The sequence below is a fragment of the Streptomyces sp. ISL-94 genome (genome assembly GCF_018614075.1).
Taxonomy (GTDB): Bacteria; Actinomycetota; Actinomycetes; order Streptomycetales; family Streptomycetaceae; genus Streptomyces.
Map to the genome: position 1 here is coordinate 1 of NZ_JAGGOZ010000080.1, position 55883 is coordinate 55883.

Annotated in this window: 53 protein-coding genes, 7 tRNA genes and 1 pseudogene (1 of these 61 running past the window's edge); 44 read left to right on the forward strand and 17 right to left on the reverse strand. The window is 72.4% G+C overall.

All coding sequences use genetic code 11. The annotated features are described in order from the left end of the window. The first annotated feature begins 164 nt into the window (after positions 1 to 164). Positions 165 to 692, forward strand: a complete 528-nt coding sequence (locus J7E94_RS23880) for a sigma-70 family RNA polymerase sigma factor (protein ID WP_215018751.1) — start codon at positions 165 to 167, stop codon at positions 690 to 692. A 37-nt stretch (positions 693 to 729) separates the two neighbouring features. Beyond that, positions 730 to 1236 (forward strand): GNAT family N-acetyltransferase, encoded by a 507-nt coding sequence (locus tag J7E94_RS23885; RefSeq protein WP_215018753.1) that lies wholly within the window; start codon positions 730 to 732, stop codon positions 1234 to 1236. Positions 1237 to 1253: 17 nt separating this feature from the next. Here J7E94_RS23885 and J7E94_RS23890 read toward each other — a convergent pair whose 3' ends face one another. Both J7E94_RS23890 and J7E94_RS23895 read right to left on the reverse strand, forming a co-directional pair. Next, positions 1254 to 1670: a hypothetical protein gene (locus J7E94_RS23890; RefSeq protein ID WP_215018755.1), complete on the reverse strand. Its 417-nt coding sequence runs from the start codon at positions 1668 to 1670 to the stop codon at positions 1254 to 1256. Further along, entirely contained in the window at positions 1663 to 2031 is a 369-nt protein-coding gene (locus J7E94_RS23895) for a hypothetical protein (protein ID WP_215018757.1), read from the reverse strand. The genes J7E94_RS23890 and J7E94_RS23895 overlap by 8 nt, the downstream gene beginning before the upstream one ends. Positions 2032 to 2101: 70 nt before the next feature. Here J7E94_RS23895 and J7E94_RS23900 point away from each other — a divergent pair. The 9 genes and pseudogenes from J7E94_RS23900 to J7E94_RS23940 all read left to right on the forward strand — a co-directional run. After that, positions 2102 to 2448: pseudogene (locus J7E94_RS23900) on the forward strand (HAD family hydrolase); the annotation flags it as partial. Positions 2449 to 2840: 392 nt separating this feature from the next. Further along, positions 2841 to 3923, forward strand: coding sequence for a methionine ABC transporter ATP-binding protein (locus J7E94_RS23905; RefSeq protein ID WP_215018759.1), 1083 nt, complete (start codon positions 2841 to 2843; stop codon positions 3921 to 3923). After that, a complete protein-coding gene (locus J7E94_RS23910) occupies positions 3920 to 4588 on the forward strand; it encodes a methionine ABC transporter permease (RefSeq protein WP_215018761.1) in 669 nt (222 codons plus the stop codon). Before J7E94_RS23905 ends, J7E94_RS23910 begins: the two co-directional genes overlap by 4 nt. A gap of 87 nt (positions 4589 to 4675) precedes the next feature. Next, positions 4676 to 5539: a MetQ/NlpA family ABC transporter substrate-binding protein gene (locus J7E94_RS23915; RefSeq protein WP_215018763.1), complete on the forward strand. Its 864-nt coding sequence runs from the start codon at positions 4676 to 4678 to the stop codon at positions 5537 to 5539. A 191-nt stretch (positions 5540 to 5730) separates the two neighbouring features. After that, entirely contained in the window at positions 5731 to 6411 is a 681-nt protein-coding gene (locus tag J7E94_RS23920) for a GNAT family N-acetyltransferase (RefSeq protein WP_215018765.1), read from the forward strand. 79 nt (positions 6412 to 6490) lie between these two features. Further along, positions 6491 to 7702, forward strand: a complete 1212-nt coding sequence (cbiE, locus tag J7E94_RS23925; RefSeq protein ID WP_215018767.1) for a precorrin-6y C5,15-methyltransferase (decarboxylating) subunit CbiE — start codon at positions 6491 to 6493, stop codon at positions 7700 to 7702. A 275-nt stretch (positions 7703 to 7977) separates the two neighbouring features. Next, on the forward strand, positions 7978 to 11097 hold the full coding sequence (cobT, locus tag J7E94_RS23930; RefSeq protein WP_215018776.1) for a nicotinate-nucleotide--dimethylbenzimidazole phosphoribosyltransferase: 3120 nt from the start codon (positions 7978 to 7980) through the stop codon (positions 11095 to 11097). A gap of 645 nt (positions 11098 to 11742) precedes the next feature. Next, positions 11743 to 12954 (forward strand): uroporphyrinogen-III C-methyltransferase, encoded by a 1212-nt coding sequence (gene cobA, locus J7E94_RS23935; protein WP_215018778.1) that lies wholly within the window; start codon positions 11743 to 11745, stop codon positions 12952 to 12954. A 58-nt stretch (positions 12955 to 13012) separates the two neighbouring features. Beyond that, entirely contained in the window at positions 13013 to 13831 is an 819-nt protein-coding gene (locus J7E94_RS23940; protein ID WP_215018780.1) for an RNA methyltransferase, read from the forward strand. Positions 13832 to 13834: 3 nt separating this feature from the next. Here J7E94_RS23940 and J7E94_RS23945 read toward each other — a convergent pair whose 3' ends face one another. Next, the gene (locus J7E94_RS23945; RefSeq protein ID WP_215018782.1) at positions 13835 to 15022 is read right to left on the reverse strand and encodes a serine/threonine-protein kinase; all 1188 of its coding nucleotides are present in this window, start codon (positions 15020 to 15022) and stop codon (positions 13835 to 13837) included. A gap of 551 nt (positions 15023 to 15573) precedes the next feature. Here J7E94_RS23945 and J7E94_RS23950 point away from each other — a divergent pair. The 3 genes from J7E94_RS23950 (at position 15574) to J7E94_RS23960 (ending at position 17382) form a co-directional block, all read left to right on the forward strand. Further along, a complete protein-coding gene (locus tag J7E94_RS23950; RefSeq protein WP_215018783.1) occupies positions 15574 to 15759 on the forward strand; it encodes a hypothetical protein in 186 nt (61 codons plus the stop codon). A gap of 226 nt (positions 15760 to 15985) precedes the next feature. Continuing rightward, positions 15986 to 17020 carry a phosphotransferase gene (locus J7E94_RS23955; protein ID WP_215018786.1) on the forward strand — a complete coding sequence of 345 codons (1035 nt, stop codon included), beginning with the start codon at positions 15986 to 15988 and terminating at the stop codon, positions 17018 to 17020. 62 nt (positions 17021 to 17082) lie between these two features. Further along, entirely contained in the window at positions 17083 to 17382 is a 300-nt protein-coding gene (locus J7E94_RS23960; RefSeq protein ID WP_215018788.1) for a zf-TFIIB domain-containing protein, read from the forward strand. A 59-nt stretch (positions 17383 to 17441) separates the two neighbouring features. Here J7E94_RS23960 and J7E94_RS23965 read toward each other — a convergent pair. From J7E94_RS23965 to J7E94_RS23985, 5 genes are all read right to left on the reverse strand, one after another. Next, a tRNA-Val gene (locus J7E94_RS23965) sits at positions 17442 to 17513 on the reverse strand. A gap of 50 nt (positions 17514 to 17563) precedes the next feature. Next, a tRNA-Val gene (locus J7E94_RS23970) sits at positions 17564 to 17635 on the reverse strand. Positions 17636 to 17654: 19 nt separating this feature from the next. Further along, a tRNA-Val gene (locus J7E94_RS23975) sits at positions 17655 to 17726 on the reverse strand. A 1-nt stretch (position 17727) separates the two neighbouring features. Further along, positions 17728 to 17801, reverse strand: a tRNA-Cys gene (locus tag J7E94_RS23980). A 41-nt stretch (positions 17802 to 17842) separates the two neighbouring features. Then, positions 17843 to 17915: transfer RNA gene (locus tag J7E94_RS23985), tRNA-Gly, on the reverse strand. 180 nt (positions 17916 to 18095) lie between these two features. On the opposite strand from J7E94_RS23985, the gene J7E94_RS23990 reads away from it, so the two are divergent. Genes J7E94_RS23990 through J7E94_RS24000 form a run of 3 tightly spaced genes read left to right on the forward strand, consistent with a single transcriptional unit; the run spans position 18096 to position 20888 of the window. Then, a complete protein-coding gene (locus J7E94_RS23990; protein ID WP_215018790.1) occupies positions 18096 to 19184 on the forward strand; it encodes a chorismate-binding protein in 1089 nt (362 codons plus the stop codon). Continuing rightward, complete coding sequence (locus J7E94_RS23995) at positions 19181 to 20002, forward strand: aminotransferase class IV (protein ID WP_215018792.1); 822 nt, start codon at positions 19181 to 19183, stop codon at positions 20000 to 20002. The genes J7E94_RS23990 and J7E94_RS23995 overlap by 4 nt, the downstream gene beginning before the upstream one ends. A 43-nt stretch (positions 20003 to 20045) precedes the next feature. Continuing rightward, complete coding sequence (locus J7E94_RS24000; RefSeq protein WP_215018795.1) at positions 20046 to 20888, forward strand: GNAT family N-acetyltransferase; 843 nt, start codon at positions 20046 to 20048, stop codon at positions 20886 to 20888. On the opposite strand, the gene J7E94_RS24005 is transcribed toward J7E94_RS24000, so the two are convergent. Continuing rightward, entirely contained in the window at positions 20885 to 21379 is a 495-nt protein-coding gene (locus tag J7E94_RS24005) for a DsbA family protein (RefSeq protein WP_215018797.1), read from the reverse strand. The genes J7E94_RS24000 and J7E94_RS24005 overlap by 4 nt on opposite strands. Before the next feature lie 170 nt (positions 21380 to 21549). Between J7E94_RS24005 and J7E94_RS24010 the strand changes: the two genes are divergently transcribed. Beyond that, positions 21550 to 21990 (forward strand): hypothetical protein, encoded by a 441-nt coding sequence (locus tag J7E94_RS24010; RefSeq protein ID WP_215018799.1) that lies wholly within the window; start codon positions 21550 to 21552, stop codon positions 21988 to 21990. A 108-nt stretch (positions 21991 to 22098) separates the two neighbouring features. Next, a complete protein-coding gene (locus J7E94_RS24015; protein WP_251057163.1) occupies positions 22099 to 22326 on the forward strand; it encodes a hypothetical protein in 228 nt (75 codons plus the stop codon). Here J7E94_RS24015 and J7E94_RS24020 read toward each other — a convergent pair. Further along, the gene (locus J7E94_RS24020; RefSeq protein ID WP_215018802.1) at positions 22267 to 22869 is read right to left on the reverse strand and encodes a CGNR zinc finger domain-containing protein; all 603 of its coding nucleotides are present in this window, start codon (positions 22867 to 22869) and stop codon (positions 22267 to 22269) included. The genes J7E94_RS24015 and J7E94_RS24020 overlap by 60 nt on opposite strands. Positions 22870 to 23082: 213 nt before the next feature. Next, on the reverse strand, positions 23083 to 23496 hold the full coding sequence (locus J7E94_RS24025) for an SsgA family sporulation/cell division regulator (RefSeq protein ID WP_030011909.1): 414 nt from the start codon (positions 23494 to 23496) through the stop codon (positions 23083 to 23085). Between the two features lie 177 nt (positions 23497 to 23673). On the opposite strand from J7E94_RS24025, the gene J7E94_RS24030 reads away from it, so the two are divergent. Together J7E94_RS24030 and J7E94_RS24035 are read left to right on the forward strand one after the other, a co-directional pair. Next, complete coding sequence (locus tag J7E94_RS24030; RefSeq protein ID WP_215018804.1) at positions 23674 to 24120, forward strand: TIGR02611 family protein; 447 nt, start codon at positions 23674 to 23676, stop codon at positions 24118 to 24120. Between the two features lie 46 nt (positions 24121 to 24166). Next, a tRNA-Val gene (locus J7E94_RS24035) sits at positions 24167 to 24238 on the forward strand. Positions 24239 to 24313: 75 nt separating this feature from the next. Here the strand turns inward: J7E94_RS24035 and J7E94_RS24040 are convergent. Continuing rightward, positions 24314 to 26641, reverse strand: coding sequence for an SCO7613 C-terminal domain-containing membrane protein (locus J7E94_RS24040; protein ID WP_215018806.1), 2328 nt, complete (start codon positions 26639 to 26641; stop codon positions 24314 to 24316). Between the two features lie 123 nt (positions 26642 to 26764). Here J7E94_RS24040 and J7E94_RS24045 point away from each other — a divergent pair, with 123 nt between their 5' ends. Beyond that, positions 26765 to 27280, forward strand: a complete 516-nt coding sequence (locus J7E94_RS24045) for an SRPBCC family protein (protein ID WP_215018808.1) — start codon at positions 26765 to 26767, stop codon at positions 27278 to 27280. 38 nt (positions 27281 to 27318) lie between these two features. Beyond that, positions 27319 to 27390, forward strand: a tRNA-Val gene (locus J7E94_RS24050). Positions 27391 to 27467: 77 nt separating this feature from the next. Here J7E94_RS24050 and J7E94_RS24055 read toward each other — a convergent pair. After that, positions 27468 to 28193: a 3'-5' exonuclease gene (locus J7E94_RS24055; protein WP_215018811.1), complete on the reverse strand. Its 726-nt coding sequence runs from the start codon at positions 28191 to 28193 to the stop codon at positions 27468 to 27470. 221 nt (positions 28194 to 28414) lie between these two features. Here J7E94_RS24055 and J7E94_RS24060 point away from each other — a divergent pair, with 221 nt between their 5' ends. Both J7E94_RS24060 and J7E94_RS24065 read left to right on the forward strand, forming a co-directional pair. Further along, positions 28415 to 28993: a DUF4365 domain-containing protein gene (locus tag J7E94_RS24060; protein WP_215018813.1), complete on the forward strand. Its 579-nt coding sequence runs from the start codon at positions 28415 to 28417 to the stop codon at positions 28991 to 28993. Then, a complete protein-coding gene (locus J7E94_RS24065; protein WP_251057129.1) occupies positions 28993 to 30198 on the forward strand; it encodes a hypothetical protein in 1206 nt (401 codons plus the stop codon). The genes J7E94_RS24060 and J7E94_RS24065 overlap by 1 nt, the downstream gene beginning before the upstream one ends. 321 nt (positions 30199 to 30519) lie before the next feature. Here the strand turns inward: J7E94_RS24065 and J7E94_RS24070 are convergent, their stop codons facing one another. Then, positions 30520 to 30999 (reverse strand): GNAT family N-acetyltransferase, encoded by a 480-nt coding sequence (locus tag J7E94_RS24070; protein WP_215018815.1) that lies wholly within the window; start codon positions 30997 to 30999, stop codon positions 30520 to 30522. A 601-nt stretch (positions 31000 to 31600) separates the two neighbouring features. Here J7E94_RS24070 and thrS point away from each other — a divergent pair. Continuing rightward, positions 31601 to 33577, forward strand: a complete 1977-nt coding sequence (gene thrS / locus J7E94_RS24075; protein ID WP_215018817.1) for a threonine--tRNA ligase — start codon at positions 31601 to 31603, stop codon at positions 33575 to 33577. Between the two features lie 81 nt (positions 33578 to 33658). Continuing rightward, positions 33659 to 34219, forward strand: coding sequence for an HIT domain-containing protein (locus J7E94_RS24080; RefSeq protein WP_215018818.1), 561 nt, complete (start codon positions 33659 to 33661; stop codon positions 34217 to 34219). Positions 34220 to 34275: 56 nt separating this feature from the next. Here the strand turns inward: J7E94_RS24080 and J7E94_RS24085 are convergent, their stop codons facing one another. From J7E94_RS24085 to J7E94_RS24095, 3 genes are all read right to left on the reverse strand, one after another. Further along, a complete protein-coding gene (locus J7E94_RS24085) occupies positions 34276 to 34677 on the reverse strand; it encodes a DUF1992 domain-containing protein (RefSeq protein WP_215018820.1) in 402 nt (133 codons plus the stop codon). 31 nt (positions 34678 to 34708) lie between these two features. Further along, a complete protein-coding gene (locus J7E94_RS24090; RefSeq protein WP_215018822.1) occupies positions 34709 to 36376 on the reverse strand; it encodes a hypothetical protein in 1668 nt (555 codons plus the stop codon). Positions 36377 to 36514: 138 nt separating this feature from the next. After that, positions 36515 to 38722 carry an elongation factor G-like protein EF-G2 gene (locus tag J7E94_RS24095; protein WP_215018824.1) on the reverse strand — a complete coding sequence of 736 codons (2208 nt, stop codon included), beginning with the start codon at positions 38720 to 38722 and terminating at the stop codon, positions 36515 to 36517. Positions 38723 to 38972: 250 nt separating this feature from the next. Here J7E94_RS24095 and pgsA point away from each other — a divergent pair, with 250 nt between their 5' ends. From pgsA to J7E94_RS24180, 17 genes are all read left to right on the forward strand, one after another. Continuing rightward, a complete protein-coding gene (gene pgsA, locus J7E94_RS24100; protein ID WP_215018826.1) occupies positions 38973 to 39638 on the forward strand; it encodes a phosphatidylinositol phosphate synthase in 666 nt (221 codons plus the stop codon). Beyond that, positions 39638 to 40567: a phosphatidylinositol mannoside acyltransferase gene (locus tag J7E94_RS24105; RefSeq protein WP_215018828.1), complete on the forward strand. Its 930-nt coding sequence runs from the start codon at positions 39638 to 39640 to the stop codon at positions 40565 to 40567. Before pgsA ends, J7E94_RS24105 begins: the two co-directional genes overlap by 1 nt. Beyond that, complete coding sequence (locus J7E94_RS24110) at positions 40567 to 41739, forward strand: glycosyltransferase family 4 protein (RefSeq protein ID WP_215018829.1); 1173 nt, start codon at positions 40567 to 40569, stop codon at positions 41737 to 41739. Before J7E94_RS24105 ends, J7E94_RS24110 begins: the two co-directional genes overlap by 1 nt. A gap of 141 nt (positions 41740 to 41880) precedes the next feature. Continuing rightward, entirely contained in the window at positions 41881 to 42039 is a 159-nt protein-coding gene (locus J7E94_RS24115; RefSeq protein WP_215018831.1) for a hypothetical protein, read from the forward strand. Positions 42040 to 42101: 62 nt separating this feature from the next. Beyond that, positions 42102 to 42644 carry a LemA family protein gene (locus J7E94_RS24120; RefSeq protein WP_215018833.1) on the forward strand — a complete coding sequence of 181 codons (543 nt, stop codon included), beginning with the start codon at positions 42102 to 42104 and terminating at the stop codon, positions 42642 to 42644. Between the two features lie 152 nt (positions 42645 to 42796). Continuing rightward, positions 42797 to 43714: a pyridoxal 5'-phosphate synthase lyase subunit PdxS gene (pdxS, locus tag J7E94_RS24125; RefSeq protein ID WP_215018835.1), complete on the forward strand. Its 918-nt coding sequence runs from the start codon at positions 42797 to 42799 to the stop codon at positions 43712 to 43714. Between the two features lie 8 nt (positions 43715 to 43722). Then, entirely contained in the window at positions 43723 to 44343 is a 621-nt protein-coding gene (gene pdxT / locus J7E94_RS24130) for a pyridoxal 5'-phosphate synthase glutaminase subunit PdxT (protein ID WP_215018837.1), read from the forward strand. 57 nt (positions 44344 to 44400) lie between these two features. Further along, positions 44401 to 45153: a YebC/PmpR family DNA-binding transcriptional regulator gene (locus tag J7E94_RS24135; protein ID WP_215018839.1), complete on the forward strand. Its 753-nt coding sequence runs from the start codon at positions 44401 to 44403 to the stop codon at positions 45151 to 45153. Between the two features lie 187 nt (positions 45154 to 45340). After that, positions 45341 to 45871 carry a crossover junction endodeoxyribonuclease RuvC gene (gene ruvC, locus J7E94_RS24140; protein ID WP_215018841.1) on the forward strand — a complete coding sequence of 177 codons (531 nt, stop codon included), beginning with the start codon at positions 45341 to 45343 and terminating at the stop codon, positions 45869 to 45871. Beyond that, positions 45868 to 46500, forward strand: a complete 633-nt coding sequence (gene ruvA / locus J7E94_RS24145; RefSeq protein WP_215018843.1) for a Holliday junction branch migration protein RuvA — start codon at positions 45868 to 45870, stop codon at positions 46498 to 46500. The genes ruvC and ruvA overlap by 4 nt, the downstream gene beginning before the upstream one ends. 518 nt (positions 46501 to 47018) lie before the next feature. Then, on the forward strand, positions 47019 to 48098 hold the full coding sequence (gene ruvB / locus J7E94_RS24150) for a Holliday junction branch migration DNA helicase RuvB (protein ID WP_215018844.1): 1080 nt from the start codon (positions 47019 to 47021) through the stop codon (positions 48096 to 48098). Positions 48099 to 48262: 164 nt separating this feature from the next. Then, positions 48263 to 48763, forward strand: coding sequence for a preprotein translocase subunit YajC (gene yajC / locus J7E94_RS24155; RefSeq protein WP_215018846.1), 501 nt, complete (start codon positions 48263 to 48265; stop codon positions 48761 to 48763). Between the two features lie 152 nt (positions 48764 to 48915). Continuing rightward, on the forward strand, positions 48916 to 50700 hold the full coding sequence (secD, locus tag J7E94_RS24160) for a protein translocase subunit SecD (protein ID WP_215018848.1): 1785 nt from the start codon (positions 48916 to 48918) through the stop codon (positions 50698 to 50700). A 3-nt stretch (positions 50701 to 50703) separates the two neighbouring features. Next, positions 50704 to 51765 (forward strand): protein translocase subunit SecF, encoded by a 1062-nt coding sequence (secF, locus tag J7E94_RS24165; protein ID WP_215018850.1) that lies wholly within the window; start codon positions 50704 to 50706, stop codon positions 51763 to 51765. Continuing rightward, a complete protein-coding gene (locus J7E94_RS24170) occupies positions 51762 to 52316 on the forward strand; it encodes an adenine phosphoribosyltransferase (RefSeq protein ID WP_308345435.1) in 555 nt (184 codons plus the stop codon). Before secF ends, J7E94_RS24170 begins: the two co-directional genes overlap by 4 nt. Before the next feature lie 239 nt (positions 52317 to 52555). Further along, positions 52556 to 54979 (forward strand): bifunctional (p)ppGpp synthetase/guanosine-3',5'-bis(diphosphate) 3'-pyrophosphohydrolase, encoded by a 2424-nt coding sequence (locus J7E94_RS24175; protein ID WP_215018852.1) that lies wholly within the window; start codon positions 52556 to 52558, stop codon positions 54977 to 54979. A 100-nt stretch (positions 54980 to 55079) separates the two neighbouring features. Beyond that, on the forward strand, positions 55080 to 55883 hold the 5' portion of the coding sequence (locus J7E94_RS24180) for a serine/threonine-protein kinase (protein ID WP_215018854.1). The gene runs 519 nt beyond the window's last position; the window shows 804 of its 1323 coding nt (coding positions 1-804); it begins with the start codon at positions 55080 to 55082; the stop codon falls past the right edge of the window.

Consider the following 55883-nt stretch of genomic DNA (forward strand, 5'->3'; position numbering starts at 1 on the left):
GGGCATCGACGGCATCTTCACGGACAACCCGGACACCGGGCTGCTCGCGGCGGAGGCCTTCCGCCCGGGTCGCCGTCCCGTCAACCGCTGAACGGGCCTTCCCGAACGAGTGGGCCGGGCCCGGCGGGGAAACCGCCGGGCCCGGCCCACTCGTCCCGCCCGGCATGGACCTGCTGAAGGCTGACGTCTTTGAGAAGCTCCGCCCGCTGCTCTCCGCCGAGGCGGCCGCGGAGGCCCCGGGCGCCGGAGTCGAGGCGGCCGACCTGGAACAAGCCGTCTGGGTCAGGCTGCTGGAGAGCGGCCCGCGCGACCCCGACCCCGACCCCACCGGCCGCGCCCGCTGGCTGCGCCGGGCGGTGCGCGCGGAGGCGCGCCGGGCCCGCCGCCGCGCCCGGCGCGAGATCCCCTACGGTGTGACGCCCGCTCAGACGGGCGGCGCACCGGAAGACGTCCTCCTGCACGGGGAGGAGACCCGGGCCCTCCGATCGGCGGTCGCCCGATTGCCCGGACGCTGTCCCGAGCTGATGAAGGCACTTCTTTCGCCCAGGGACCTTACTTACCGTGAAATCGCAGGAGAGTTGGGTATCTCACAAGGAAGTTTGGGGCCCGTCCGTTCCCGTTGCCTGGGATGTCTGCGCAGAATGCTGGCTGCAGAGGTTGCGGCTCCTGGCCTGTGGGGAAAGGAGCGGTAGACCAACGGGCTACCAGGTGAGCGGGAGGCATGCGCACATGGGCATGAGCGTGACCATTTCGGCGGCGGCTACCGAGGACGCTGAGCAGATCTTCAAACTGCAGTACCTGGCCTTCCAGCGCGAGGCCGAGCTGTACGGCAACTACCTCATCCAGCCGCTCACCCAGTCCCTGGACTCCCTCAAGGGAGAGCTGGCGACGGACACCGTCCTGGTGGCCCGGCTCGGCGATGAGATCGTCGGCACCGTGCGCGGCAGCGTCGACGAGGACGGCACCGGAAAGATCGCCAAGCTGTGCGTGCACCCGCGCCTCCAGGGCCACGGCCTCGGCGCGCGCCTGCTGCGCGCCGTCGAGGAGGCCCTCGCGGGCGGCGGAGGCACCACCCGGTTCCGCCTGCACACCGGGCACAAGAGCGAGTCCAACCTGCGGCTCTACCGCAAGGCGGGCTACACGAAGGTCGGCGGCCGCACGGCCTCCGACGGCGTCCAGCTGGTCATCCTGGAGAAGGACGCCAAGGACGCCGCCGATTTCGCGGTCAGCGCGTAGCCCCCACCACGTAGCGCCTAGCGCTTGCGGCGGAGCCAGATCATCCCGGTGACCGGCAGGATCACCGGGATGAACAGGTAGCCCATCCCGAACTGCCCCCACACGGTCGCGTCGGGGAAGGACTCGGGGCGTACCAGCGTCCACGTGCCCACGGCCAGTACGCCCGCCAGCTCGACGCCGCAGCAGGCCAGCGCCGCCTTGCGGGCCGTCTCCCCGCCGCGCACCAGCGAGTACGTGATGAAGGCGTAGGCCAGGGCGGCCGCGGCGGACAGCGAGTACGCCAGCGGCGCCCGGTCGAACTCGGTGGAGATCTGGAAGGCCGACCGCGAGACCGCGCCGACCACCATCACCCCGTACAGCCACACCAGGAGCAGCCCGGGCCCGGACACCAGCCGCTTGCGCCCGGCGGGAGTGGCGGTCGTCGTGTCAGGCACCGGTGGTTCCCCAGATGTCGTAGAGCCGTACTTCGAGGACGGCCAGGACGACCGCGCCCGCGGCCACCGTCACCGAACCCCACTTGGTCCGCTCGCTCAGCGAGAGCATCCCCGCCACCGGCACCGCCGCGAAGGCGCCCAGCAGGTAGGCGACGAACAGCACCGTGCCCTGTCCCGGCTTCTCGCCGCGGCCGAGCTGGACCAGGCCGACCGCCAGCTGGGCCAGGACCAGCACGGTCACCACGGCCATGCCGATGAAGTGCCAGTCCTTGGTCGGCTGGTCGCGCCACGCGGCGTGACCGCACCAGGCGGCGAGGGCGAGTGCGGCCACGCCGATGGCGACCGTCAGGGCGTCGAGCATGCAGCGAGGGTATTACGGGCCGAAAGACCCGATGCGCGCACCCCTCGCCCCGCGCTGTGATGGAGGGCACGGTGTCGTCCTGCTGCCCGGCACCAAGGACCTGCTGTCCGTGCTGCCCGCCGGCCGCTGGGCGGTGGTCACTTCCGCCACCCTCCCGCTCGCCCAGGACCGGCTGCGCGAGGTCGGCATCGACGTCCCCGAGATGGTCGCCGCCGAGGACATCAGCCGGGGCAAGCCGGACCCGGAGCCCTTCCTGCTCGCCGCACGGCGGCTGGGCGCGCGGCCGGGATGCGCACCGTGGCCTTGACCACAACGCACACCGCCGCCGAACTCGACGCGGACGCGGTCGTACGGGACCTCTCGGCCGTCTCGGTGCAGGTCAGCCAGGACGGTCTGACCATCGGGACGGACGGCTGACACCGACCGGCGTTGTCCGGTATGCGGCCGGTTTCCGTCCGCTATCCGGACATCATTGATCGGTGAAGGGATACGTCTGCTTTACTGGGGCCCATGACCACGACGAGCAGCCGCACCCTTGCGACCGAGGCGACGATGACGCCCGGTGCTCGTTGTATGTGTCGAATGTGCGCCTTCTGAGGGCCCCTTCACTGCAGTCTCGCGCCCCGAAGCGAGACCGGCCGAGCCGCTCTGGCACCCGCTGCTGAACAGCACGGACCGCTGGACCGCTCCTGCCCCGCGCACGCGTCACCGCCGCCGTTTTACGACGGTTCGGCCCGTATCGCGTCCCCAGATGTTTGCCCCGTGCCCGGCACCCGCTGCGCCGAGCACTCGACAGCGACGGAAATCCTGTGATCACCACATCGGGCCTCACGAAGGTCTACCAGTCCCGTGGCCGCGAGGTCACCGCCCTGGACGGCGTGGACCTCCACGTCCGCGAGGGCGAGGTCTACGGAGTCATCGGCCAGAGCGGCGCCGGCAAGTCCTCCCTGATCCGCTGTGTGAACCTGCTGGAGCGCCCCACCACCGGCACCGTGACCGTCGACGGAGTCGACCTCACCGCGCTCGCCGGCCGCGGCCGCCGCGCCGGCAAGGAGCTCCGCGAGGCCCGCAGCCGCATCGGCATGGTCTTCCAGCACTTCAACCTGCTGTCCTCGCGCACCGTCCAGGGCAACATCGAGCTGCCCCTGGAGATCCTCGGTATCTCCGGGCGCGAGCGCTCCCGCAAGGCCCTGGAACTCCTCGACCTGGTCGGCCTCGCCGACAAGGCCCAGGCCTACCCCACCCAGCTCTCCGGCGGACAGAAGCAGCGCGTCGGCATCGCCCGCGCCCTGGCCGGCGACCCCAAGGTGCTCCTGTCCGACGAGGCCACCAGCGCCCTGGACCCCGAGACCACCCGCTCCATCCTCCAGCTGCTGCGCGACCTCAACCAGCAGCTCGGCCTCACCGTGCTGCTCATCACGCACGAGATGGAGGTGGTCAAGTCCGTCTGCGACTCGGCCGCCCTGATGAAGCGGGGCCGGATCATCGAGTCCGGCACCGTCGCCGAACTGCTCGCCACGCCCGGCTCGGAGCTCGCCGGCGCACTCTTCCCCGTCACCGGCGCCGCCACCGGCCCCGACCGCACGGTCGTCGACGTCACCTTCCACGGCGAAGCGGCCGCGCAGCCGGTCATCTCGCAGCTCTCGCGCACGTACAACATCGACATCTCGATCCTCGGCGCCGCGATGGACACCGTCGCCGGCCGCCAGATCGGCCGCATGCGCATCGAACTGCCCGGCCGCTACGAGGACAACGTCGTGCCCGTGGGCTTCCTGCGCGAGCAGGGCCTCCAGGTGGACGTCGTGGCCGAGGCCGACGAGATCGACGAGACCGACGAGACCGACGAGATCGACAACGAACTGGCCGCCCTGGTCGAGGATGGTGCGAAGTGACCTGGTCCGAGATGCAGCCCCTGCTCACCCAGGGGACCTACGACACCCTCTACATGGTGCTGTGGTCCACCCTGGTGACCGTCCTCGGCGGACTGCCCATCGGCATCCTGCTGGTCCTCACCGACAAGGGCGGCCTCCTGCAGAACCGGCCGCTCAACAAGGTCCTCGGCGTGATCGTGAACATCGGCCGCTCGCTGCCGTTCATCATCCTGCTGATCTTCCTGATCCCGGTCACCACGGCGGTCGTCGGCACCTTCATCGGCCCCACCGCCATGATCGTCCCGCTCGCCATCGGCGCCGTCCCCTTCTTCGCCCGGCTCGTCGAGACCGCCGTCCGCGAGGTCGACCACGGCCTGATCGAGGCCGTCGAGTCCATGGGCGGCGGCATCCCCACCCTCGTCGGCAAGGTGCTCCTCCCGCAGGCCCTGCCCTCCCTGGTCGCCGGCGTCACCACCACCGTCATCACCCTGGTCGGCTACTCCGCCATGGCCGGCGCCGTCGGCGGCGAGGGGCTCGGCTCGAAGGCCATCACCTACGGCTTCCAGCGTTTCGAGACCGGCTTCATGGTCGCCACCGTCGTCGTCCTGATCGCCATCGTCACGGTGATCCAGCTGATCGGCGACGGCGTGGTTCGCCTCCTGGCCCGCCGCGGCCGGACAGCCTGAACCGGGCTGACAGGACTTCTCCTCCCAGAAAGCCCGCACTTGTCGTGCTTGGGCCACCACCCCGAAAAAGCAAGAAAGGCACTCTTCGTGCGCAAGAACATCAAGCTCACCGCCCTCGCCGCCACGGCCACCGCGCTCGCCCTCGGCCTCACCGCCTGCGGCAGCTCCTCGGACCCGTCCTCCACCAAGGCCGACGGCGGGAAGACCGACGAGAGCAAGCCGCTCGTCATCGCGGCCTCCCCGAGCCCCCACGCCGACATCCTGAACTTCGTCAAGGACAAGCTCGCGGCGAAGGAAGGCCTCAAGCTGGAGGTCAAGGAGTTCACGGACTACGTCCTGCCGAACACCGCCACCGAGCAGGGCCAGGTCGACGGGAACTACTTCCAGCACAAGCCGTACCTCGACGACTTCAACAAGAAGAACAACACGCACATCGTGCCCGTCGTGAACGTGCATCTGGAGCCCCTCGGCCTCTACTCCAAGAAGGTCAAGGCCCTCGCCGACATCAAGGCCGGCCAGACCATCGCCGTCCCCAACGACACCACCAACGAGGGCCGCGCCCTCCAGCTGCTCGCCGCGAACAACCTCATCACCCTCAAGGAGGGTGTAGGCACCGCCGCCAAGCTGTCCGACATCACCGACAAGAAGGGCCTGGAGTTCAAGGAGCTGGAGGCCGCCACGGTCCCGCGCGCCCTGAACGACGTGGACGCCGCCGTCATCAACGGCAACTACGCCCTCGAGGCCAAGCTCTCGCCCGCCAAGGACGCGCTGATCCTGGAGAAGGCCGAGGGCAACCCGTACGCCAACTTCCTCGCGGTCAAGGACGGCAACCAGAACGACCCGCGGATCCAGAAGCTCGCCAAGCTCCTGAACTCCGACGACGTCAAGAAGTTCATCGAGGAGAAGTACCAGGGCTCGGTCGTCCCGGCCTTCGGCACCCCGGCCTCCTGACCCACCCGGCCGCACCGTCCGGCCAGACCCTGCGGCCCCGTACGCCCCTGTCGGTGTACGGGGCCGAGGTCTGCCCGCATCCGGGCAACCCGGCCCTGCACATCCCCCGGTCGATGCTGCATGCTGTGGCCTACGACCCGCACAAACGGTCCAAACGGTCCCGCACCACGGTCTCAGGCATGGAGCTGCGCATGACTACCACCTTCCCGGACGTCACCATCAGCACGGACCGGCTGGTGCTGCGCCCCTTCGAGGAAGAGGACGTCACCGCGCTCACCGAGATGATGAACGACGAGCTCGTCACCGCCTGGACCTCCGTACCGCACCCCTACACCCACGCCGATGCCGGCGCCTGGGCCACCAGGGACTCCCACGCCGAACGCACCGGCGGCCGCGGCATCGTCTTCGCCGTCACCGAATTCCTCACCCACCGCCTCGTCGGCATCGTCCACCTCCAGAACACCAGCTGGCGCACCCGCTCCACCGAGGTCGGCTACGTCACCGCCCCCTGGGCCCGCGGCGAGGGCTACGCCAGCGAGTCCGTGCTCGCCGTAGCCCAATGGCTCTTCCGGGACCAGGACTTCGAACGCCTCGAACTGCGCACCGCCGCCGACAACACCGCCTCCCAGCAGGTGGCCCAGAAGATCGGCTGCATCAGCGAGGGTGTCCTGCGCAACGCGGGGATAGTGCGCACGCAAACGGCCGACGGGACCTGGAGCCACACCCGCACCGACCTCATCGTCTGGAGCCTCCTCCCCGAGGACCTCGACGACGCGGACACCTACGGGGACTACGACGGCTACGACGCCTACACCGGCTACGAGCAGCGGGCCGACGCGAACGGCCACCCCGTCGGCGCCGACGGGAAATGACCCGATGACCAGGTAGTCTCACCGTGCCGGACCCTCCCGACGAAACTTCGCCTGCCCCCACCCCAGGAGACTGACGACGATGGCCGACCGGGTTACGGTGATCGGCTGGGACGGCTCGCCCCTGACCGCGGCCGCCCGGTCCGCGCTCTCCGCCGCCACCCTCGTGGCCGGTGCCGCCCACCACCTCGCACTCCCCGAGGTCCCGCCCACCGCCGAACGCATCCGCCTCGGCAGCCTGGGCCTCGCCGCGCGCCGCATCGCCAGCCACCGCGGCACCGCCGTCGTCTTCGCCGACGGGGACCCCGGCTTCTTCGGTGTCGTACGCACCCTGCGCGCGCCGGAGCACGGCCTGGAGGTCGAGGTCGTCCCGGCCGTCTCCTCCGTCGCCGCCGCCTTCGCCCGCGCCGGCATGCCCTGGGACGACGCCCAGGTCGTCGTCGCCCACCCGCGCACCCTGCGCCGCGCCGTCAACGTCTGCCGCGCCCACGCCAAGGTCGCCGTCCTCACCTCGCCCGGCGCCGGCCCCGCGGAACTCGCCCTGCTGCTCGAAGGAGTCCACCGCACCTTCGTCGTCTGCGAGGAACTCGGCACCGACAAGGAGCAGGTGAGCGTCCTCACCTCCGACAAGGCCGCCGACCACACCTGGCGCGCCCCCAACGTCGTCATCGTCATCGGCGGCGGCGGACAGGTCTCCGCCGCCGAGCCGGGCTGGCTGCTCGGCCAGAGCGCCGCCCAGTCCCCGGGACCCTCCGGCCGCGGCTGGGCCAGGCCCCAGGCCGACGCGGGGGAGGGCGAGTCCGCGCAGCTGCGCGCCGCACAGCTCGCCCGGCTCGGCCCCCGCACCGGGGACCTCGTCTGGGACATCGGCGCCGGCTCCGGCGGAGTCGCCGTGGACGCCGCCGCACTGGGCGCCGCCGTCATCGCCGTCGACAGCGACCCGCGCGCCTGCGAACGCGTAACTGCCGCCGCCCGCAAGCGAGGCGTACAGCTCCAGGTCGTCGCCGGACGCGCACCGCACGTACTGGAGGACCTGCCCGAGCCCGACGTCGTCCGCGTCGGCGGCGGGGGAGCGGCCGTCGTCGCGGCCGTCGCCGACCGCCGTCCCGAACGGATCGTCAGCCACGCCTCCACGCGCGACGAGGCGGAGGCCATCGGCCGCACACTCACCGAACACGGGTACGCCGTCGAGTGCGCACTGCTCCAGTCCGTGGGCCTGGACACCCGTACCTGGACCGAACAGGACCGTTCCGTCGTCTTCCTGCTGTCCGCCGAACGCCCTGTGACCCGCTGAGCCGAGGGCCGGGGTAGGCTGGCCGATCGTCGTACTGCCCTGGACGATTCGGGCATCACGGCACCGCAGGACGCGCGACGTGGCGCAGTCCACAGTGGAGCGTGGCGGTTATGGCCGCCACCGTGGCTAACGGGCGCGACAATGCTTAGTGGTTGTCGCGCAGGCGCATCTGAGGCGAACGCGTCGCACGGCAACCCCGCACGGCGACTCCGCGCGGCGGGCGCTGTGGGCGACCGGGCGATCGAAGAGGCAACATCGATGGGCGAGGGGTACGCATGACTGACACCGGCCAGGTCCCGGGCGAGGGTCACCCGGACAACGCGGGCATGGTGGATCAGCAGGGCATGCCCGCTCCGCTCCAGATGCCGCCGCCGCTTCCCCCCGGCTACGCCTTCCACGACCTCGTGGACAACCCGGCCGAGCCGGAGGACGAGGAACTGCTGCTCATGCCGAGCGGCCAGGGCGCGTGGAGCGACCCGCAGGTCGTCCCGCAGGCCCCCGCCTACCCCGTCGAGCCCCAGGCCTACGCGGACGCGCCCTACGGCGCTGAGCCGTCGTACCCCGGGGCTCCGGGGGCGTACGCCGAGCCGGCCGCCTACCCCGAGTTCCCTTCCTACGGCGCGGGGGCGCACGAGACGGGCGGCCGGGACTCCGGCGCGCTCGACCTCGGGGGGCTCGGCGTCCCGCCGCCCGCGGCCCCCGCCGCGCAGGCCGCCCCGGTCCGCCGGCCGCTGCACATGGGGCCGCCCGTGCCCGAGGCCACCGGCGGAGTCGTACGGTCCCTCGCCGACCGGGGTCCGGCCGCGGCGCCCATGCCGGTCCGCCAGCCGGGTCCGCCGACCACCGGCCCCGAATACCTGCCCGAATACCTGGACGTCCCGCGTGCGGAGGCCGTGGCGGCCCCCGCACCGCCGCAGCTGAGCGAGATCCCGCCGCAGGCGGGCGCGCCGTGGACGCCGGAGCCGGTCCCGGCCGCCGCCCCCGCCCCGGTGGCCGAGCCCGTCCCGGCCCCCGAGATGCCGGTGGAGGCCGCCGCCGCCCCCCCGGCGCCCGAGCCGGTCGCCGTGCCGGAGCCGGTCGTGGAGCCCGCCCCGGAGCCGGTCGCGGTCGTCGAGCCGCCGGTTCCCGCCGAGCCGGTGGCACACGCCGAGCCCGCGGCACAGGAGCCCCTCGCGGCGGAGCCGGTACCGGTGGAGCCCGTACTGGCGGAGCCGCCCGTGGTGGCCGCACCCGCGGAAACAGGGGTCCAGCCCGCCGACGCCGCGCCGGCCCCGGCCGAGCAGGCCTCCCCGGAGGCCGTCACCGAGCCGGCCCCGGCCCCGGACGAGGCATCCGCCCAGCCCGAGCCCGAGCCCGAGCCCGAGCCCGAGCCGGAGCCCGTGCTTGTCCCGGCCGCGCCGGAAGCCGCCGTACCGGCGGAGCCCGAGCCCGCCCCGGCCGCCCCGGAGGCCGCCGTACCGGCGGAGCAGACCGCTCCGGAGGCGCTCGCCGAGCCCGCCCCGGCAGCTGCCGAGCCGGAAGCCGCCGTACCGGCGGACCAGGCCCCCTCGGAGCCGGTCGCCGAGCCCGCCCAGGCCGAGCCGGTCGCCGCGGCCGAGCCCGAGACCCCCGCGGAGCCCGCCCCGGCGGAAGCCGGGCCCGCAGCCGCCGGGCCCGCCGCAGGCGACCCGGCTCCGGCGTACGACGACGCCGAGCGCGAGGCCGTCCTGCGCGTCATGCGCGAGCGCCGCGACATCCGCAAGGGCTTCCGAACCGACCCGATCCCGCACGAGGTGCTGCTCCGCGTCCTGGAGGCGGCCCACACCGCGCCCAGCGTCGGCCACTCCCAGCCCTGGGACTTCGTCGTCATCCGCTCCGCCGAGACCCGCCGGACGATGCACGAGCTCGCCCAGCGCCAGCGCGAGGCCTACGCGAACTCGCTGCCCAAGGCCCGGGCGAAGCAGTTCAAGGAACTCAAGATCGAGGCCATCCTCGACACCCCGGTGAACATCGTCGTCACCGCCGACCCCACCCGCGGCGGCCGCCACACCCTCGGCCGGCACACCCAGCCGCAGATGGCCCCGTACTCCTCGGCCCTCGCCGTCGAGAACCTGTGGCTCGCGGCCCGCGCCGAAGGCCTCGGCGTCGGCTGGGTCAGCTTCTTCGACGAGCGCGAGATGGTCCGCACGCTCGGCCTGCCCGAGCACCTGGAGGTCGTCGCGTACCTGTGCGTCGGGTACGTCGACGAATTCCCCGAGGAGCCCGAGCTCGCGCAGGCCGGCTGGTCCCAGCGCCGGCCGCTCGCGTGGGTGGTCCACGAGGAGACGTACGGACGGCGCGCGCTGCCCGGCGAGGAGCCGCACGACCTGCTCTCGGAGACGGTCGCCGGCATCCGCCCGCTCGACGCGAAGGCGCTCGGCGAGGCGTGGGAGCGGCAGAAGCGCATGACCAAGCCCGCCGGCGCCCTCGGCATGCTCGAAATCATCTCGGCGCAGCTCAGCGGCCTCTCCCGGGTCTGCCCGCCGCCGATCCCCGAGCCGGCCGCGGTCGCGATCTTCGCCGGTGACCACGGCGTGCACGCCCAGGGCGTCACGCCGTGGCCGCAGGAGGTCACCACGCAGATGGTGGCCAACTTCCTGGGCGGCGGAGCGGTCTGCAACGCCTTCGCCAACCAGGTCGGCGCCGAGGTCTGCGTGATCGACGTCGGTGTCGCGGGCGACCTGCCCGCCACCCCAGGCCTCCTTCCCCGGAAGGTCCGACCGGGCACGGCGGACCTCTCCACCGGCCCGGCGATGACCCGCGAGGAAGCCATCGCGGCCATCGAGGTGGGCATCGAGACGGCCCGCGATCTGGTGGCGGCGGGCAACAAGGCGCTCCTCACGGGCGAGATGGGCATCGCGAACACCACGGTCTCCGCGGCCCTCATCTCGGTCTTCACCGGGGTCGACCCGGCGGAGGTCACAGGCCGCGGTACCGGCATCAACGACGAGACCCACGCCCGCAAGGTGGAGGTCGTACGCCGCGCCCTGGAACTCCACCAGCCGGACCCGGCGGACCCGATCGGCGTCCTCGCGGCCATCGGCGGCCTGGAGCACGCGGCCATCGTCGGCCTGCTCCTCGGCGGAGCCTCCCTGCGCACCCCGGTGATCCTGGACGGCGTCAGCGCCGGCGCCGCGGCCCTGGTGGCCCGCGCCATCGCCCCCGAAGCCCTCTCGGCCTGCATCGCGGGCCACCGCAGCGCGGAGCCGGGCCACGTCGCGGCCCTGAACAAGCTCGGCCTGCGCCCGCTGGTCGACCTGGACCTCCGCCTCGGCGAGGGCACGGGCGCCCTGCTGGCCCTCCCCCTGGTCCAGAGCGCGGCCCGCGCGATGCACGAGGTAGCCACCTTCGACTCGGCGGGCGTCACCGAAAAGTAAACCCGCCGCCGGGTCTCCGCCGCGCACCGGTTCGCCTCAAGCGCCGGCGGGGCTGGGGTGGTGTCCCCGGGCGGGGCCGGAGCGGGGCTTGGGGCGGTGCCCCTCCGGAGTGTCTCCTCGGCTCGCGCACCAAGGCCCGCTTCGTCACGTAAGGGTGGTTGCGCGCTCGTCCTGCGGGGACCCTCCTGCGGGTCCCCACCCCAAGCCCCACTCCGTCCCCGCCCGGGTGCGGGTGTACATCGACTCCCCCGTACGCCGGGCCGGGGTCTTTGCCCGCGGGGGGAGCGGGGGCGCGCAGGGGCGTCCCCGCAGGACGAGCGCGCAACCACCCTTCGCTTTGCGACGTGCCTTGGTGCGCGAGCCGAGGAGACGTCCCGGAGGGACCCCGCGGTCCGGACCGGCGGTCACGACCCCGCCCGGGACACCACCCCAGCCCCGCCGGCGTTTGAGGCGCGGGGTCCGGGGCGGAGCCCCGGGAGCCCGGGCACAGCCCCGCCCCCACCGGGCACAGCCCCGCCCCCACCGGGACCCCCGACCCCCCGGGTCGTATCGTGGACCCGGACACCGGGAAACCCCTCGTCAACCAGCCGCTCCAGCGCCGCAGCGGCCCCGCAGATCCACCGCCGCACAGGAGCCGCAACCGCCATGGCCGACACCCCCGCCTACCCCGTAGGACTTCGACTCGCCGGCCGCCGCGTCGTCGTCATCGGCGGCGGACAGGTCGCCCAGCGCCGCCTCCCCGCCCTCGTCGCGGCCGGCGCCGACGTCCTGCTCGTCTCGCCCTCCGCCACCCCCTCCGTGGACGCCATGGCCGAGACCGGCGAGATCCGCTGGGAGCGCCGCCGCTACGAGGACGGCGACCTGGCCGGCGCCTGGTACGCCCTCATCGCCACCCGGGACCGCGAGGCCAACGACCGCGCCTCCGCCGAAGCCGAGCGCGAGCGGGTCTGGTGCGTCCGCGCCGACGACGCCGAGGCGGCCACCGCCTGGACCCCGGCCACCGGCCGCGTGGAGGGCGTCACCGTCGCCGTGCTGAGCGGCAACGACCCCCGCCGCTCCGCCGCCGTCCGCGACGCGGTCGTCGAGGGGCTGCGCGACGGCACCCTCACGGCCGCCCGCCCGCACACCCCCGGCGTCTCCCTCGTCGGCGGCGGCCCCGGCGACCCCGACCTCATCACCGTTCGCGGCCGCCGCCTGCTCGCCGAGGCCGATGTCGTCATCGCCGACCGGCTCGGCCCCCGCGACCTGCTCGACGAACTCCCGCCGCACGTCGAGGTCATCGACGCCGCGAAGATCCCGTACGGCCGGTTCATGGCCCAGGAGGCCATCAACAACGCGCTGATCGAGCACGCCAAGGCCGGCAAGGCCGTGGTCCGGCTCAAGGGCGGGGACCCGTACGTCTTCGGCCGCGGCATGGAGGAGCTCCAGGCCCTCGCCGAGGCCGGTATCCCGTGCACCGTCGTGCCCGGCATCTCCAGCTCCATCTCGGTCCCCGGCGCCGTCGGCATCCCGGTCACCCACCGCGGCGTGGCCCACGAGTTCACCGTGGTCAGCGGCCACGTCGGCCCCGACGACCCGCGCTCCCTCGTGGACTGGGCGTCCCTCGCCAAGCTCACCGGCACCCTGGTGATCCTGATGGGCGTCGACAAGATCGGCCTGATCGCCGAGGCGCTCGTGCGCCACGGCCGCTCCGCAGACACCCCCGTCGCGGTCGTCCAGGAGGGCACCACCGCCAGCCAGCGCCGCGTGGACGCCACGCTCGCCACGGTCGGCGAGACGGTCCGCGCCCAGGAGGTCCGCCCGCCCGCGGTCATTGTCATCGGCGACGTCGTCCGGGTCGGCACCCCGGCCATCTGAACCACCAGCGCCCGAAACGGCCGTTGGCACCGCACCCAGGACAAGGCAGTATCACCCTGTGGCAGATCTCATCACCGTCGAAGACCCCGACGACCCGCGCCTGCGCGACTACACGGGCCTGACCGACGTCGAACTCCGGCGCCGGCGCGAGCCCGCGGAAGGCCTGTTCATCGCCGAGGGCGAGAAGGTCATCAGACGGGCCAAGGACGCCGGGTACGAGATGCGCTCGATGCTGCTCTCCGCCAAGTGGGTCGACGTCATGCGCGACGTCATCGACGAGCTCCCGGCCCCGGTCTACGCCGTCAGCCCCGAACTCGCCGAGCGCGTCACCGGCTACCACGTGCACCGCGGAGCCCTCGCCTCCATGCAGCGCAAGCCGCTGCCCACGGCCGAGGAACTGCTCACGACCACGCGCCGCGTGGTCATCATGGAAGCGGTCAACGACCACACCAACATCGGGGCCATCTTCCGCAGCGCCGCCGCCCTCGGCATGGACGCGGTGCTGCTGTCGCCCGACTGCGCGGACCCGCTCTACCGCCGCTCGGTGAAGGTCTCCATGGGCGCGGTCTTCTCCGTCCCCTACGCCCGTCTGGACGCCTGGCCCAAGGGCCTGGACTCGGTCCGCGAGGCCGGCTTCAAGCTGCTCGCCCTGACCCCGCACCAGAAGGCCTCGCCCATCGACGTGGCCGCGCCCCAGTCCCTGGAGCGGGTCGCGCTGATGCTCGGCGCCGAGGGCGACGGACTGTCCACGCAGGCCCTGGTCGCCGCCGACGAATGGGTGCGCATCCCCATGGCGCACGGCGTGGACTCGCTGAACGTGGGCGCCGCGGCAGCCGTCGCCTTCTACGCTGTGGCCCAGGGCCGCAAAGCCCCCTAACGCCTACAGCTTCTGGGCGGCGGCGATACCCAGGGCCACGACCAGCGTCACCACGATGAACACGATCAGCCGCTGGCGCATCAGCTTCGGGTCCGGCCGCGAAGGGCGACGCCCCGCCCCCGTCGTACGGGGGGCCGGGCGGCCGCCGGTGCGCCCCGCGGTCGGCCGGGAGGAAGGGCCTCCCGCACCGGGCGGGTTGCGGGAGGACGAGGGCCGCGCGTGCGGTCCGCTGTGCGGCTCGCCCTGGCCCCGGGGCGTGGTGCTGCCGCCGGTACGGCGCTCCGTACGCTCCGCGTACTCCTCGGGGAGCCGGCCGGTCGGCTGCTCCGTACGGGCGCGCTGCGCCGGCGGGCGCCCCTCGGGCAGCCCCTGCGCCTCGCGGGCCGCGATCTCCTTGAGCCGCATCGACAGCTGGAGCGTGCTGGGCCGATCCTCGGGGTCCTTGGCCAGGCAGGCCTGCACGAGCGGGGCGAGCGCGTCCGGAACCCCCTGCAGGTGCGGCTCCTCGTGGACCACCCGGTACAGCATGACCTCGGAACTGCCGTGCCCGAAGGGCGAGTCCGCGGTCGCGGCGTAGGCAAGGGTGGCACCGAGGGCGAAGACGTCCGTCGCGGGGGTGACGGCGGCGCCGCGCACCTGCTCGGGCGCCAGGAACCCGGGGGAGCCGACGGCCGTTCCCACATGGGTGAGGGTGCTCGCCCCGGTGGCCCAGGCGATTCCGAAGTCGATGATGCGCGGGCCCTTGGGGGACAGAAGAATGTTCGAGGGCTTGAGGTCCCGGTGGACGACGCCCGCCTCGTGCACGGCGACGAGGCCCTCGGAGAGAGCGGCGCCGATCGCGGCGATCTGCGCAGCCGTCAGGGGGCCTTCCTCGGCCACCCTGTCGTGCAAGGAGGGCCCGGGGACGTACTGCGTGGCAAACCACGGCCGCTCGGCCTCCAGGTCCGCCGCCACCAAGCGCGCGGTGCACCCGCCGCGGATCCGCCGGGCCGCGGACACCTCGCGGGCGAACCGGGAGCGGAACTCCTGGTCCTCGGCCAGATCCGGCCGGATGACCTTGAGCGCGACGCGCTGCCCGCGCCGGTCCGACCCCAGGTAGACCACACCCATGCCGCCCGCGCCGAGCCGCCGGTGCAGTCTGAACGAGCCGACGACACGCGGGTCCTCGCGCCGGAGCCGCATCATCGCCATGTCCACCCCGCTGACCGGTCGTCCTGTTGACGTGGCACAGCTTACGGACGATCCGGCATGCGCGCTCAGAGGCCGCGCCCTCGCCGGGAGATTCGATTGTCAGTGCGGCACAGCACACTTGAGGGTCCCTCAGCGCTGCCGCAGCGGGCCGGAGAGGTCGTGCCCGGGTCCGCCAATCAGCTGTCCCCGCAAGGGGATTGATCTGTCCGCCGGGCCCCTGCCCCGGTCGCGTACGCCCGCGCGCGCCCCCCACCCGAGTGGATCTTGCCGACAGCCCGCGCGGGGACACGCATGAACAGGGAGTGACGGAAGTGAGCGAAGTCACTACGCTCCGGTGACCCCCTCCGGGAAGACCCCTACTACGGGCGTGTGGTCTCCACCCAGGGGAGTACGCGGCGCGGGTGCCGTCATCCTCCTGGAGGCCCGGCAATGGGTACGAAGGCATGAGGCCAGGGGCCTTCTGCACACCTAGTGTTGAAGACAAGCGGCGGGTGGCGCACTCGTCCCCCGAGGTCACAAGCCCGCCGCTGCCAAACGACAGGGAGAGGACCATGGCGGACATCGCACGGCAGGGACGCAAGGCATTCGCGTTCAACGGCCATGAGTCCGGTACGCGCCACCCGCTGGTGGCCGCGGTGATGGTCCTCCCCCTGGCCGCCCTCCTGCTCTTCCTCTTCGGAGGCTTCGAGCAGGTGGCGGCACAGGCGTCGTCCGTGGGCGTGATGCTGGGGCGCTGAGCGGCGCCCCAGGCCCGGGAGAGCGGCCCGGGCCGGGACATCGGCCTGTCGAACCCCGTGGGGACGGGGGAGCGACGACGGACGGCAGGTGAAGGGTGCTGCCCGTACGACTGGGGAGTCGGACGGGCAGCACCCTTTTGATGCCGCACCTCCTTTCCCTGTACGGGCACACCCGTGCTTGCATGTGCTCCGGGGCCGGACCGGCCCGTCCGACCCGGGGGTTTCCATGACCGTGCCGCTGCCCGCCGCTCTCGCCGTGTACGCCGCCGCGGGCGGCCCGGAAGCGGGGGAGCCGTATGTGCTCCTCGCCGACCGGGACGACGGGACCGTGGTGCGCTGCGGGCCGGCCGTGGCCAAGGCGCACGCCGGGGACGCCGACCGCGAGGGCCTCGCCGTACGGATGCGGATCGCGGGGGACCGGGCGCTGGCCGGTGTGCTGCTGGCGCCGCTGCGGCCGGGGTTCGGATCGGTCCACGGGCGGCCCGTCTCCCTTTGGCCGTACGGGACCCCCGTGGACCCGGAGCGCCCCGAGGACGCGCCCTGGGAGGAGGCGGCCCGGCTGCTGGCGGCCCTGCACCGGACGCCGCCGGCCGGCCTCCCCGGCCCGGTCCCGCCGATGCGCGGCCCGGCCAAGGTCGCCCGCGCCCTGCACCGCCTCGCGCGGGCGCTGCCGGTCCCCGTTCCGGAAGGCGCCGGGGACCCCAACGATGCCGGGGACCCCAACGATGCCGGGGACCCCAACGATGCCGGGGACCCCAACGATGCCGGGGGCGCCGGCGTCCGTGCCGTACGGGCCGCCGCCCTGACCCTGCCCGCCTGGGCGCGCGGGGAGGCCGCCGCGCCCGTCGGCGGCGCTCTGTGCCACGGGGACCTGCACCTCGGGCAGCTGGTCCGGCATCCGGCCCCGGACGGGCCCTGGCTCCTCATCGACGTCGACGACCTCGGCCTCGGCGCCCCCGCCTGGGACCTCGCCCGCCCCGCCGCCTGGTACGCCGCCGGTCTCCTCGACACCGGCACGTGGCTGCGCTTCCTCGACGCCTACCGCGCCGCCGGCGGCCCGGCCGCCGGCCCGCCCGGCTCCGACCCCTGGCCGGAACTCGACCTCGCCGCCCGCGCGCTCACCGTACAGACGGCCGCCCTCGCCCTGGCCAAGGCGGCCGGGGCAGGCCGCCGACTCGACGACGGGGAGCGGCTGATGGTGGACGCCTGTGCCCGAATAGCCGGGCTCCCGGCCGACTTGGAGTCCGGACCTCCGTCGTAGGGTGGGCGTCCCGCCACCGGGCATGCATCCGGTGGCTACGTCGACGGAGGAGTTGAACCGGCATGCAGTGTCCCAAGTGTCACGCCATCATGCACACTTACAACCGCAACGGTGTCCAGATCGAGCAGTGCAGCGGCTGCCGCGGCATCTTCCTCGACTACGGCGAGCTGGAGGCGCTGACCCGCCTGGAGTCCCAGTACACCGCCCAGTACGGGCAGGTGCCCCCGCCCGCCGTGCCGCCGGCGCCCTACCCGGCCCCGCACGCGGCCCCGGCCCCCGCGTGGGGCGCCCCGCACCACGGCGGCCACGGAAACCACGGCCACCACCGCGGGGGCTTCGGCCGGATGCTCTTCTCCTCCTGAGCCCCGCCCGCGGAACGGCGGAAGCCCCGGCCGTCGAGACGGCCGGGGCTTCCGGGCGGTGCGCGATACTGGGATTGAACCAGTGACCTCTTCCGTGTCAGGGAAGCGCTCTCCCGCTGAGCTAATCGCGCGGGACTACGGTGCTGAACCGCAGGTCGAACAGGTGGTGCGTGGTACTGCGTGCGCGATACTGGGATTGAACCAGTGACCTCTTCCGTGTCAGGGAAGCGCTCTCCCGCTGAGCTAATCGCGCGGGGATCCTTGCGGACCAGTGGACGATACTGGGATTGAACCAGTGACCTCTTCCGTGTCAGGGAAGCGCTCTCCCGCTGAGCTAATCGTCCTTGGAGGTGGAGACGGGATTTGAACCCGTGTAGACGGCTTTGCAGGCCGTTGCCTCGCCTCTCGGCCACTCCACCATGGAGCTGCGGGGGTCATCGGGAAGAGATCCCCCACTTCGAGCGGACGACGAGACTCGAACTCGCGACATCCACCTTGGCAAGGTGGTGCTCTACCAACTGAGCTACGTCCGCAGGTCACCGTGTTCACTCCGGGGTTTTGCCCCTTCGCTCCCTGGCGACGTGTTGAACTCTAGCGGATTCCCCGGCCAGCTCAAAAACGCGTTTCCGCAGCGTGCTGCCGGTCGATCACCACCGGTCACCCGGCGGTCACCTCCCCGGCGGCGCCGCGTCACCGGTCATAGACTCGCAGCCGTGCACGACCTGCCTCCCATGGCCCGCTTCGGCGGCCTCCTCGCAACCGACCTCCGAGACGTCACCAGCGACCCTGGTGCCCTCGACTCCACCGGCTTCTGGGCGGTGGCTGCCGACTTCGAAGGCCGGCTCGTCTGCGCGCGCTTCGGGGACATACGCCCCGAACCGGTGCCCGCGCCCGTTCCCGGAGCCTGGCACGGCCCCGGCGCCGACCAGTGGACCTCCTCGCTCGACCGGGCCCAATACGTCGCCGGCGTCCGCCGCGTCCGCGAGTACATCGCCGCCGGCGAGGTCTACCAGGCCAATCTCTGCCGCGTGCTGTCCGCGCCGCTGCCCGACCCCGACGGTGCCGACGTCGACGCCCTCACCGCACTGCTCGCGCGCGGCAACCCGGCCCCGTATGCAGGAACGATTCGGCTCCCCGCCCACGGCGTGGAGATCGCCACCGCCTCCCCGGAGCTGTTCCTGCGCCGCACCGGCCGCCGCGTCGACTCCGGCCCCATCAAGGGCACCGGCCGCACCGTCGCCGACCTGCTCCCCAAGGACCACGCCGAGAACGTGATGATCGTGGACCTCGTACGCAACGACCTCGGCCGGGTCTGCGCCACCGGCTCCGTCACCGTCCCCGAGCTGTGCGCCGTCGAGGAGCACCCGGGACTGGTCCACCTCGTCTCCACCGTGAGCGGGCAGCTCGCCGACGGCGCCGGCTGGCCCGAGCTGCTCGCCGCCACCTTCCCGCCCGGCTCCGTCACCGGCGCGCCCAAATCCTCCGCCCTGCGGATCATCGAGGCCCTGGAGACGGCCCCGCGCGGCCCCTACTGCGGGGGCGTCGGCTGGGTCGACGCCGACCAGGGCACCGGCGAGCTCGCCGTCGGCATCCGCACCTTCTGGATCGACCGCGAGGCCCCCGGCGGACCCCGCCTGCTCTTCGGCACGGGCGCCGGGATCACCTGGGGCTCCGACCCCGACCGCGAGTGGGCGGAGACCGAGCTGAAGGCGGCCCGCCTGCTGCGGGTAGCGTCGGGCACCACCCCTGAGGTGACCGGCACCCAGGGGACGAACGGGATGAGCGGAGGGACCGTACGGTGAGGATCTGGCTCGACGGAGCACTGCGGGACGACGACGGGGCGAAGGTGTCCGTCTTCGACCACGGACTGACCGTGGGTGACGGCGTTTTCGAGACGCTCAAGGCGGAGCGCGGGCGGACCTTCGCCCTCACCCGCCACCTGGAGCGGCTGACCCGCTCGGCCCGCGGCCTCGGCCTGCCCGACCCCGACCTCGACGAGGTGCGCCGGGCCTGCGCGGCCGTCCTGGAGGCCAACCCCATGGAGCGCGGACGGCTGCGCGTCACCTACACCGGCGGCGTCTCCCCGCTCGGCTCCGACCGCGGCGACTCGGGGCCCACCCTGATCGCCGCCGTCGCGGAGACCCCCCGCCGCCCCGACACCACCGCCGTCGTCACGGTGGACTGGGTCCGCAACGAGCGCTCCGCCGTGGCCGGCCTGAAGACCACCTCGTATGCAGAGAACGTCGTCGCGCTCGCCACCGCCCACCGGGCCGGGGCCTCCGAGGCGCTCCTCGCCAACACCGTCGGGCGGCTCTGCGAGGGCACCGGCTCCAACGTCTTCGTCGTGCTCGACGGGGAGCTGCACACCCCGCCCCTGGCCTCCGGCTGCCTCGCCGGCATCACCAGGGCCCTCGTCGTCGAGTGGTCCGGAGCCAAGGAGACCGACCTGCCCTTCGAGGCGCTGGCCCAGGCCGAGGAGGTCTTCCTGACCTCCTCGCTGCGTGATGTCCAGGCGGTCGTACGGATCGACGGGCGCGAGCTCGCCACCGCCCCCGGGCCGGTCACGGCCGAGGCGATGCGGCTCTTCGACGCGAAGGCCGGCGCGGACCTCGATCCGTGAACCCCGGTGACGCCGGGCCCCGCGACCGGTAGAACTCAAGGTGATGACCACCACCCTGCGGCCCACGCAGCCGCTCCAGCAGCACAGCGACGGCACCCGGTCGCGGACCTACGAGGTCCGCGTGAACAGCCGGCCCGTCGGCACCCTCGAACTGGCCACCCGGTCCGCCGCCCAGCCCGAGGTGGGCGTGATCCGGGGCCTGTGGATCGACGAGCGGGACCGCAGGCGCGGGCGCGGCACGGTCGCCGCGCTCGCCGCCGAAGAGGTGCTGCGCTCCTGGCGCTGCACGGGCGTCGCCGTGTCGGTGCCCGCCGACGCGGCGCCGGCGCTGCGGATGGCCGAGGCCCTCGGCTACCGGGTGACCGGCCGGGTCCAGGTCAAGGAGCTGCCCGCCGAACCGCCCGTGCTCCCGGCGGGCAGCAGCGGCCGGCCGATGACCCGGGCCGAGTACGACGCCTGGCAGGAGCGGGCCGTCGTGGAGTACAGCCACCACCTCATCGCCCCCGGTGTGACGGCCGAGCAGGCCTTGGCCGCCTCCCGCGCGGAACACGCCGAGCTGCTGCCGGCCGGGCGCGACACCCCCGGCGCGGCCTTCCTCCTCCTCCAGGCGGCGGACGAAGCGATCCTGGGCACCCTGTGGGTGGGGGAGCGCGACCTGCCCGGCGTCGGACCCGTCCCGTACGTGTGGGACGTCGACGTCGACGCCGACCACCGGCGGCAGGGGCACGGGCGGACCCTCATGCTGCTGGCCGAGCACGCCGCCCTGGCCGCGGGCGCCCGCCTGCTGGGCCTCCACGTCCACGAGGACAACATCCCGGCCCGGCGGCTCTACGAGTCGCTCGGGTACCGGGACATCACGGTGAACGCCAGGAAAGAGCTGATCTAGGCGGACAGGAGGCGGTCGGCGATCTCCTCGATGCGGGCGCGCAGCCCGTCCTGGCTCTTGCCGCCGTCCAGGCGCTCGCCGTCGATCACGTACGTGGGGGTGCCGGTCACGCCGATGGCCTTGCCCTCGGCCTGGTCGGCGTCGACGATCAGGATGTGCCGCCCGTCGACCAAGGCGGTGTCGAACTCCTCGACATTTAGGCCCAGTTCACGCGCCACGTCGAGCAGCACCGGCTCGCCGCGCTCGGCCAGCTCCGCGGTGTGGGCCAGCACGGCCTCCGCGTAGGGCCAGCCCAGACCCTGCTCCACGGCCTCCTCGGCGGCCTGGGCCGCGGCGAAGGAGTGCTTGTGCTTCTCCAGGGGGAAGTGGCGCAGCCGGATGTCCAGCCGGTCGCCGTAGCGGGCCCGCAGGGCCCGTACGTCGTCCAGGGCGCTGTGGCAGTCCGGGCACTGGAGTTCGCACCAGACGTCGAGGATCACGGAATCGGTCATACGGACAGTCTCCCAGCCCCCGTACCCCGCGACCCACCGACCGGGACCTGGGGAGGAGGCGGACCCGGAGATGTCCCGGAGATCGGCGCCGGGAGCTCTTGGACCTGGCCGCCGCGCCAGGGAGCGGTGCAGGATGGAGGGGGACAGACCGCCCACTCCTGGAGGACCGCATGCTCGCCGAGACCATCTGCTCCGCGGTGTCCGCGGCGGGCCTGGGCCTCGCCGCGCTGACCGCCTACCGCAAGCGCTTCCTGGCCGCCGCGCGGATCGCCGCGTACGCGCTGGTGCCCCTCGGCCTCGTGATGACGGGCGTCGTGGAGTGGGTGTCCGGGATGGTCTTCAAGCCGACCGTCTGGGCCGGCTTCGGACTGCTGGCGCTCGCCTGGCTGCTCTTCGTCACCACCCGGGCCGTCGAGCGCCGCGGCCGCGGCAAGGCGGTCGAGGGGAGCCCGGCTGCCCGGGAGGCCGTCGCCCCGGCCGCGTCCGCGCCGTCGCTCGGTGCCGGCGCCGGGTCCCGCCCGCAGGCCACCGCGCGTCAGAAGCCGCAGGCCGCTGCCGACGGGGAGGACTTCTCCGACATCGAGGCCATCCTCAAGAAGCACGGCATCTGACGCATCCGGCCCGGGGAGCCTGCGGTCCACAAGATCGGGCGAACTACCGCGCCGATCTTGGCGTGTTGGGGTACGGATGGCGGTGCGCTGCGCCATCATCGGCCCGACATGGTCGACACATCGCAGAGTGAGCCGCCGGGGCCCGTGCCGACGACTGTCCCGACTCCGGTCCCGACTCCGGTCCCGACTCCGGTCCCGACTCCGGCCCCGACGTCCGCCCCCGAGGAGCCGAAAGGCTGCCTCTTCGCGCTCTCCCAGCCACCCCTGATGATCTTCCTAGCGGTGATCGGCACCCTGCTGCTGCTCGCCGCCGTGCACGACCTCTTCCTGCTCTGACTTGCGCCGGGCCCGGTACGCCGCCACGTGCAGCCGGTTCCCGCAGGTCCGGCTGTCGCAGTAGCGCCGCGAGCGGTTCCGGGAGAGGTCCACGAAGGCGCGCCGGCAGTCCGGGGCCTCGCAGCGGCGCAGCCGTTCCGTTTCGCCGGAGACCACGATGAAGGCCAGCGCCATGCCGCCGTCGGCCGCCAGGTGGTCGCCGACCGAGGCACCGGGCGCGAAGTAGTGCACGTGCCAGTCGTAGCCGTCGTGGTCGGTCAGCTGCGGAGTGGTTCCGGCCGTCGCCACCAGCTCGTTGATCAGTACGGCCGCCGCACGGGAGTTCGGCGCGGCGAAGACCTGGGCGAACTTGCCGCGCACGGTCCGGACCCCGGCCAGGTCCCGGGCGCCGAGCTCGCCGACGTCGCTGATCGCGTACTCCTGGACGAAGCCGCGCAGCGCGCTGACGTCCGAGAGCCCGTCGGGCTGGTCCGCCTCGGCCGCAGTGTTCACCAGCGCGACGACGACGTCGAGCGCGCGACGGGTGTCGTGGGGGATCTGCACGGGGTCTCCCTCAGGGGCCGGGCCTGCGACGACGGGCCTGTGCCGCCGTGGGGGCCGACTCTAGCGGGTCCCTCCGGAAGGGGGGTGCCCACGCACACCGGCGCCGTCCGCGCGGGTGGCTTCCGCGAGAACAGCGCCGACCGTGCCGTATGGGGTTGTCCGGCCCACACCGTCGCCCCGAGTCGGACGGTGCCGGGCGGTTGTATGCCTGGCTCAGCTTTCGGCCAGGATGTGGGAGAGCTCCTTGTCGAGGTCGAAGTGCCGGTGTTCGGTCCCGGGTGGGACCGCGGCGTCCGTCCGCTTGAGGAACGACTCGAGTGCTCGGGCGGGTGCTTCGAGCAGTGCTTCTCCCTCCGGTGAGCTCAGGGCGATGCAGACGACGCCCTGACCGTGGCTGCGGGACGGCCAGACGCGGACGTCGCCGGTACCGGTGGGCCGGTGGAGACCCTCTGCGAGGAGGTCGCGGGCGAATACCCATTCGACCGTCTCCTCGGCGCCGGTGTGGAAGGTGGCGTGCACGGCGTAGGGGTCGGCCGTGTCATACCGCAGGCCCGCGGGAACAGGCAGTGAGGACTCGCTCGACACAACGAGGCGCAGGTGCAGCTCGCAGCTGACCGTGGTGTTCATAAGCGCCAGGGCCTTTCGCTCAGTGTGCGCTCGGGGATTCGCACGTCGGCGAAATCGACATGCCACCTACGGTGCCGTTGTAAACCCCTCTGACCGTTTTGCGGACCTCTGGGTCCCTCGGACGGCGGATCCAAACCACCATTCACGTGTGCTTCCGGCTCCGGTAGATTCGACCCTATGAATACGGGGAGTGACCGCGAGACCAATGAGTCCGCAGCCGGCGATTCCGGCAAGGGGGCCGAGGAAGAGGCGCTGCACGTGTCGAAGGCGCCCGCCTTCATCAAAGCGCGCCGAAGTCTGCACCTGAGCTGGCAGGTCGGCGTCTTCGTCGTCGGCCTGGCCGTCATCGGCGCCGGCGTCGCCATGCTGGTGCTGCCCGGGCCCGGCTGGGTCGCGATCTTCGCGGGCCTGGCGATCTGGGCGACCGAGTTCGCGTGGGCGCACCTCGTGCTGCGCTGGACCAAGCGCAAGGTGACCGAGGCCGCGCAGAAGGCGCTCGACCCGAAGGTCCGCCGCCGCAACATCATCCTGACCAGCGTCGGCCTCGCCGTCGCGGGCGCGCTGATCGGCTTCTACCTGTGGAAGTACGGGCTTGTCCTGCCCTGGGACATCAAGGACCAGTGATGGTCACGGACCGCCGCTGACATGCGGTAATGTTTGCGGTGCGTCCGGGCGATTAGCTCAGTGGGAGAGCACTTCGTTCACACCGAAGGGGTCACTGGTTCGAACCCAGTATCGCCCACCCGGACCAGAGGCCCGGAGACTTCACCGTCTCCGGGCCTCTGGCGTTTCCGTGCCCGCGGCAGCCCTCACGGCCTCACCGCAGCCGGCCGAGCGCGTCCCGCAGGCGCCGGGCGTCGCGCAGCCGCTTCTCGTACGTCGCCCCCACCGCCAGCAGCAGCAGGCCCGCCAGGGCCGGCGGCACCCAGCGCGGGAGCGCCCCCGCGACCTGCACCACATACGGGGCCAGCTCGTGCAGCGCCACCGCCGCCAGCACCGCCCCGCCCAGCGCGAGCGGCGCCTGGAGCCGACGCCGGGCGCCCGCCAGGGTCACCGCCAGCGCGGCCAGGCCCAGCAGCAGCGGGCGCAGCCAGTGCCCGATCCCGGTCGGGGAGCCGCCCAGGACCGCCAGCAGGCTCGGCAGCAGGGTCGCGGACAGGCCCGGGCCGTACGCCGTCCAGGACGAGGCCCCCGGATCCCGGCGCCGCCGCAGGAAGCCCACCGCAAGGGCGGGCACCGTCACCGGCAGCGTGTACGCCTCCGGGACCGTGACCCCGAAGTCGGCCAGCCGGACCCAGGTCGCCGCCACGAACAGCGCGCCCGCCGCCCAGCTCCCCGGTGCGCGCCGGTCCTCGCGCACCGCCGCCCCCGCGCAGATCACCCCGGCCAGCGCCAGGATCAGCGCCAGGGTCCCCGTCCGGCCCGCCGACAGGGCCACCGCCGACACCCCGGACGCCGCCGCAGCGATCTCGGCGGGCACCCGCACTCCGCCCAGCCGGGGCCCGAGCGCGGCCACCACGGCCGGGACGGCCAGCACCGGGAGCGCCCACCAGGCCACCGCCAGGCCCGCCGCCGCCCCCGCCGCCGCCAGGAGCGCCGTGGCGTACCCGACGGCGCACACGGCCGCCCCGGACCGGATCGACCGCGCGGCGGGCCGGTAGGCCGCCCCAGCCGCGCAGCACGCGCCCAGCGCTCCCCACACCGCGAAGGTGGCCGCCCGGCCGTCCAGCGCGCCCAGGGACACGTTCCCGGCACCGACCAGCGCACACCCGGCCGCCGCGAAACCGGCCCCGCGCGCCGTGGTGCGCAGGGCGAGGACTCCCGCCGCCGCCGTCACCGCGAGCTGAGCGGCGAACACCGCCGCCACCGGGAGTCCGAGCAGCTCCGGCGCCGTGAACAGCCCCGACCAGGCCAGGACCACCGCCGCCACCGCGGGCTCCGGCCGCGACAGCGCCCTCGACAGCCACCAGCCGGCTCCGGCCGTGATCAGCAGGATCACCGGGACCGCCGCCCCCGGCCAGTACGGCTCCGCGGCCGGGGTCGTCGCCGCCCACACCTCCTCCAGTACCCGGACGCGGGCGAGCAGGGTCGGCGCCACCGCCGACCAGCCCGCAAGCGCGGCCAGGGCGGCCACCGCCGCACCGGCCCGGGCCAGCCCGCGCCGTACCGGTGCCGGGAGGGCGCGGACCCGTACGGCCGCCAGCAGGGGCAGCGCCGCCAGCAGGTGCACCACCACCGTCCAGGCGGGATCCAGGCCCTGGCGCGCCACCCCGCCGAGGGCGACCACCGCCGCCAAGCCGCCCGCCGTCGCGGCCGCCCAGGCGCGCGGCTCCCGCCGGGCCGCCGCGATGCCGAGCGCGGCGCCCGCCAGCAGCAGCGCCCCGGGGGCGAGCGCTTCGCCCGCCGACCCCGCCGACCAGGACTCGGTCGCGCCGGTCAGCAGCGCCACCGCGCCGAGCACCGCCGCCGGGACGGCCGCCACCCGGACCCGCAGCGCGAGGGCCGCGTCCAGCGCCGCCGTCGCCAACAGCGACCAGCCGATGTCCAGCGGCCCCGCCTGCGCCGCCAGCGCGGCCAGCGGCAGCGGGAACTGCGCCGCCAGCACCGCGGCCGGCAGCGGGATCCGGACCTTGCGCAGTCCGGCGCCGTACGCGGCCCACGCCGCCGCCAGTACCGCCGCCGCCCCCGAGGCATAGGCGAGGCCGTCGGTGTGCGGCATCCCGACCGCGTAGAGCGCGTACGCGTCCAGCACCGTCAGCAGCAGGCCGACCGCAGCCACCGACTCCGCCGTCGACCGCAGACCGCGGCGCAGCAGCACCGCCGGGACGGCCAGCGCCGCCGCCGTCACCGCGGCGAGCACCGCCGAGCGCCCGGCGATCCCCAGGGAGCCCCAGCTCAGCAGCGTGAACGCCAGCGCGGCCACCGCCAGCAGGACCGCGCCCAGGGTGAGCAGCACGTTCTGCGCGCTCGGGGGCGAGGTCTCCTGCGCGGGCGCGGCGGGCCCGGGAGGCGCCCAGGCGGGAGCGACCGGCAGGCGCAGCAGCCAGTCCCGGCGGCCCAGCAAGTACAGCCGCCGGGTATCGAGTTGGACCAGCTCACGGTCGATGAGCGCCAGCTCTTCGGCCGGCGGCAGAGGCGTGTTCATAGTGCGGAGTGTGGCGCCGGTCACGCGGTCGGCACATGGGTGCGGGTACTCAGATGTGCCCTGAGTACGCCCGGTCCGGGTGAAGTGGGCATACGGGGGCCCTGGCCGGGCCAGACTGGAACCATGGACCGCAGCCGCTGGGACCGCTCGGACTGCTCGGACCGGTGGGCCCGGTGGAGCCGCTACCGCTTCCGCAGTGTGTGGCACCTCGACGCGCCGCCCGGCCGCGTCTTCGCCGAACTGGAGCAGCCGGGGGAGTACCCGCACTGGTGGCCCCAGGTCCGCCGCGTCGAAACGGTCGACGAGCGAAGCGGCACCGCGACCGTCCGCTCGGTCCTCCCGTACGCACTCCACATCACCGCCACCGAGCTCCTGCGCGACCCCGCCCACGGGATCCTGGAAGTCTCCCTCGGCGGCGATCTCGACGGCTGGGCACGGTGGACCGTACGGCCCCGGGCCGGCACCGGAGCCACCCGGACCCGCGCGCTGTACGAGCAGGAGGTCGAGGTGCGCCGGCCCCTGATGCGGCGGCTCGCGCTGCTCGGGCGGCCGGTGTTCCGGCTCAACCACACGCTGATGATGCGGGCCGGGCGGCGCGGTCTCGCGGCCCGGCTGGCCGCCGGCCCGGAAGCGGTTTGAACCAGCCCCAAGCCTTCTGTATTGTTCAGTGCGTTCCCGGGCGATTAGCTCAGCGGGAGAGCACTTCGTTCACACCGAAGGGGTCACTGGTTCGATCCCAGTATCGCCCACCGGGACAGGCCGGTCCGTCTGCTGACGGACCGGCCTTCCGCATGTGTGCCCTTCGCATGGGGGCCTTTCGCCCGTGTCACGCCGCCGTCGACAGGTCCGGGCGCAGCGGCCAGTGCGGATCCACCGGCTCCGGGGTCCCCTGGCGCGCGAACCACGCCTGGAGCCCGCGCGCCTGTGCCGCGTGCCACACCTGCTGGAGCGTGTGCAGTTCGGCCGGCGACAGCCGCTCCAGCCGCGCCGCGAACCGGCGCCCCACCGCCCGTACGAGCTCCAGCGAGGCCAGCGCGTCCGCCGCCGCGTCGTGCGCGCCCTCCAGCTCTATCCCGTAGTGCGCGCAGAGGTCGGTCAGCGTGCGGCGGCCCTTGCGGTACCGGTCCAAGTGCTTGTCCAGCACCCGCGGATCCAGCACCGTCAGCGGCCTGTTGTCCAGGTACCGCGACAGCGACGATGCCCGGTGCCGGCGCAACTCCCGGTCCAGCAGCGTCAGGTCGAACGGCGCGTTCATCACCACCACCGGCCGGCCCGCCACCTGCTGCTCCCCGAGCGCGCGGGCTATCTCCTCCACCACGGGCGCCGGCCAGCGCCCGTGGCGCTGCAGGTGCTCGTCCGTGAGGCCGTGCACTTCCGTGGCACCCGGGGGCACCGGGATGCCGGGATTGACCAGCCAGCGGGTGGCGCGGACCCGGCCGCCCGCACACTCCTGCACGATGAGCGCGGCGGACACGATCCGGTCCTGCTCGACGTCCACCCCGGTGGTCTCCGTGTCGAATGCGGCCAGCGGGCCCTCGTACCAGCGTGTCATGGCGAACTCCTCGTCCCCGGTCGGCAGATGGGGGTGCACCCGGCAGTGCTGCGCAGAACGTGCCACCCTTGCCCGCATCGGTGATACCCGTGCTGTTTGCCCCGTACGCCGTTTGCGGCGAGCCGCGTGCGGAGACAACACTCATGGGGGGCCGTACAGATGACCGGTCGTCACCCCACCCACCACCCACGGCAGAGCCCGGAAGGCATGGGGAGCCGGCCATGGCGCTCGCGCAGCCCGAACCGGGCGGGGTGCTGCAGGGGCGGACCGATCCGGGGACCGGACCGCTGCGCGGCACACTCGCCACCACCGCCTGTATGGAGACCCTCCAGGTGGGATACCTGCACGCCGTCGCCGCCGCGGCCGGCTGCTCGCTCTCCCAGCCCTTTCCGGACAACGGCATCGACTGGCACGTCAGCCACGGCGCCCCCGAGCACGTCGTCGACGACGAGGTGACCATCAAGGTGCAGCTGAAGGCGACCTACCAGATACCGCCCAGGCCGGCCGGGCCCACCTTCGGCTTCACCCTCGACAACGAGCACCTGGTGAAACTGGCCCGCACCCCCGTCGCCGTGCACAAGATCCTCGTTGTGATGCTCCTCCCGCGGGAGCGCGACGAGTGGCTCGCCGCCGGGCACGACCGGCTCGACCTGCGGCACTGCTGCTACTGGACCAATCTCGCCGGCACCCCTGTGACCGGCCGGCGCCGGACCACCGTACGGATCCCGACCGCGCGGATCTTCGACGACCGTGCGCTGTGCGAGATCATGACCCGGGTCGGGTCGGGAGGGACACCCTGATGAACTGGCACCCGCCGCACCTCGAACCGCTCTCGTCCCCGGAGCTCACGCCGGACACGCCCGACCCCGCGCAGGTCGATCCGCAGGTGCTGGGGGCGCTGCTGCACCGGCACGGGTGGCTCCGGCGCGGCGGTGCGGCCGGGCGGTACGGGCGCTGGACCCCGCCCAGCCACGCCGGGACCAGCCTGCTCGTCCCCGAGAGCCGCGGCTTCCCCGACTGCGCCGACCTGCTGGAGGAGGCGCTCACCGCGCTCTCGCGCAGTGCGCTGCCGTCCGCGCGGGAGGTGCTCTACGGGCTGAGCGTGCCGAGCGACGAGATCCGCTGGGAACGGGAGATCCCGCGGGGACCGTACGGGCTCCGGGGTGACGCGGCGTGGTCGGTGCAGGAACAGCTGCGCTCGGCCGCCCGGCAGCTGCTGCTGGCCGGGGCCCTCGCCGACCGGGCCAGGGCCGGGTACTACGGCGCCCGGCACCGGGCGCAGGCCGAACGGGCCCTGGAAGGGGTGCTGGTGGGACCGGCCCCGGGCGGGCGGCGGCTGACGGCGTTCGTACCGGTGGACGGCGGGCGGGGGACTGTGACGCGGCTGCACCAGGCGCTGCACGCGGCCCGCGAGGCCGTGGACTACCGGCGGGCCACGGGAGGCATGGAGGCCTTCGACGCCGCCGTGCAGGCCGGGGTCAGCCGGGAGCTCGCCCATGCCCTGATCGCGCTGGTGCGGGGCTCGGAGGGGGCCAGGATCGCCCTGGCCTGGGCGCCCGCGGCGGGGGTCCCGGCGGGGTGCGCGGCCCGGCCCGAGCCGGTGGAGTTCTCGCCGGGCGACCTCCCGGTGCTGCGGGAGGCCGCCGCCCGCTATACGCGGGACGAGCCGGCCGTGCCCGTCCGGATCGCGGGCGCGGTGGTCCGGATGCGCCGCTCGGCGGCGGGCGGTGGTGGCACGGTCCGGGTCCGCGTCCTGGCCGGGGCGGAGGTCCCGTACGTCCGGGCCGCGCTCGACGAGGAGGCGTACCGGGTGGCGGTGCACGCCCACCTGGCGGGACTGCCGATCCGGCTCAGCGGACGGTTGCAGCGGAGGGGCGGCTTCCGGCGGCTCGCCGCTGCCACGGACGTGACGCCCGTCCCGCTGGACGAGGTCGAGCGGGACCGGCTGATGAAGTCGCTGGACGAGGCGTTCGATCCGGCGGATGTGCTGCCGTCGGACGACTGAGCAGTAGCGGCAGATGGGGTCGAGGGTGGCCGGCGTCGGTGGTGATGCCGGCGTGGCGGGATAGCAGCCGCCCCCCATGTCGTGGTGTTCTCGCCGGCGCAAATCCTGCACGAGGAAAACGAGTTGTGATTTCGCTTCCCGAGTGCGGCACGCTCAGACCCAGGCCAGCCGTGTCCATGCCAACTGTAGGTGACGGTGCACAGGTACTCAACGATGTGTGTGGAAGGGCGGGCCTACCTGGCGGTCGCGGCCCGGCTGGGCGTGAACCGGGGCATCGTCGCCGTCGTGGGGCTCCCCGGCCCGCGTGCTGCGGATCTGGCCTCAAACGCCGGCGGGGCTGAAAGCGAAGGACGCCATGCGCAGGCCCGGGGCGGGGAAGAAGTCTTCGCCGCGGACGAAGCCCAGGCGCTCGTAGAGGCCCACCGCAGGGGCATTGGCGGCGCCTGTGGTGACCTCGACCGGGCGGTCCGGGAAGAGCTCGGTCAGCGCGTGGCGCAGCAGCAGGGAGGCGATGCCCCGGCGGAACCAGGCCGGGGCCACGCAGAGCCGGTCGATGCAGACGGCGCCGTCGGCCTCCTCCGCCCAGGCCAGGAAACCGGCGAGCTCCCCGCCCTCGGAGACGGCGCCCACCCAGTTCAGGGCATGCGCTCGCATCTCGGCGAGGCTTTCGCGCAGCGCGGGGATGCCGTCGAAGCCGATCAGCTCCGCCTCCACCGCATAGGAGTCCCGCCCGATCCGGTACACGGCGGCCGCGGTGGCCTCGTCGGCCAGGTCCAGCGGACGGATCTGCGGGCTCGGCATACGGGTCCCTCCGGGAGAGTCGGGTGGTCGGCCCACGTTACCGAGCTTCGGATGGGGCGGGGGCACTCCGGAATGTCCCCGCAGGCCGACCGAACCCATCGCCGGGCAACCAGCCGGTCCGGCTCAGGGTTCGCGAACCGAGGAGACGTCCCGGAGTGCCCCCGCGCCCCCGCCCAGCCCGCGCCTGCGGCCGGAGCCGGGGGCCGGCCCAGAGCCCCTTAGGCCGAGGCAGCTCTGAACCGAGGAGACGTCCCGGAGTGCCCCCGCGCCCCGGCCCAGCCCGCGCCTGAAGCCGGAGCCGGGGGCCGGCCCAGAGCCCCTTACTTAGGCCGAGGCGGCTCGGTTCCGGACCGCGCAGGGGCGAGGAACGCCGCCCGCCGGCCGGGCGGGCCCGGGGCCACCCGGGGCGCCGGGCGGTGCGGCCGGCCGGCCGGGGTCACCGCGGGGGCGTCCCCGGCGCCGTGGCGGCGCCGGCCCAGCCGGGCGCGGCGGGGCCGGGGTCCGGGCGCCACCGGTAACCGTTTAGCGGCTCAGCCACTCCGCTCGGTACGATTCAGGCGCGCAGTGTTCGCTCGCGCACCCCCTGAGTCAGGAGAGACCGGTGTCAGACGTCCGTGTGATCATCCAACGCGATTCCGAGCGGGACGAGCGCGTGGTGGCCACGGGCACTACGGCGGCGGAGCTGTTCGCCGGTGAGCGCACCATCGTCGCCGCGCGCATCGCGGGCGAGCTCAAGGACCTCGCGTACGAGGTGAAGGACGGCGAGACCGTCGAGCCGGTGGAGATCTCCTCCGAGGACGGCCTGAACATCCTGCGCCACTCGACCGCGCACGTCATGGCCCAGGCCGTGCAGGAGCTCTTCCCCGAGGCGAAGCTGGGCATCGGCCCGCCGGTCCAGAACGGCTTCTACTACGACTTCGACGTCGCGAAGCCCTTCACCCCCGAGGACCTCAAGGTCATCGAGAAGCGCATGCAGGAGATCCAGAAGCGGGGGCAGAAGTTCGCCCGCCGCGTGGTCACCGACGAGGCGGCGCGCGAGGAGCTCGCGGACGAGCCGTACAAGCTGGAGCTCATCGGCATCAAGGGCTCCGCGTCGACCGACGACGGCGCGAACGTCGAGGTGGGCGGCGGCGAGCTGACCATCTACGACAACCTCGACGCGAAGACCGGCGAGCTGTGCTGGAAGGACCTCTGCCGCGGCCCCCACCTGCCGACCACCCGCAACATCCCGGCCTTCAAGCTCATGCGCAACGCGGCCGCCTACTGGCGCGGCAGCGAGAAGAACCCGATGCTCCAGCGCATCTACGGCACCGCGTGGCCGTCGAAGGAGGAGCTGAAGGCGCACCTCGACTTCCTCGCCGAGGCCGAGAAGCGCGACCACCGCAAGCTCGGCAACGAGCTGGACCTCTTCTCCATCCCGGACGAGATCGGCTCCGGCCTCGCCGTCTTCCACCCCCGCGGCGGCATCATCCGCCGGGTCATGGAGGACTACTCGCGCCGCCGGCACGAGGAGGAGGGCTACGAGTTCGTCTACTCCCCGCACGCCACCAAGGGCGCCCTCTTCGAGAAGAGCGGCCACCTGGACTGGTATGCGGAGGGCATGTACCCCCCCATGCAGCTCGACGGTGGTACCGACTACTACCTCAAGCCCATGAACTGCCCGATGCACAACCTGATCTTCGACGCGCGCGGCCGCTCCTACCGCGAACTGCCGCTGCGCCTCTTCGAGTTCGGCACCGTGTACCGGTACGAGAAGTCGGGCGTCGTGCACGGCCTGACCCGCGCCCGGGGTTTCACCCAGGACGACGCGCACATCTACTGCACCCGTGAGCAGATGGCGGAGGAGCTCGACCGCACGCTCACCTTCGTGCTGAACCTGCTGCGCGACTACGGTCTGACCGACTTCTACCTGGAGCTGTCCACCAAGGACCCGGAGAAGTTCGTCGGCTCGGACGAGGTCTGGGAAGAGGCGACCGCGGTCCTCCAGCAGGTCGCCGAGAAGCAGGGCCTCCCGCTGACCCCCGACCCGGGCGGCGCGGCCTTCTACGGCCCGAAGATCTCCGTGCAGGCGCGCGACGCCATCGGCCGCACCTGGCAGATGTCGACCGTCCAGCTCGACTTCAACCTGCCGGAGCGCTTCAACCTGGAGTACACCGCGCCGGACGGCTCCCGCCAGCGGCCGGTCATGATCCACCGCGCGCTGTTCGGCTCGATCGAGCGGTTCTTCGCCGTGCTGCTGGAGCACTACGCGGGCGCCATGCCGCCGTGGCTGGCCCCGGTCCAGGCGGTCGGCATCCCGATCGGCGACGGGCACGTGGAATACCTCCAGGAGTTCGCCGCCGAGGCGAAGAAGCAGGGCCTGCGGGTCGAGGTGGACGCCTCCTCCGACCGCATGCAGAAGAAGATCAGGAACCACCAGAAGCTCAAGGTCCCGTTCATGATCATCGTCGGTGACGAGGACATGGCCGCGGGCACCGTCTCCTTCCGCTACCGCGACGGTTCGCAGGAGAACGGCATCGCCAAGGACGAGGCGCTGGCCAAGCTGGCCAAGGTCGTCGCGGACCGCGTCCAGGTCTGATCCGCGGCCGGTCCCTACGACGAGGCCCCCGGGAAGTGATCACTTCCCGGGGGCCTTCCTCGTACGGACCGGCAAGGTCATATGCTTGCCGCCATGACGACTGAGCCGGAGCAGCAGATCGGTGTGGGCACGCAGGACGCGTTCCAGCGTCTGTGGACGCCCCACCGGATGGCCTACATCCAGGGGGAGAACAAGCCGACCGGCCCGGAGGCCGGGGACGGCTGTCCCTTCTGCGGGATTCCGGAGATGTCGGACCAGGACGGCCTGATCGTCGCCCGGGGCAAGCACGTCTACGCCGTGCTCAACCTGTACCCCTACAACGGCGGTCACCTGATGGTCGTCCCGTACCGGCACGTCGCCGACTACACGGAGCTCGACGGCCCGGAGACGGCCGAGCTCGCCGACCTCACCAAGCGGGCCATGGCCGCGCTGCGCAAGGCGTCCGGGGCGCACGGCTTCAACATCGGCATGAACCAGGGCGCGGCCGCCGGCGCGGGCATCGCCGCGCACCTGCACCAGCACATCGTGCCCCGCTGGGGCGGGGACACGAACTTCATGCCGGTCGTCGGCCACACCAAGGTGCTGCCGCAACTACTCGCGGACACCCGGCAGATGCTCGCCGACGCCTGGCCCCACGACTGACCCGAACGGGACGGCCGGCTACGGACTGCCGGCTACGGGACGACGCGATGACCGCGCTATGCGGCGCGGCTCTCGCGCCAGATCCGCAGTTCTTCCTCGACGTCGAACTCCGTCAGGTTGAGGGGCGGGCCCGCCGGGGGCATGCGCAGAGCCGCACCGATCTTCTCGTTGATCTCCGTGAGGATGGCCCGCGCCTGACGCTCGGAGCGGGCCGCCCGGGCCGCCTCCCGCGCGTCCTCGGCCTCCTTGCGCAGCGCGAGCGCCGGGGGCAGGGCGGAGAACCCCTCGCGGTGCATCTTGCCCTTGATCCACCACAGCTCGTCGTACGGGGCGTCGAGCGAGGCCAGCGGCTTGCCCCAGCCCGGCAGGTTCTCGAAGTCGCCTCGGTCGGCGGCCTCCCGGATCTGCCGGTCCACCCAGGACTCGATGTCCACACCAGGCGGTTTGCGCTCGGTCATCGTTCCTCCCTCGGGGATCACCCCAGCCTACCTACGCGTCGTAGACGTCCGCCTTGCGCGGCGCCGGCTCCTGGATCAGGCCGCTCACGATCGAGGAGCGGTTCGTGAAGCGCTCCGTGTCGACGCCGTTCTCCTCCAGCACCCTGAAGGTGGCGGCGTGCACCGCGCGCAGGACCGGTGCCACGGTGCGCAGCGCGTCGTCCGCCATGAAGCGGTGGCGCCACATCGAGCCGGCCCACACGTGGCGGAGGCCGAAGGGCTCGGGCAGGACCAGTTTGCCGCCGAGGTAGTCGAGCAGCGGCGGATACCAGGTCAGCGGGGCCCGCACGGCGAGGCGTACCACCTCTTCGGCGGTCACCAGCGGCAGCGGGCGCTCCACGGTCTCCCAGAAGCGGATGCTCTTGGGCACCTCCACCACCGGGGCCGCGGACTTGGTGCTGAAGAGGGCGTGTACGGGGCCCAGGGCGTGCGCGGTGACGTCCACGCGCAGCGTCGTGTAGAGCACGGTGACCGTGACCAGCATGTTGATGACGAGCTGGCCGTCCCACAGCGGGTACTGGATGCCCAGGTAGTGCCGGTTGCCGGCGCTGAACTGCTGCTCGTTGCAGATCCGGGTGATCTCGTGGGGCTTGATCAGGAAGTTGTCGGTGTTCTCGCCGGTGGGGCGGGCCACCTCGGCGGCGCCCTCGCCGATCGGGGTGACGATCCAGTGCTGTATGGCGGCCGTCGGGAAGCCGCCGGTGTGCAGGGGGCCGCGCTCCAGCTTGCGGAGCTCGGTGTCGATCGCGCGTATGACGTCCCAGCTGCGGAAGGGGTGGATCTCGGCGATCTCGGACGTGGGCGTGAGTTCCTCGGCCATCTGCCAGCTGCCCCAGCGGGTGCCCATGCCGAGTATGCCCTTGGGGCCCGCGTAGAAGACGTGGTTGCTGCGGTTTTCCGCGGTCAGTTTGGCGAGCTGGATGCGCAGGTCCTCACGGGCCTTCTCGTCGGGGTTGCCCGGCACGGCCTCGGGGATCTTGGCCCCGATGCCGTCACCGGCCAGCAGCCCGTCCCAGCGGGCGCGCATATCGGCGGCGGTGGCCTCGCACAGGCGGCGGGCGAGCAGCCAGCCCAGGGCCGGGGCGATGACCATGCCGCGCAGGTAGAGGCCGAGGAAGCCGGTGAACGGCAGCTTGAACATCAGGACGGCCACCACGGCGGCGACGCCGACCAGGAGCGCGGTGCCGATCCAGGACGTGCGCTTGTTGGTTCCGGACGCCAGGCTCTTGCGGAGCTGGAACAGGCCCAGCCACAGGAGCAGCCCGGGCAGGAACAGCACGCCGCAGACGAGCATGATCAGGCGGAGCCTGGCGTCGCGCTCCTTGCGGATGCGGGAGGCGGCCAGGCAGTGCTCGACGACGGTCTGCGGGTCGGCGCCGAAGGACTGGATGAGCGGCTTGCGGCCGGCGCCGAGGGTACGGACCTCGACGGCACGGCAGAAGGCCTCGCCGAGGTTGGGTTCGAGGAGGGAGATCTTGCCGGGTTTGACCGTGGCCGGGTGGTTCTCGCTGTTGGCGCCGACTATTGCTTCCAGCTTGGTGTCTTTGCCGCCGTCGCGGTACGCCGCGGAGGCGAGGGCGTTGGTCGCCGCCGTCTGCCCCCCGCCCCCCTGGAGGGGAATCTGCGCTCCGGGCCTGAAGTCGAATCCGTCGTCCGCCACCGCTGCCCCCATCGCTGTGCGTTCGTGCTCTTTGGTGCGCCGACGAGCCTATCGGCGGATCTCGCCCCATGGGTCATGGGACAGGGAAATGCCGCCCACCGCAAGCAGGTTGGGTGGGCGGCCGATCCGGTGCTATGTCTACTGACTTCCCTTTCCGGCCTGTCCTCGCACCTTGTCCGCGATCTGGGGCGGCATGGGCTCGTGGCGGGCGTAGGCGCGGGCGAAGCGCCCGGTGCCGTGCGATACGGAGCGCAGCTCGATGGCGTAGCGTCCGATCTCGATCTCGGGGATCTCGGCGCGGACCCGGGTACGCCCGGGACCGGCCTGTTCGGTGCCGACGACGCGGCCGCGGCGGCCGGCGAGGTCGCTCATGACCGGGCCGACGTACTCGTCGGGGACGAGGACGGCGAGCTCGGCGACCGGTTCCAGGAGGTGGATGCGGGCGTCGGCGGCGGCCTCGCGCAGGGCCAGGGCGCCCGCGGTCTGGAAAGCGGCGTCGGAGGAGTCCACCGAGTGCGCCTTGCCGTCGAGGAGGGTGACGCGCACGTCGACCAGCGGATATCCGGCGGCGATCCCGCGGGCGGCCTGGGTCCGTACGCCCTTCTCCACGGACGGGATGAACTGGCGGGGTACGGAGCCGCCGACGACCTTGTCGACGAACTCGATGCCGCTGCCGGGCGGGAGCGGCTCGACCTCGATCTCGCAGATGGCGAACTGCCCGTGGCCGCCGGACTGTTTGACGTGCCGGCCGCGGCCGGCCGCCTTCGCGCCGAAGGTCTCGCGCAGGCTCACCTTGTGGGGGACCGGGTCGACCTGGACGCCGTAGCGGGTCCGCAGCCGCTCCAGGACGACGTCCTGGTGGGCTTCGCCGAGGCACCACAGGACGAGCTGGTGGGTGTGCGGGTTCTGCTCCAGCCGCATGGTGGGGTCCTCGGCCACGAGGCGGGACAGGCCCTGGGAGAGCTTGTCCTCGTCGGCCTTGCTGTGGGCCTCGATGGCGAGCGGGAGCAGCGGGTCGGGCATGGCCCAGGGCTCCATCAGGAGCGGGTTGTCCTTGGCGGAGAGGGTGTCGCCGGTCTCCGCCCGGGTGAGTTTGGCCACGCAGGCCAGGTCCCCGGCGATGCACCTCTCCAGGGGGCGCTGCTGTTTGCCGAAGGGCGAGGTGAGGGTGCCGATCCGCTCGTCTGCTTCGTGGAGGGAGCGGCCCTCGTGCCCGCGGTCGGCCAGGCCGTGGCCGGAGACGTGGACGGTCGCCTCGGGGCGCAGGGTGCCGGAGAAGACGCGGACCAGCGAGACGCGGCCGACGTAGGGGTCGGAGGAGGTCTTGACGACCTCGGCCACGAGCGGGCCGTCGGGATCGCAGGTGACGGCGGGGCGGGGGGAGCCGTCGGGGGCGGTGACGGTGAGGCCGGGGCGCTCCAGGGGGGTGGGGAAGCCGCCGATGATCAGTTCGAGGAGTTCCACGGTGCCCAGGCCCTGCTTGGCGCCGTCGGGGGCGGGGGCGGCCATCAGGACGGGGTGGAAGGTGCCGCGGGCCACGGCCCGCTCCAGGTCGTCGACGAGGGTCTTGAAGTCGATCTCCTCGCCGCCGAGGTAGCGGTCCATGAGGCTCTCGTCCTCGCTCTCCGCGATGATCCCCTCGATGAGGCGGGAGCGGGCGTCGGAGATGAGGGCGAGCTCGGCGTCGTCCGGGTCGCGCGCCACGCGCTCGCCGGAGCTGTATGCGTAGACGCGCCGGGACAGCAGGCCGAGCAGGCCGGTGACGGGGGCGTGCCCGTCGGGACCGGCGGGGCCGTGCAGGGGGAGGTAGAGCGGGATGACGGCGTCGGGGTCGTCGGCGCCGAAGATCTCGCCGCAGACGGTGGTCATCTGCGTGTAGTCGGCGCGGGCCGCCTCCAGGTGGGTGACGACGATGGCGCGGGGCATGCCGACGGCCTCGCACTCGTCCCAGACCATGCGGGTGGCGCCGTCGATCCCGTCCGAGGCCGAGACGACGAAAAGGGCCGCGTCCGCGGCGCGCAGACCGGCCCTGAGTTCTCCGACGAAATCGGCGTATCCGGGGGTGTCCAGGATGTTGATCTTGATTCCGCCCCATTCGAGGGGGACGAGGGAGAGCTGGACGGACCTTTCCTGCCGGTGTTCGATCTCGTCGTAGTCGGAGACGGTCCCGCCGTCCTCGACCCGGCCGGCCCGATTGACCGCTCCGGCGGTCAGGGCCAGGGCTTCGACCAGCGTGGTCTTGCCGGATCCGCTGTGGCCGACCAGCACGACATTCCGTACGGAGGAGGGGCGGTCGGCCGCCAGTGCCCTGCCGGCGGCTCCGGATTGGTGTGATGTGGCTCCCATGGTGCTCGTGCCTCCCGGTGGTGACGGAGGAAGAAACGGGGTTCTTCGAGCTTTGCACTGCTGTCACACCGCGTCCATACGTCGTACCAGGGGGCGCCCCGGGGCCGCCGGGCGGCGGTCCACGGCGTGAAGTGCGTCTTGCGTGGCGCGAACCGGTGGGTGCGCGGCATCCGGGAGGCGGCGCGCTGGCTACGATGGGCCAGCCGGTGGCCGTGGTGGCCGTGCGGCCCAGCGACCCTCCGGGAAGGCCATGCTGAACAAGTACGCGCGTGCATTCTTCACGCGTGTTCTCACGCCATTCGCCGCTTTTCTGCTCCGGCGGGGGGTGAGCCCGGACGCGGTCACCCTGATCGGCACGGCCGGAGTGGTGGCGGGAGCGCTGGTCTTCTTCCCCCGGGGCGAGTTCTTCTGGGGCACGATCACCATCACCCTCTTCGTCTTCTCCGACCTGGTGGACGGGAACATGGCCCGCCAGGCCGGCGTCTCCAGCCGGTGGGGCGCCTTCCTCGACTCCACCCTCGACCGGGTGGCGGACGCGGCGATCTTCGGCGGGCTCGCGCTCTGGTACGCGGGCTCCGGGAACGACAACGCGCTGTGCGCGGTGGCGATCTTCTGCCTGGCCAGCGGCCAGGTGGTCTCCTACACGAAGGCGCGCGGCGAATCGATCGGCCTGCCGGTGGCCGTCAACGGGCTCATCGAGCGCGCCGAGCGGCTGGTGATCTCGCTGGTCGCGGCCGGTCTGTCCGGGCTGCAGACCTTCGGGGTGCCGTCCTGGATCGGGGCGCTGCTGCCGATCGCGCTGTGGATCGTGGCGGCGGGCTCGCTCGTCACGCTGATCCAGCGGGTGGTCACCGTACGCCGTGAGTCCGCCGAGGCCGACGCCGCGGCGGCGACCGCCGAGGGCGGTGCGGCCTGATGGCGGCGGGGGACAGGACGACGGCGAAGGAGAAGCTGGTCGACGGGCTGGTCGACGGGCTGTACGGGCTCGGCTGGGCGGGAGTGAAGAAGCTCCCGGAGCCGGCGGCGGTCGCGCTGGGCCGCAAGATCGCGGACGTGGCGTGGAAGCGGCGCGGCAAGAGCGTGCTGCGGCTGGAGTCGAATCTGGCGCGCGTGGTGCCCGAGGCCGGACCGGAGCGGCTGCGTGAACTGTCCAAGGCCGGCATGCGCTCGTACATGCGGTACTGGATGGAGTCCTTCCGGCTGCCGACCATGGACCCGAAACGGTTCAGCGCGGAGGTCGAGTTCAGGGACGAGCACATCCTGCGCGAGGGCCTCGCCTCCGGACGCGGGGTGGTGGTCACCTTGCCGCACCTCGCCAACTGGGACCTCGCCGGAGCCTGGGCCATCGGCCACATCGGAGTGCCCTTCACCACCGTCGCCGAGCGGCTCAAGCCCGAGTCGCTCTACGACCGCTTCGTGGCCTACCGCGAGAGCCTGGGCATGGAGGTGCTGCCGCACAGCGGCGGCGCTGCCTTCGGCACCCTCGCCCGCCGGCTGCGCGCCGGTGGCCTGGTCTGCCTGGTCGCGGACCGGGACCTGTCGTCCTCCGGGGTCGAAGTGGACTTCTTCGGCTCCACGGCGCGGATGCCGGCCGGGCCGGCGCTGCTGGCCCAGCAGACCGGCGCGGTACTGCTCCCGGCCACCCTGCACTACGGGGACTCGCCGAAGATGTACGGCCGGATCCACCCCGAGGTGGAGGTGCCCAAGACCGGCACCCGGATCGAGAAGACCGCCGCCATGACCCAGGCGGTGGCGGACGTCTTCGCGTGGGGCATCGCCGAGCACCCGGAGGACTGGCACATGCTGCAGCGGCTGTGGCTGGACGACCTGGAGGAGCGCCCGTAGTGAAGATCGGCATCGTGTGCCCGTACTCGTGGGACGTGCCGGGCGGCGTCCAGTTCCACATCCGGGACCTGGCGGAGCACCTGATCCGCCTCGGCCACGAGGTGTCGGTCCTGGCCCCGGCCGACGACGAGACCCCGCTGCCGCCGTACGTGATCTCGGCGGGGCGGGCCGTGCCGGTCCCGTACAACGGCTCCGTCGCCCGCCTGAACTTCGGCTTCCTCTCCGCCGCGCGGGTCCGGCGCTGGCTCCACGAGGGCACCTTCGACGTGATCCACATCCACGAGCCGGCCTCGCCCTCGCTGGGGCTGCTGTCCTGCTGGGCGGCGCAGGGGCCGATCGTGGCGACCTTCCACACCTCGAACCCGCGCTCGCGCGCGATGATCGCCGCGTACCCGATCCTCCAGCCGGCGCTGGAGAAGATCAGCGCGCGGATCGCGGTGAGCGAGTACGCGCGGCGCACGCTGGTCGAGCACCTGGGCGGGGACGCCGTCGTGATCCCCAACGGCGTCGACGTCGACTTCTTCGCCAAGGCGGACCCCAATCCCTCCTGGTCGGGCCAGACCCTGGGCTTCATCGGGCGCATCGACGAGCCGCGCAAGGGCCTGCCCGTGCTGATGGCGGCCTTCCCGCGGATCGTGGAGGCCTGCCCGGACGTACGCCTCCTCGTGGCGGGCCGCGGCGACGAGGAGGAGGCGGTGGCCGCCCTGCCCGCGGAACTCCGCTCCCGGGTGGAATTCCTCGGCATGGTCTCCGACGAGGACAAGGCACGGCTGCTGCGCAGCGTCGACGTCTACGTGGCCCCGAACACGGGCGGCGAGAGCTTCGGCATCATCCTCGTCGAGGCCCTCTCGGCGGGCGCCGCGGTGCTCGCCTCCGACCTGGACGCCTTCGCGCAGGTCCTGGACCAGGGCGGGGCGGGCGACCTCTTCACGAACGAGAACGCGGACTCCCTGGCCGCCGGCGCGATCGCCCTCCTGCGCGACCCGGCCCGCCGCGCGGAACTCAGCGCCCGCGGCTCGGCCCACGTCCGCCGCTTCGACTGGTCCACGGTCGCCGCGGACATCCTGGCGGTCTACGAAACGGTCACGGACGGCGCGGCCGCGGTCGCCGCAGACGAACGCGTCCCCCTCCGCACCCGCCTGGGCTTCAGCCGGGACACCACCGGCTCCTGACCGACCCGGCCCCGGCCTTCGGTGTGTCCCGCCGAACCGGCGTGCGCCACACGGTTGTTCGACGTGGAATACGACGGGTGCACGCCTGCCGGATACGGGTAGCCTCGCCTCTGGACCGCAGAGGAACCGGGGGGATTCACCTTGTCCATCAGGCCGCGCTACCGCCGGGTTTCGGCACTGCAGCGACAGTTCTTCAACCGTGAAGGACTCCTCGCCGTGTACGACGAGGAGCTGCGCGACATTGCTGCGCGCCCCAGGATCCTCAACGTCGTCGGCAGGCGGCGGTCGAGCGCTGCCTGAGCTGAGCCCGTGAGCGGGTCCGGCTCGGAGCGGGCGCGGCCAAAAGGGTAGTGTCGCCGCCCGTGATCGAAACCCTTGTCTGGATTGCCCTGGCGCTCGGCGTCATCGGGGTCTACCTCAGTTGGACCGCCGGGCGGTTGGACCGGCTGCATTCGCGGATGGATGCCGCTCGGGCCGCGCTCGACGCCCAGTTGGTGCGGCGGGCCTCCGTCGTGGTGGAGGTGGCCACCTCCGGGGTGCTCGACCCCGCGTCGTCCCTCGTGCTGTACGAGGCCGCGCACGCCGCCCGGCAGGCCGAGGAGGAGCAGCGCGAGGTGGCGGAGAGCGAGCTGAGCCAGGCGCTGCGGGCGGTGTTCGCCGATGCCGGCCAGGTCGAGGTGCTCAAGGCCGCTCCGGGCGGGGCGCAGGCCACGGAGGAGCTGGCGGCGGCGGTGCGGCGGGTGCCGATGGCGCGCCGGTTCCACAATGACGCCGTACGGGCCGCCCGGGCCCTGCGCAGGCACCGCAAGGTCCGCTGGTTCCGGCTGGCGGGGCACGCGCCGTTCCCGCTGGCGTTCGAAATGGACGACGAGCCGCCGGCCGATCTCGCCGATCGGCCTGTCTAGGCGGGTGCGGCCGGGGCCTGTCGTGAGTCTGCCTAGGGCCGCAGGGGACAAAAGGAGAGGCCACCGGCTCCACATTGGCCCTTGTAGTGGACTGGTCCGTGGGGTTTCCTCAGTCCGGTAGTACCCGTCTTCCTTTCGAGTGAGGTCAATCCGTGAGCACGCTTCCCACCTCCCCCCAGTCCGCTGAGTCGGCCATCGGCACCTCGCGCGTCAAGCGCGGCATGGCCGAGCAGCTCAAGGGCGGCGTGATCATGGACGTGGTCAACGCCGAGCAGGCGAAGATCGCCGAGGACGCCGGCGCCGTCGCCGTCATGGCCCTCGAGCGGGTCCCGGCCGACATCCGCAAGGACGGCGGCGTGGCGCGCATGTCGGACCCGAACATGATCGAAGAGATCATCGAGGCCGTGTCCATCCCGGTCATGGCGAAGTCGCGCATCGGCCACTTCGTCGAGGCCCAGGTCCTCCAGTCCCTCGGCGTCGACTACATCGACGAGTCCGAGGTCCTGACCCCGGCCGACGAGGTCAACCACTCCGACAAGTGGGCGTTCACCACCCCCTTCGTCTGTGGCGCCACCAACCTGGGCGAGGCCCTGCGCCGCATCGCCGAGGGCGCGGCCATGATCCGCTCCAAGGGCGAGGCCGGCACCGGCAACGTCGTCGAGGCCGTCCGCCACCTGCGCCAGATCAAGAACGAGATCGCCAAGCTGCGCGGCTTCGACAACAACGAGCTGTACGCCGCCGCCAAGGAGCTGCGCGCCCCGTACGAGCTCGTCAAGGAAGTTGCCGAGCTCGGCAAGCTCCCGGTCGTGCTGTTCTCCGCCGGTGGCGTCGCCACCCCGGCCGACGCCGCCCTGATGCGCCAGCTCGGCGCCGAGGGTGTCTTCGTCGGCTCCGGCATCTTCAAGTCGGGCGACCCGGCCAAGCGCGCCGCCGCCATCGTGAAGGCCACCACCTTCTACGACGACCCGAAGATCATCGCGGACGCCTCCCGCAACCTGGGCGAGGCCATGGTCGGCATCAACTGCGACACCCTCCCCGAGGCCGAGCGCTACGCCAACCGCGGCTGGTAGTCGACGCCATGACCAACACCCTCCCCCTGCCTTCGGCGGGGGTGCCCCCAGTGATCGGTGTCCTGGCCCTCCAGGGCGATGTACGGGAGCACCTGATCGCCCTGGCCGCGGCGGACGCCGTGGCCAGGGCGGTCCGGCGCCCCGAGGAGCTCGCCGAGATCGACGCCCTCGTGATCCCCGGTGGCGAGTCCACGACCATGTCGAAGCTCGCCGTGCTGTTCGGCATGCTGGAGCCGCTGCGCGAGCGCGTGGCCGCCGGCATGCCCGTCTACGGCACCTGCGCCGGCATGATCATGCTCGCCGACAAGCTCCTGGACGGCCGTGAGGACCAGGAGACGCTCGGCGGCATCGACATGATCGTGCGCCGCAATGCCTTCGGCCGCCAGAACGAGTCCTTCGAAGCGAAGATCGATTTCGCGGGCATCGCGGACGGCCCGGTCGAGGGCGTCTTCATCCGCGCCCCCTGGGTCGAGTCGGTCGGCGCCTCCGCCCAGGTGCTCGCCACGTACGACGGACACACCGTCGCCGTGCGCCAAGGCAACGTCCTCGCGACCTCGTTCCACCCGGAGCTCACCGGCGACGACCGCGTTCACGCGTACTTCGTCGACATGGTGCGCGCGGGGCTGTAAACAGGTCCCGGTAGGATCGGGGACGAACACTGTTGGTGACGTGAAGGAGACAGGCGGATGTCCGGCCACTCTAAATGGGCTACGACGAAGCACAAGAAGGCCGTGATCGATGCCAAGCGCGGCAAGCTCTTCGCGAAGCTGATCAAGAACATCGAGGTCGCGGCCCGTATGGGCGGCGCTGACATCGACGGCAACCCGACGCTCTTCGACGCCGTTCAGAAGGCCAAGAAGAGCTCGGTCCCGAACAAGAACATCGACTCCGCGGTCAAGCGCGGCGGCGGCCTCGAGGCCGGCGGCGCCGACTACGAGACGATCATGTACGAGGGCTACGGTCCCAACGGTGTCGCGGTGCTCATCGAGTGCCTCACCGACAACCGCAACCGCGCCGCCTCCGACGTCCGCGTCGCCATGACCCGCAACGGCGGCTCGATGGCCGACCCGGGTTCGGTCTCGTACCTGTTCAACCGCAAGGGCGTCATCATCCTCCCCAAGGGCGAACTGTCCGAGGACGACGTGCTCGGCGCGGTGCTCGAGGCCGGGGCCGAAGAGGTCAACGACAACGGCGACACGTTCGAGATCATCAGCGAGGCCACCGACCTGGTCGCGGTCCGTACCGCTCTCCAGGACGCGGGCATCGACTACGACTCGGCCGACGCCAGCTTCGTTCCCTCCATGCAGGTCGAGCTGGACGAAGAGGGCGCGCGCAAGATCTTCAAGCTGATCGACGCGCTGGAGGACAGCGACGACGTGCAGAACGTCTTCGCCAACTTCGACGTCTCGGACGAGGTCATGGAGAAGGTCGACGCCTGACCGGCACCCCCCCTGCGGCCGAACCGCCGCCGCTCTCGCGGAGGTGGCTGCCCGCCGCGGGGCTGCTCCATTGATGGTTGCTGTATTCGCGGGCCGACAGGACACACCCTGTCGGCCCGCTGCTTTGTCAGTGGGGCCGGATAGCCTGCACGGACACGGACAGACGATCGAAGGCAGGGGGGATGGTGTGCGAGTTCTCGGTGTGGACCCGGGGCTGACGCGGTGTGGGGTCGGCGTCGTCGAGGGTGTTGCCGGGCGTCCCCTGACCATGCTCGGGGTGGGGGTCGTACGGACGCCCCCGGATGCGGAGTTGGGCCACCGGCTCGTCGCCATCGAGCGGGGCATCGAGGAATGGCTCGATGAGCACCGGCCCGAAGTCGTCGCCGTGGAGCGGGTGTTCAGCCAGCACAACGTCCGGACCGTGATGGGCACCGCCCAGGCCAGCGCCGTCGCCATGCTGTGTGCCGCACGGCGCGGCATACCGGTCGTCCTGCACACCCCCAGCGAGGTCAAGGCCGCCGTCAGCGGCAGCGGCCGGGCCGACAAGGCCCAGGTCGGCGCCATGGTGACCCGGCTGCTCCGGCTGGACGCACCGCCGAAACCGGCCGACGCCGCCGACGCCCTCGCGCTCGCCATCTGCCACATCTGGCGGGCCCCCGCCCAGAGCCGCCTCCAGCAGGCGGTCGCCCTGCACGCCTCGAAAGGCCGTACCCGATGATCGCCTTCGTCAGCGGCCCCGTCGCCGCGCTCGCCCCCACCCTGGCCGTGATCGAGGTCGGGGGAGTGGGCATGGCCGTACAGTGCACGCCGAACACCATCGCCGGCCTGCGGGTGGGCGAGGCCTCCAAGTTGGCGACGTCGCTGGTCGTACGGGAGGACTCGCTCACGCTGTACGGCTTCGCCGACGACGACGAGCGGCAGGTCTTCGAACTGCTCCAGACCGCGAGCGGCGTCGGGCCGAGGCTGGCGCAGGCGATGCTGGGCGTCCACCGCCCGGACGCCCTTCGCCTGGCCGTGTCCACGGGCGACGAGAAGGCGCTGATGGCGGTGCCGGGGATCGGGAAGAAGGGCGCGCAGAAGCTGCTGCTGGAGCTGAAGGACAAGCTGGGGGCTCCGCTGGGGTCCAGTGGCCTGGTGGGGGCGCAGCGGGCCGCCGCGTCGGGGCCGGCGCCGTGGACCGAGCAGCTGTCCGCCGCTCTGATCGGCCTCGGGTACGCGGCTCGGGATGCGGAGGAGGCGGTCTCGGCCGTGACGCCGCAGGCCGAGGCCGCGATCGCCGCCGGTGGCTCCGCCCCCGTCCCGCAGCTCCTGCGCGCCGCGCTCCAGTCCCTGAACCGCGCCCGCTGACGTGCGCGCGGCCCACCTTCCCGGGGCTCCTCCGCCCGGCGATCCCCGCGCCTCAAGCGCCGGCGGGGCTGGATTGGCTGGGCTCCGCCCCCGCCCGTCAGGCGCCGGTGGTCTGGAGTGGGTGCCGGTGAGTGGGCTCGTGCGGCTCAAAGCTCGGGGCTCCGCCCCGGACCCCGCGCCTCAAACGCCGGCGGGGCTGGATCGGCGGGGCTCCGCCCCTGCCCGTCAGGCGCCGCCGGGGCTGGAGTGGGTGCCGCTGGGTGGGCCCCGTGCGGCTCAAAGCTCGGGGCTCCGCCCCGGACTCCGCGCCTCGAACGCCGGCGAGGCTGGATCGGCGGAGCTCCGCCCCGCGCCTCGAACGCAGGCGAGGCGCCCGGCGGGGGTGGCCCGGGCGGAAGGATTCGGGCCGGGCAGAATCCAGCCCCGCCGGCGTTTGAGGCGCGGGTCCGGGCAGCGCCCGGGAGTGCACCCGCAGGGATCGACCACCCGCACCACCACCGAGAAGGCAGACTGACACCGTGAACTGGGACGACGACGACACCGAGGCCACCGCCGAAGGCGACCGTATCGTCGCGGCGGCAGCCGATGGGGAGGACACCGCCGTCGAGGCGGCGCTGCGCCCCAAGGACCTCGGCGAGTTCGTCGGGCAGGAGAAGGTCCGCCAGCAGCTGGACCTCGTCCTGAAGGCGGCCCGCCAGCGCGGCGCCACCGCCGACCACGTCCTGCTCTCCGGCGCGCCCGGCCTCGGCAAGACGACACTGTCGATGATCATCGCGGCCGAGATGGGCGCGCCCATCAGGATCACCTCCGGCCCCGCCATCCAGCACGCCGGAGACCTCGCCGCCATCCTCTCCTCCCTCCAGGAGGGCGAGGTGCTCTTCCTGGACGAGATCCACCGCATGTCCCGGCCCGCCGAGGAGATGCTCTACATGGCCATGGAGGACTTCCGCGTCGATGTGATCGTCGGCAAGGGCCCGGGCGCGACCGCCATCCCGCTGGAGCTGCCGCCCTTCACCCTCGTCGGGGCGACGACACGGGCCGGCCTGCTGCCGCCCCCGCTCCGCGACCGGTTCGGGTTCACGGGGCACATGGAGTTCTACGCCCCCGAGGAGCTGGAGCGCGTCATCCACCGCTCCGCCCGCCTCCTCGACGTCGAGATCGACACCGCAGGCGCCGCCGAGATCGCCGGCCGCTCCCGCGGCACCCCGCGCATCGCCAACCGCCTGCTGCGCCGCGTCCGCGACTACGCGCAGGTCCGGGCCGACGGCGTGATCAACCGCGAGGTGGCCGGTACCGCCCTCCAGGTGTACGAGGTGGACGCGCGCGGGCTCGACCGGCTGGACCGGGCCGTGCTGGAGGCGCTGCTCAAGCTCTTCGGCGGCGGCCCCGTCGGGCTGTCCACGCTCGCCGTCGCCGTCGGCGAGGAACGGGAGACCGTGGAGGAGGTGGCGGAGCCCTTCCTGGTCCGCGAGGGCCTGCTCGCGCGTACCCCCAGGGGGCGCGTCGCGACGCCCGCGGCATGGGCTCACCTGGGACTCGTACCGCCCCGGCAGCACGGGAGCGGATCAAGCGGACAACAGGGCTTGTTCGGGGCCTGACGGCGCGGAGGTTCGCGCACCCAGGAACTGCGATGCCATGCTGGGCGTTGTTCCATCGGTGCGGACTCGCCTAGACTCCGCCGATGCCGACCCTTCGGGTCGGCGTGCCCACCCCCGTAGAAAAAGGCCGTCTCCCGTGCGGTCGTGCGAAGGATCTCCGTCCCGTGAATCTCGTGACATTCCTCCCGTTCATCGTGCTCATCGGGGCGATGATCCTGATGACCCGCTCCGCCAAGAAGAAGCAGCAGGCGGCCGCGCAGATGCGCGACCACATGACGCCCGGTACCGGGGTCCGCACCATCGGCGGCATGTACGCCACGGTGAAGGAGATCGGCGACGACACCGTCACCCTTGAGGTGGCCCCCGGCGTCCACGCGGTCTACGCGAAGAACGCCATCGGCGCCGTCCTCGAGGACGCGGAGTACAACCGCATCGTCCACGGCATCGCCGACGAGCCGGATACCGACACGCCGGTCGTCCCCGACGACGCGTCCTCCCTGACCGAGACTCCGAAGACGGACCTCACGAAGGACGAGGACGAGGCTCCCAAGCTCGACCTGGGCAAGAAGGCCGAAGCGCCCGAGGACGAGGCGCCCAAGGGCGACGAGCCCAAGGGCGACGAGCCGAAGGACGGCAAGGCCGACGGCGAGGCCGGCGCCAAGTAGCGCGCGGCCGGGGACCGCGAAGCGCCCGACCGGCGGCTTTCGCGCTCCCCGCCAGTGACACTTCTGCGGGGGGCAGGGGTCCCCACCACACATTTCGTGGCCGTCCGCGCGCTGACCCGGCGCGGGGCGGTTGGACAGGGAGAAACGACAAGGTGGCAGCACCGAACAAGGGCCGGCGGCCCGCGGGGGCCCAGGGGAGGCCGGGGCGCGCCCTGGCGGTCATCCTGATCGCGATGGTGGCGCTCACCGCGGGGATGTTCCTCTCCAAGCAGACGACTCCCCGGCTGGGCATCGACCTCGCCGGCGGCACGAGCATCACGCTCAAGGCCAAGAGCGAGCCGGGCAAGCCCGACGCGGTCAACCCGACGAACATGAACACGGCGGTCGGCATCATCGAGCGCCGCGTCAACGGGCTCGGCGTGTCCGAGGCCGAGGTTCAGACGCAGGGCAAAGACCACATCATCGTGAACATCCCCAAGGGGACGAACGAGCAGCAGGCGCGCGAGCAGGTCGGCACCACCGCCCAGCTGTACTTCCGCCCGGTCCTCGCCTTCGCGGACGGCTCCCCGGCCGCCCCGGAGGGCACCCAGAGCCCGAGCCCCTCCGCGAGCGGCTCCGGCGCCCCCAAGGCCCAGGACGGCAAGACGCCGTCGGCCACCCCGTCGTCCAGCGCCACTTCCCAGGGCCGTGCGCTCAGCGAGGCCCTCAAGGCCCCGAGCGCCCCCACTCCCACGCCCTCGGCGAGCGAGTCGAAGAAGGCAGACGACAACAAGGCCGCCCCGTCCCCGTCCGCGTCGACGCCCCCGTCGGCCGACGAGGCCGCCGCGGCCGACCTGCAGGCGAAGTTCGCGGCACTGAACTGCGCCGACGAGGCGCAGCGCGCCGCCGCCGGCAAGGGCGCCAAGCCCGAGGACCCGATGCTCGCCTGTGGCAAGCGCGGCACCGCGTGGGGCAAGTGGATCCTCGGCCCGGCCCAGGTCAACGGCCAGGACGTGAAGGACGCCAAGGGGGTCATCGACCCCCAGCGCGGTGCCTGGATCGTCACGATGCAGTTCACCGACAAGGGCGCCGACAAGTTCGCCAAGATCACCGGTGAGCTGGCCACCAAGCAGATGCCGCAGAACCAGTTCGCGATCGTGCTCGACGGCGAGGTCATCTCCGACCCGTCCGTGAGCCAGGCGCTGACCGGCGGCAACGCCGAGATCTCCGGCGGCTTCACCCAGCAGTCCGCCCAGGACCTGGGCAACATGCTCTCGTACGGCGCCCTGCCGCTCTCCTTCAGCGAGGACAGCGTCACCACCGTCACGGCCGCGCTCGGCGGCGAGCAGCTGAAGGCCGGCCTGATCGCCGGTGCCATCGGCCTGCTGCTCGTGGTGATCTACCTGCTGGTATACTACCGGGGCCTGGCGTTCGTCGCCATCATCAGCCTCCTGGTCTCCGCGGTCCTCACCTACACGATCATGGCGCTGCTCGGGAAGGGCATCGGCTTCGCGCTGAACCTGCCCGCCGTCTGCGGTGCGATCGTGGCGATCGGCATCACGGCGGACTCGTTCATCGTGTACTTCGAACGCATCCGGGACGAGATCCGCGAGGGCCGCACCCTGCGTCCGGCCGTCGAGCGTGCCTGGCCGCGAGCCCGGCGCACCATCCTGGTCTCCGACTTCGTGTCGTTCCTGGCGGCCGCGGTGCTGTTCATCGTCACCGTCGGCAAGGTGCAGGGCTTCGCCTTCACCCTGGGGCTCACCACCCTGCTCGACGTGGTCGTGGTGTTCCTCTTCACCAAGCCGATCATGACGCTGCTGGCGCGTACGAAGTTCTTCGCGAGCGGTCACCCGTGGTCCGGGCTGGACCCGAAGCGGCTCGGCGCCAAGCCGCCGCTGCGCCGGTCCCGCCGCACCGGCTCCGCCCCCGTCCCCGTCGACGCAAAGGAGGCGTGAGAGATGTCGAAGCTGGGAGCTCTCGGCGCCAAGCTGTACCGCGGTGAGGTCGGCTACGACTTCGTCGGCAAGCGCTTTCTCTGGTACGGCGTTTCCATCCTGATCACCATCACGGCGATCGTGGCCCTGGCCGTTCAGGGCCTCAACATGGGCATCGAGTTCAAGGGCGGTGCCGTCTTCACCACCCCGAAGACGGCCGTCTCCGTCGCCAAGGCGACCGAGGACGCGGAGAAGGCCTCGGGCCACGACGCGATCGTCCAGGAGCTCGGCACCGGCGGCCTGCGGATCCAGATCTCCGGTCTGGACACCGACTCCGCCGCCGACGTGAAGAAGCAGCTGGCCGCGGACCTCAAGGTCACCGAGGCCGACATCAACGCGGACCTGGTCGGCCCCAGCTGGGGCGAGCAGATCGCGAACAAGGCCTGGACCGGCCTCGGTGTCTTCATGGTCCTCGTGGTGATCTACCTCGCCATCGCCTTCGAATGGCGGATGGCGGTCGCGGCACTGATCGCCCTGGTCCACGACCTCACGATCACCGTCGGCGTGTACGCGCTCGTCGGGTTCGAGGTCACCCCGGGCACGGTCATCGGTCTGCTGACGATCCTCGGTTACTCCCTCTACGACACCGTCGTCGTCTTCGACGGTCTGAAGGAGGGCTCGAAGGACATCACCAAGCAGACCCGCTGGACGTACAGCGAGATCGCCAACCGCAGCATCAACGGCACCCTGGTCCGCTCGATCAACACCACGGTCGTGGCGCTGCTCCCGGTCGGGGCCCTGCTGTTCATCGGCGGCGGCTTCCTGGGCGCCGGCATGCTGAACGACATCTCGCTGTCGCTGTTCGTCGGCCTGGCGGCCGGTGCGTACTCCTCGATCTTCATCGCGACCCCGCTGGTCGTGGACTTCAAGGAGCGCGAGCCGGCGATGAAGGCGCTGAAGAAGCGGGTGCTCGCCAAGCGGGCGGCCGCGGCGGCGAAGGGCGAGTCCCCGGACGACGGCTACGAGGCCGGCGCCGAGGGCGAGCCGCAGGTCGCGGCGCAGGCCCGGCCGGGGCGGCGCCGGTGAGCGAGCTCCTGTCCGAGGACGTACGGGCGCTGCTGCTCAGCCGGATCAAGGACGTGGCGGACTACCCGCAGCCGGGCGTGATGTTCAAGGACATCACCCCGCTGCTGGCGGACCCGAAGGCGTTCGCCGCGCTGACGCAGACGCTGGTGGAGCTGGCCGTGCGGTACGGCGCGACGAAGATCGTCGGGCTGGAGGCGCGGGGATTCATCCTCGCGGCTCCGGTGGCCGTGCAGGCCGGGGTCGGCTTCGTGCCGGTCCGCAAGGCCGGGAAGCTGCCGGGGGCGACGCTGGCGCAGTCCTACGCGCTGGAGTACGGGACGGCGGAGATCGAGGTCCACGCCGAGGACCTGTCGGCCGGTGACCGGGTCATGGTCATCGACGACGTCCTGGCCACCGGCGGCACCGCCGAAGCCTCGCTCTCGCTCATCCGGCGGGCCGGGGCCGAGGTCGCCGGGGTGGCGGTCCTGATGGAGCTGTCGTTCCTCCCGGGCCGGGCCAAGCTGGGCGCCGCGCTGGGCGGGGCCCCGCTGGACGCGCTGATCGTGGTCTGACCCTTCGCCTGACGGGCGGCGGGCATCCGGGTTTCCCCGGGTGCCCGCCGTTTTCGTGTGCGGCGGGGGCACCCGGGGCCGGCCCCCGGACCGCCCGGGCGCCGGCGGGCCCGGATTGGCGCAGGCTCGGGGAACGGGCGAACGGAAGGCTCGCTACCATGGTTTATCCGGACCTGACCGGGGCTCCGGATCCTCCCCCGGACTGGACTCCGTCCGGGGGGACCCCCAGAGGAGCGCTCTTGCCAGACGAGGTCCAGCCACTCTCCGCCGCGCAGCCCGACCCGCAGGCCGAGCAGGTCGCGACGCCCGCCGCCACGCCCCCGCCCGCCCCGCCGGTCAAGCCCGCGGTGGCGAAATCGGCCGGGTCCTCCAACCGGGTGCGCGCCCGTCTCGCCCGTCTGGGCGGACAGCGCTCCAACCCGTACAACCCGGTACTGGAGCCCCTCCTCCGCATAGTCCGCAGCAACGACCCGAAGATCGAGACGTCGACGCTGCGCCAGCTGGAGCAGGCCTACCAGGTGGCCGAGCGCTGGCACCGCGGCCAGAAGCGCAAGAGCGGCGACCCGTACATCACCCACCCGCTCGCGGTGACCACCATCCTCGCCGAGCTCGGCATGGACCCCGCCACCCTGATGGCCGGTCTGCTGCACGACACCGTCGAGGACACCGAGTACGGCCTCGAAGACCTGCGCCGCGACTTCGGCGACGCGGTGGCCCTCCTCGTCGACGGCGTCACCAAGCTCGACCGGGTCAAGTTCGGCGAGGCCGCCCAGGCCGAGACCGTCCGCAAGATGGTCGTGGCGATGGCCAAGGACCCGCGCGTCCTGGTCATCAAGCTCGCCGACCGCCTGCACAACATGCGCACCATGCGGTACCTCAAGCGGGAGAAGCAGGAGAAGAAGGCCCGCGAGACCCTCGAGATCTATGCTCCGCTGGCACACCGCCTGGGCATGAACACGATCAAGTGGGAGCTCGAAGACCTCGCCTTCGCGATCCTCTACCCCAAGATGTACGACGAGATCGTCCGCCTGGTCGCCGAGCGGGCGCCCAAGCGCGACGAGTACCTCGCCGTCGTCACCGACGAGGTGCAGACCGACCTGCGGGCCGCCCGGATCAAGGCCACCGTCACCGGCAGACCCAAGCACTACTACAGCGTCTACCAGAAGATGATCGTCCGCGGCCGTGACTTCGCGGAGATCTACGACTTGGTGGGCATCCGCGTCCTCGTCGACACCGTACGGGACTGCTACGCCGCCCTCGGCACCGTGCACGCGCGATGGAATCCGGTCCCCGGCCGGTTCAAGGACTACATCGCGATGCCCAAGTTCAACATGTACCAGTCGCTCCACACGACGGTCATCGGGCCCAGCGGCAAGCCCGTCGAGCTGCAGATCCGCACCTTCGACATGCACCGCCGCGCCGAGTACGGCATCGCCGCGCACTGGAAGTACAAGCAGCAGACCGTCGCGGGCACTTCGAAGGTCCGCACCGACGTGCCGCAGACCGCCAAGGGCAGCGCCGGCCACGACACGGTCAACGACATGGCGTGGCTGCGCCAGCTGCTGGACTGGCAGAAGGAGACCGAGGACCCGGGCGAGTTCCTCGACTCGCTGCGCTTCGACCTCTCCCGCAACGAGGTCTTCGTCTTCACGCCCAAGGGCGACGTCATAGCGCTGCCCGCGGGCGCCACGCCCGTCGACTTCGCGTACGCCGTCCACACCGAGGTCGGCCACCGGACGATAGGGGCCAGGGTCAACGGCCGCCTCGTCCCGCTGGAGTCCACGCTCGACAACGGCGACCTGGTCGAGGTCTTCACCTCCAAGGCCGAGGGCGCCGGCCCCTCACGTGACTGGCTCGGCTTCGTCAAGTCCCCGCGGGCCCGCAACAAGATCCGCGCCTGGTTCTCCAAGGAGCGCCGCGACGAGGCCATCGAGCACGGCAAGGACGCCATCGCCCGGGCCATGCGCAAGCAGAACCTGCCGATCCAGCGCATCCTCACCGGCGACTCGCTCGTCACCCTCGCGCACGAGATGCGCTACCCCGACATCTCCTCGCTGTACGCGGCGATCGGCGAGGGCCACGTGGCCGCGCAGGGCGTCGTACAGAAGCTGGTGCAGGCCCTCGGCGGCGAGGACGCGGCCAACGAGGACATGGAGGAGAGCATTCCGCCGGCGCGCGGCCGCAGCAAGCGGCGCGCCAACGCCGACCCGGGTGTGGTCGTCAAGGGCGTCGACGACGTGTGGGTCAAGCTGGCCCGCTGCTGCACCCCGGTACCGGGCGACCCGATCATCGGATTCGTCACGCGCGGCAGCGGCGTATCGGTTCACCGCGCGGACTGCGTCAACGTGGACTCCCTCTCCCAGCAGCCCGAACGGATGCTGGAGGTCGAGTGGGCCCCCACCCAGTCCTCGGTCTTCCTCGTCGCCATCCAGGTCGAGGCCCTGGACCGGTCCCGGCTGCTGTCGGACGTCACCCGGGTCCTCTCCGACCAGCACGTCAACATCCTCTCGGCGGCCGTCCAGACCTCCCGAGACCGCGTGGCGACCTCACGCTTCACCTTCGAGATGGGCGACCCCAAGCACCTGGGGCACGTCCTGAAGGCCGTTCGGGGTGTGGAGGGCGTCTACGACGTCTACCGTGTGACATCTGCAAGGAGGCCCTGACCAAGGCCTGACCGCCGCTCTCTGACGCCACCCCGGGGGACACGTGGCCGGAAACGACATATTCCCCCCGGGGCTCGCCCGGCGCTACCGTCCGATCGACGTGCTCGGACGGGGCGGAATGGGCGTGGTGTTCGCGGCGGAGGACACCCGCCTGCGGCGCCGGGTGGCGGTGAAGGTCCTGTCGGCGGTCGGCGCGAGTCTTCCGCACGAAATGCAGCGGAGGTTCGTCGCCGAAGCCATCGCGCTGGCGCGGATCCGCCACCGGGGCGTCGTGGGCATCCACGACTCCGGGTTCGACACCCTCAGCGGCACGCCGTACCTGGTGATGGAGATGCTCGACGGGGCCGATCTCTCGGTCCTCGGCGCCGCGGGCGCGCTGTCCGTCTCCGCGGCCTGCTGGATCGCTGCCGAGACCCTCGACGCCCTGGACGCCGCCCACAAGAGCGGGGTGCTGCACCGCGACGTGAAGCCCGGCAACATCCGGGTGAGCCGGACGGGCCATGTGGTCCTGTACGACTTCGGACTCGCCGTGGTGACCGAGCAGCCCCGCAGCACCAGGGGCGACGACCGGCTGATCGGCACCCCGCAGTACATGGCGCCCGAGCGGATCGAGGGACTGGCGCCGGTGGAGGCCACCGACCTCTACGGGGTCGGAGCCTGTATGCACTTCATGCTCACCGGCCGGCCCCCCTTCGAGAGCGACCCGGAGGAATTCGGCGCCCTCGTCCTGCGGGCCGCCAAGGGAGTTCCCTCGCTTCGGAACCGGGGACTGGACCACCTCCCGGCCGGCCTGGTCGAGGCGGTGGACGCGCTCTGCGCCCGGGACTTCCGCGAGCGGCCGACGGACGCGGTCGCCGCCGCGGCGCTGTTGCGGCGCTGGGCGGACGGCGGCAGAGAACGGGTC

What these genes read in the sequence shown, in the direction of transcription:
- J7E94_RS23880 (WP_215018751.1), top strand. Translation starts at nt 165, where the DNA reads ATGGACCTGCTGAAGGCTGACGTCTTTGAGAAGCTCCGCCCGCTGCTC.
- J7E94_RS23885 (WP_215018753.1), top strand. Translation starts at nt 730, where the DNA reads ATGGGCATGAGCGTGACCATTTCGGCGGCGGCTACCGAGGACGCTGAG.
- J7E94_RS23895 (WP_215018757.1), bottom strand. Translation starts at nt 2,031, where the DNA reads ATGCTCGACGCCCTGACGGTCGCCATCGGCGTGGCCGCACTCGCCCTC.
- J7E94_RS23920 (WP_215018765.1), top strand. Translation starts at nt 5,731, where the DNA reads ATGACTACCACCTTCCCGGACGTCACCATCAGCACGGACCGGCTGGTG.
- cbiE (WP_215018767.1), top strand. Translation starts at nt 6,491, where the DNA reads ATGGCCGACCGGGTTACGGTGATCGGCTGGGACGGCTCGCCCCTGACC.
- cobT (WP_215018776.1), top strand. Translation starts at nt 7,978, where the DNA reads ATGACTGACACCGGCCAGGTCCCGGGCGAGGGTCACCCGGACAACGCG.
- cobA (WP_215018778.1), top strand. Translation starts at nt 11,743, where the DNA reads ATGGCCGACACCCCCGCCTACCCCGTAGGACTTCGACTCGCCGGCCGC.
- J7E94_RS23945 (WP_215018782.1), bottom strand. Translation starts at nt 15,022, where the DNA reads ATGGCGATGATGCGGCTCCGGCGCGAGGACCCGCGTGTCGTCGGCTCG.
- J7E94_RS23950 (WP_215018783.1), top strand. Translation starts at nt 15,574, where the DNA reads ATGGCGGACATCGCACGGCAGGGACGCAAGGCATTCGCGTTCAACGGC.
- J7E94_RS23955 (WP_215018786.1), top strand. Translation starts at nt 15,986, where the DNA reads ATGACCGTGCCGCTGCCCGCCGCTCTCGCCGTGTACGCCGCCGCGGGC.
- J7E94_RS23960 (WP_215018788.1), top strand. Translation starts at nt 17,083, where the DNA reads ATGCAGTGTCCCAAGTGTCACGCCATCATGCACACTTACAACCGCAAC.
- J7E94_RS24000 (WP_215018795.1), top strand. Translation starts at nt 20,046, where the DNA reads ATGACCACCACCCTGCGGCCCACGCAGCCGCTCCAGCAGCACAGCGAC.
- J7E94_RS24005 (WP_215018797.1), bottom strand. Translation starts at nt 21,379, where the DNA reads ATGACCGATTCCGTGATCCTCGACGTCTGGTGCGAACTCCAGTGCCCG.
- J7E94_RS24010 (WP_215018799.1), top strand. Translation starts at nt 21,550, where the DNA reads ATGCTCGCCGAGACCATCTGCTCCGCGGTGTCCGCGGCGGGCCTGGGC.
- J7E94_RS24015 (WP_251057163.1), top strand. Translation starts at nt 22,099, where the DNA reads ATGGTCGACACATCGCAGAGTGAGCCGCCGGGGCCCGTGCCGACGACT.
- J7E94_RS24025 (WP_030011909.1), bottom strand. Translation starts at nt 23,496, where the DNA reads ATGAACACCACGGTCAGCTGCGAGCTGCACCTGCGCCTCGTTGTGTCG.
- J7E94_RS24030 (WP_215018804.1), top strand. Translation starts at nt 23,674, where the DNA reads ATGAATACGGGGAGTGACCGCGAGACCAATGAGTCCGCAGCCGGCGAT.
- J7E94_RS24040 (WP_215018806.1), bottom strand. Translation starts at nt 26,641, where the DNA reads ATGAACACGCCTCTGCCGCCGGCCGAAGAGCTGGCGCTCATCGACCGT.
- J7E94_RS24045 (WP_215018808.1), top strand. Translation starts at nt 26,765, where the DNA reads ATGGACCGCAGCCGCTGGGACCGCTCGGACTGCTCGGACCGGTGGGCC.
- J7E94_RS24055 (WP_215018811.1), bottom strand. Translation starts at nt 28,193, where the DNA reads ATGACACGCTGGTACGAGGGCCCGCTGGCCGCATTCGACACGGAGACC.
- J7E94_RS24060 (WP_215018813.1), top strand. Translation starts at nt 28,415, where the DNA reads ATGGCGCTCGCGCAGCCCGAACCGGGCGGGGTGCTGCAGGGGCGGACC.
- J7E94_RS24065 (WP_251057129.1), top strand. Translation starts at nt 28,993, where the DNA reads ATGAACTGGCACCCGCCGCACCTCGAACCGCTCTCGTCCCCGGAGCTC.
- J7E94_RS24070 (WP_215018815.1), bottom strand. Translation starts at nt 30,999, where the DNA reads ATGCCGAGCCCGCAGATCCGTCCGCTGGACCTGGCCGACGAGGCCACC.
- J7E94_RS24080 (WP_215018818.1), top strand. Translation starts at nt 33,659, where the DNA reads ATGCTTGCCGCCATGACGACTGAGCCGGAGCAGCAGATCGGTGTGGGC.
- J7E94_RS24085 (WP_215018820.1), bottom strand. Translation starts at nt 34,677, where the DNA reads ATGACCGAGCGCAAACCGCCTGGTGTGGACATCGAGTCCTGGGTGGAC.
- J7E94_RS24095 (WP_215018824.1), bottom strand. Translation starts at nt 38,722, where the DNA reads ATGGGAGCCACATCACACCAATCCGGAGCCGCCGGCAGGGCACTGGCG.
- pgsA (WP_215018826.1), top strand. Translation starts at nt 38,973, where the DNA reads ATGCTGAACAAGTACGCGCGTGCATTCTTCACGCGTGTTCTCACGCCA.
- J7E94_RS24105 (WP_215018828.1), top strand. Translation starts at nt 39,638, where the DNA reads ATGGCGGCGGGGGACAGGACGACGGCGAAGGAGAAGCTGGTCGACGGG.
- pdxT (WP_215018837.1), top strand. Translation starts at nt 43,723, where the DNA reads ATGACCAACACCCTCCCCCTGCCTTCGGCGGGGGTGCCCCCAGTGATC.
- J7E94_RS24135 (WP_215018839.1), top strand. Translation starts at nt 44,401, where the DNA reads ATGTCCGGCCACTCTAAATGGGCTACGACGAAGCACAAGAAGGCCGTG.
- ruvA (WP_215018843.1), top strand. Translation starts at nt 45,868, where the DNA reads ATGATCGCCTTCGTCAGCGGCCCCGTCGCCGCGCTCGCCCCCACCCTG.
- secF (WP_215018850.1), top strand. Translation starts at nt 50,704, where the DNA reads ATGTCGAAGCTGGGAGCTCTCGGCGCCAAGCTGTACCGCGGTGAGGTC.